Raw genomic sequence first — 56,667 nt, forward strand, 5'->3', positions numbered from 1 at the left:
TCGTACGAGCGCTCGTACGACCAGTCTCAGAACCGAAAACTTCCCGCACCGCCCGCGCCCTCGTCAAAGACGATAAGCATCCCGGCTACGGCCAAACGGGCAAGGCGGCCCTCAGGCCACGCTTACCGTTCGGTCACGCCTCGGGCGATGATGTACTTCGAACCTTCGCCTCTGTGCTCACAGCGAATACCCGCGGCACGGATGCAGTCGCACGCCTTGGTGGGGAAGAGTTCGCTGTGCTCTACTTAGATGTGAGGCTGGCCGAGGCACGCGCCGCGTGCGAACGTATTAGACTGCAGTTCGCCGCCGAGCGGCTCGCCCTGCCGGATGGCAGGCAGGTGGCCGCGACCGTAAGTGTCGGTCTCGCTCCGATCCCGGACGACGGTGATTTGGAAGGCGCGCTCATTGCAGCGGATCAGGCACTGTACCGTTCCAAGAATGCCGGAAGGAACATGCTTTCGTTAGCGGCTTGAATCGCGTGGCATCCAACGCCGACCTCACCCAGATTCAAAGCGCACCGATAAATCACCTCCGCCAGTTTCCGCAGACCGAGGCTCGGCATGAGCTTTTCCTGAGCCCGTCCGTGCCCGATGCAGCGCCGTAACGCGCTTCACCTGCGCTATGCTGCATCCCGCCAGCTCGGCCGTGCGCGCGATGCTCATCCCTGTCTCCCGCAGCCCAACAATGCGCCTGTGCAAGGCGATATCCGGCTTACGGCCGTTGTACCGCCCTGCTCGCTTGGCGAGCTCGATGCCCTCTCGCTGGCGCTCGCGCCGGGTCTCATAGTCGTCTCGTGCGGTCTGAAGCGCGACGCGCAGCAGCATGTCCTGCACCGCTTCGAGCACGATGCGCGCGACACCGGCGCTGTCAGCGACAAGCTCGGACAGATCGACGATGCCTGGCACGGCTAGCCGCGCGCCCTTCGCCCGGATCGTCGCCACCAGCAGTTCGGCTTCGGGTAATGGCAGACGGCTGATCCGGTCGATCTTCTCCGCAACCACCACCTCGCCCGGCTGCAGGTCAGCAACCATGCGTAAGAGCTCTGGCCGATCAGGCCGCGCGCCCGACGCCTTCTCGCGGTAAACCGCCGCGACGTAATAGCCTGCTGCGCGCGCACCGGTGACAATTGCTTCCTGCCGGGTCAGGTCCTGCTCGTCGGTGCTTACGCGCAGGTACACGCGCGCAGCGCGGATCGGGTTCGTCATGCTGGCTCCGTTCGGTACACCCATGTGAGCCACCACTGCGGCAACCGGCTCGGAATAGCAAACGCCGATCCTGTCGAGCCTAGCTCAGCAAGCCAGGTCTAAGTAGCTAATGGCGCTGATATGAACGACGACTGATCACCAAACGCGCTGAAGTGCGCTGCTTCGCGCTATCCGTCAGCGCCAATATCCGGTATGATCCGAGAGTTGGGTCAGCCAAGCGAGTTCAGTGCAGATGGAAGCACAGAGGGTCAAGATCGTGGACGGTGGTAAACTCGTGATCCCGGCGGCCATGCGCCGTGAGCTCGGGATCACCACGGGTGATACCGTTCTCGTCGATGTCGACGATGGCGAGCTACGGGTACGTTCCGTGCCTAAGGCGCTCGAAAGGGCTCGCGCGATCCTTCGCAAATATGTGCCCGAAGGCGTCGGTTTGGCTGACGAGCTGATCGCAGAGCGCCGGCGCGAGGCGGAGCGTGAGTAGCAAGGTCGTACTCGACGCCTCCGCCCTGCTCTGCCTTCTGAACGACGAACCTGGGGCGGATCGGGTAGTCGACGTCCTGACCCGCAGCATTATCGGAACGACCAACCTCGCCGAGGTCGTCTCCAAGCTTCGGGACCGAGGATTGCCGCTCGACGAGGTACGTGAGGCTCTTGGCGGGCTGCACCTCGATGTACGGCCGCTCTCTCCTGCCCAGGCGCTCATCATAGGCGACCTGCGACCGTCGACGAAGGCGCTTGGACTTTCGCTTGGTGACCGAGCGTGTCTTGCCTTGGCGATTGACCTACAAGCGGAGATGTTCACGACGGACGGGCCGCTGGCGAGCGCTGAGGTCGGCGTCACCATCACCAACGTACGGCCGCTGGCCGATTAGCCGCACATTCGTGCTTTTGGGTACGGTACGCTCAGGCAGGCGAGTTGTGGCGGAACAGAGCGGCTGCCGTCCACTGTTTCGGGCGCAGATCCACTCTTTTCAGCTGCTGCTGTAGGTAGGATGGCGTCCACCATTTTAGGGAAACCTACAACGCGGCCGTGCTCGACGTCGCGCGGCGTGCGATGAGCGAGAACAGCTGGCGCGCGCTCCGCGCCGACCTGCGCGTCTTCGGCCAGTGGGCGGACGCGCGCGGCCTCGCCGTGCTGCCCGCGCTCCCTGCCACCGTCGCCGCGTTCCTGCGCGATCAGGCCGAGGCAGGCAAGAAGGCCGCGACGCTCGCGCGCTACACCGCCTCGATCGCGCGCCTCCACGCGCTCGCCGATCAGCCCGATCCGACCCGCGCCGAGCTCGTCCGCCTCGAACTGAAAGCGCAGCGCCGCGCGCTCGGTGTGCGTCAGCGTCAGGCGCGCGGGCTGCGCTTCCGCGGCGAGGTCGCCGATCCGCTCGCCGCCGCAGGCCCGGTCGGCGTCTGCGTCGCAGCGATGCTCGCCGCCGCGGGCGACGGCCTCGCCGGCACCCGCAACCGCGCGCTCCTCAGCCTCGCCTTCGACACCGGCCTGCGCCGGTCCGAACTCGTCGCGACCCGCTGGCCCCACGTCGAGCGTGGCAGCGCGGGCGGCGGCCGCCTGTTTGTGCCACGTTCCAAGGCCGATCAGGAGGGCGGCGGCGCCTACGCCTATCTTTCTGCGCGCACGATGGTCGCGCTCGACGCGTGGCGCGCGGCGTGCGGTAACCCCCGTGACGGCCTCATCTTCCGCCGCCTCCACCGCACTCGCGACAAGGCGGGCGCTGAGGTGTGGAGCATCGGCGCCGCGCTCTCCGCGCAGTCGGTAACGCTCGTCTATCGCGCGCTGCTCGACGCCGCACACGCGGCCGGGCTGCTCGGCGCACTTGACGCCGCCGACTTCGACGCCTGGCGCCGCGCGCTCACCGCCCATTCCACCCGCGTTGGCCTGACACAGGACCTGTTCGCCAGCGGCCAGGACCTCGCCGGCATCATGCACGCCCTGCGCTGGAAAAGTCCCGCGCAACCCGCCCGCTACGCCGCCGCACTGGCGGTGGAGGCGAACGCGGCGGCGAAGGTGGTGGGGAAGCTGTGACTATGGCAGCGATCAGTTAATCGTCACGTGGACCGTGCACTCCTTGTCCGTCCGCATCACCCCGTCGACCCCGTTCGACACATCCCAGATGATTTCCTTGCCCGCCGCCGTCTGCGCCCGCACCGTTCGATCGTGAAAGCTCCGGCTCTGTCGCCGGGAGAGCTGGATCAGGCGCAGGTCAGGGCCGTCCGGCTGCGCATTGCGCCAGCGCTGCTGCAGATCGTCATATTGGTGCGATGATGTCTCGGCCGCATAGCGGTCGACACTCTCGGCATCGAAGCTGATGACACTGATCGTCTTCACCCGCCGTGCCGATTTGGTCAGCACGGTCATAAAGTCGACGAGAAATTGTCGATTGCGCCCGTCTGCACAACCGTAAGGATCACGGATTGCGAGTTCCGTGACTTGCTCACCGGCAAGGGGCTTTTCGAAGATGTCGAGGTTGCGTTGCACGCGTGGGAGAAAGGCGACGCGCGTCGGCCAGTCGCGTGGCGGCACCGCGATCGGGGGCGAGGGTCGTGCCGTCAGGATCGAACGCGACGGCACCGGTGACGGCATTGGCAAGTCAGCGGCGGTCGGTCCGACTGAAGCTGATCTCTTGTCATCGCTGTCCGCAATGCCCAGCACGTCCTCGAACAGCGAGGCGGCGTCGCTTTCGTCGGAGCCCGGTAGCAGCAGGCCTCGGCTCAATTCACGCTTGCGCCGCATCAGGGCATCCAGCTTCAAATCGAAACTGGACGGCCGGGTGGCGGGCTCCGGATGAACCGACTGCGGCAGATAGACGTGGACATCCTTCGTCTGCCCGATTCGAAAAGCGCGATCCGTCGCCTGATCCTCCACCGCCGGATTCCACCAGCGGGACAGGTGGATGACGTGGTTTGCCGCCGTCAGGGTGATACCTACGCCGCCCGCCTTCGGCGACAGGATCATGATGTCGAATCCCGGGCGGCGGCGCTGAAATGCGTCCACCGCCGCCTGTCGCGCTTCGCCCGCGACGCCGCCGTGGATGCGCGCGACATCGTGATCGAGCGCATAGCGTCGGCGAAGCTCGACCGCGAGAAGCGCCTGCATTGCGAGGCTCTCACAAAAGATCAGCGCCTTCTCACCCGCGCCGTGGATACGGTCCAGCACCGCGAGGGTGGCGCGCAGTCGGGCCGAGTCTTCCCAATAGCTTGTGCCCACCTGCTCCGGTGCGACCGGGTGGAGCGATACGCCCCGCAGCCCATGCAGGATCTCCAGCATGTGCCCCGGCTTCCCCGTTCCGCGCAGCGCCAGGGCGCGCTGGATCACCTTGTCATACGCCGCGACCTGTGCCGTCGGCATCTCGACCGGCATTGCCACGATGTGCTTCGCCGGCAAGCTGTCGAGACAATCGTCTTTCATTCGACGCAGCAGAAGTGCTGGCCGCGCATCCTGCGGCTCGGTGAGCAGGTCGTGCAGCGTGCGGAGCCGGTCGGGTTCGCTTGCCGGATAGCTCTGCTCGAACGCCCTGCTCGATCCGAGCAGGCCCGGATGCACGACGTCGTAGACGGACCACAGGTCTTGCAACCGGTTCTCCACGGGCGTGCCCGTCATCGCCAGCTGAAAACGGGCATTCAGTGTCTTGGCTGCGCGCGTCATCTGGCTGGCAGGGTTCTTGAGCTTCTGCGCTTCGTCGTAGAGGATCGCGGCGAACGGCACGCGCGCGAAGCTCAGGTGATAGTCGCGCATCGTCTCGAACGTGGTCAGGACGATGCCGGCCTGGCTCCAGCCATCGACATCGATCCCGGCGCTGCCGCTCTCGATGTCGCGCACGCCTTGGCCGCGCATCCGCTGAAGGGTTGATCCATAGGCGCCGATTACGGGGCCGAGTGCCGCCGGGGCGAGATGCCGCTCGATCTCGGCGCGCCAGTTCGCGAGAAGGCCGGTCGGGGCGATGATCAGGACCGGCTTTGGCTGCGCCTCCTGTTCGCGCAGCCACGCCAGAAACGCCAGCGCCTGAAACGTCTTGCCCAATCCCATGTCGTCGGCAAGCATCGCGCCCGGCATGCCGCTGCGCCAGCACGCGACGAGCCAGTTGAAGCCGTCCACCTGATGCGCCTTGGGCGACGAGCGCACGGTCGTCGGAAAAGGCGGCGGCGGGGCGGCCTTGACCGGCGCCTGCTTCGCCAGCGGCGCGTAGGCGACATCCTCCAGATTGTCGCGCACCTGCAGGAAATATCGATTGGTGCTCGGCGGTGCGATGTCGTCTACCGCGACCTGTTCGCCGGCCTCGTGTTCGGCCGCGGACGACATCAGGTCGCGCAGATCGGTCAGCGCCGATCGCGTCTGTTCGGTCGCGGGCAGCTCGGCGCCGTCGAAGGTGAAGGTCGCGCGGTCCTCGCGCACGGCCTGCTCGACCGCGTCCAGTGCCTCGGCGACGCGTTCCGGTGCGATCTCGATGCTCTGCGCATCCGGCGGATCGCCGATCCGCAACCCGAAGGCTTCGGGCAGCCAGCTGTTGGGCTTGGGCTTGATCCACGGCAGCACGGGCTTGCGCCACAGGTCGATCCCCGAAACACGATCGGAGAATTGCTGCGTTTCGATGAACAGCGATGGCGCCCCATCGGTCGAACTATCGCTTCCCAGCGCTTCAGCAAGACGGCGCTGTGGGTTGCGTGCGAACGCGCGCCGTTCCTCGGCTCCCCCGGCCTGCGCCTCGCGCACGACACGCAGCGCGCGCTGCAGGCCAGGATCCAGAAACAGGATCGATCCGTCGTCGAGAAGATAGGCGCCGCGCCGCCCATCGCCGCTGCGGAAACGGCGCGCGAACGCCGCCTGCTGGGCAGGAGCAAGCAGACTGTCCGCTGCCTCGTCGATGACCGTGCCGTCCTCGGCCTCGCGAACCCGCTCGGGGCTGAACACCACGGGATCGAAGTCGAAACCGTTCGCGTCCGGCTTCAGCGCCAGCGAAAAGCCGGTCGCGTAGCTCAGCCGCAGGCGTTCGATGAAACCATCGACGCGCACATGTGCGCGATTCTCGTCGCCGATCGCCTGTCGCAAGGCGGCGAGCGCCGCCTGCCGCTCCGCGTCATCACCCGCCCGGTTCAACCGATCGGCGGCGTGGAGCGCCGACCAGATCGGCTCCGCGATCCGCCAATCCTTGCCCTCTGCCTGAATACGCGCGCCCTTTACACGCACCGACGCGGGCAATCCGTTCGGTCGCGTCCAGCGGGTCTCGACGTGAAAGCCAGACTGGTTCGGGACGCCGACCGACTGGATGTTGAGCGACAGGCGCGCAGCCGGCGGCAAACCGAGTGCCAATGCCTCCGTTTCGGTAAGCGAGGCGACCAGCGCAGGATGCAGCAGCAGGTCGCCGGCGTCGGGCTCGACCAGCGGGCGTCCGTCGGTCGCGACCTCGCCATCCCCCATCGCCTGGATCAGCCGCGCGATCGCTGCGCCGGCCGAAGATGGGGCAGCGAGAATCCAGTCACCGTGAGCGATGGCCTGCCGCACCGCCTTGCCGAACGGCAGCCGCGACGGCGTGACGCGAAGGAGCGTAATGCGTTCCCGATCGCCCTCGGGTTGCGACTCGAACTGCGTGGTGGGCGCACTCACCAGCCGTGCCCGTGCAACGGATGCGCGATCCCGGTGCGATCATAGATGCGCCGCGCGAAATGGCTCGGCCAAGTGCTACCCGCGTGTCGCAGCGGATCATAGCCGCGCTCGGCATCCATCGTCTTGAGGACCGCCGTGTAATAAACTCGTTGATACATCGGCGGGGCCTTCGGTTTCGCGGCATTCCAGAACCGACACATCCCGTTATCCGACCACTCGGCGATGCGAAGGTCGCCGATCGTCAGGAGGAGTGATGATTGGGTAGAGGTCGCGCCGCTTCCCTCTAGGCGCCCAAACGCCATCGTCTGATCCTTCATGAAGCGTCGAGCCTCGCGCTCCGCCTGGCTGCCGAACGCAAACCAGGCATCGGTGATGTGACCGGCTTTGAGATAGCCGAGCCAGAACTCGGTGCGGTCACGCCACTGGTCGCGTCGGTCAGTCGTCTTTGCTACAATGGCGAAGAACTCACGCACTGTTGCCTGCACCAGCCAACGGCGGAGGACAGCGAAGGCCGCTTCGACAGAGATATCTAGGCCTTCGCTGCGCAGTTCGACCGCCAACGCAGTCCACCGGGCCGGTGCGAGACGCGGATCGCCGATGCGCGACGTCAGAAGCGTGGTGATACGCTGCTGATGATCGGCCGGTGGGGCCGTCCCTATCCAGGGCGCTAGCAGCGCCAGCGCCAGCAAGGCGTCGATCGCTTCGGCGCCCTTGACCTCGGACGCGAGCGCCATCAGCCGCTCGCCGCTGGTTACGGCATCGGCGCCGCGCCGTGTTGCCGCGACCGCACAGGCCGCGCGGATCGCGTGTCGCACGAACGCGCCTGTTGCGAGATCGCCGTCGAGCCCTGCCGCGCGCAGCACCTCCGACGGGCGGGCGGTATCAAGTAGCGCGGTAGCGAGCCGATTGGGTCCAGCGTCCTTATCCCACAAGGCAAAGTCATCGCCGCGCGTGCGCCACGGCCACTCGCGACGCCTCGCGACGAGCTGCGCCGCCCAGAGCAGGGCATCGAAGCCGTAATGCGCCAGAGGAAAGCGCAGCAGATAACTGTGCAGGATCGCCCGATCCATGCTCATCCGGTCGCGTCGCACCGCTTCGCTGAGCAGTTGCTGCTCGTGGTGATCGCATCCGGCCTCCACCCACATATCGCCGAGCAGCCGACGCATGTCGCGCGGACGTATGTCCTCGGGTGCTGACAGGTCGAGCCGCGCGAGCATCGCCTCCCACGGCTCTGCCTCTCGTCGCGCGCCTGTCGGCACTGACGCGAGCTGGTCGGCGGCGCGTGACACGGCGGTGCGCTCCGGCATCCGCGCGTGCCTGACGCGATCAATATCGCATGCCTGACGCAGCGCGCTCACGACGGTCGCACCAGGCTGCGGCTGAGCGCCGCATCGTCGGCGCCCTGGGGCGTGACCATTAAAAAGCGCAGGTCGATCCGGCGATTGCGCCGGTTCACCGCTTCATCGTCGCCCGAGGCATCTAAAACCGGGCGCGTATCGCCGTATCCCGAAACGCCAAAGATCGGCGTCCGCTCTGCGCCGTTGATACTGACGAGCTGTTGCAGATCGGTGTGCGCCGTCATCATCTCTTGAAACGTGCGGGTAGCGCGCAAGGCGGAAAGGTCGAGATTGCTGCGCACTGCCCCTGCACCGCTCAACGGGACGCGGTCCGTGTGACCCTCTATAAAGATTGAGTCGACCCGATGCGCGGCCTGCTTGCCACGGCATTTAGGGCCCCCGGGCTGGACGTCAGCATAGCACGGTAGAATCGACGCGAGTTCGCCGGCGACAATGCCGACCGCCTGCCGTCCTTGTGCGGAGAGCTCATAGGCACCCGTGTCGAACAGGATGTCATCTGGCAGCCGCAGGACGCCGGTGCGGGTATCCACAGTCACCTTCAACCCGCGCGCCTTCAGGTCGCGTTCAAGGGTGCGCAGCAGTTCGGCTCTCGTCTGTCCCGCACCGGTGAGTGTGTCGGTCGTCTGCCGGAACTGAAGCGCGAAATAGAGCAGCAGGATAATGAAGATGAAGAGCAACCCGACCATCATGTCGGCCATGGAGACGAAGTAGCTCTCCTCTTCCTCTTCCTGACGGGATCGGCGTATACCGCGTGCGTCGGTCATCTCACGCCGCCTTCGGCATGCGGCCGAGCAGATCGTCGATGCGGTCGGACAGATCACGCAGCGGATCGAGCGCACTGGAAAGCTGCTCCACCGCCCGTCCGAGCGCCAGATCGATCCCGCCGACATGCTCGTTCAGATGCGTTGCGTGCTCGGTCGAAGCTGCCTTGATCTGCTCCAGCGTCGCCGCAAGCGCGCGATCCACGCCCTCGAATCGCTCGCGATAGTCGCTCCAAGCGCGCGTCGCGCTATCGGTCGTTTCACCCAGGCGATCGCTGATGGTGGTGATCGCCGCACGGTGCGCTTCGGCAGCCTCGGCCTGCGTGGCGAGCGCCTCACCTGTTCGTCCGATCGCGGTGTTGATCGTTTCGCTGGCGGTGCGGATCGGCGTCGCCGCGACCTGCAGGTCGTTGGCGGCTCTGGTCAGAGTCGCCGCGACACCCTGCGTATCCTGCCCAACCTGCGTCAGCCGCGATGCGTGGTCGTCGGATGCGCGGGCGGAGCGCTCGAAGCTGCCGGCAAGCTCCTCCATCCTTGCCGCCGTCGCATGCAGCGTCGTCGTCAGGCCGCTGCTCGCCGCCTCGAACCGCTGACCGAAGGCGGCGAATGCCTCCGCCATGGCGCGGGCGCTGGCATCCGCCGCGCCGGCGACCGCGGCATCGATCGCCTGCCCCATGCCCGCGGCGGCCCGCGTCGTGCCGTCCTCCAGCGCCGCTGCCGCGCGCGCGAGAACTTCGGCGTTGCGCTCCGCCGCTGCAGCAGCGCCCTGGCTGAGCCCCGCACCCATCTCGGCCACCTGCCCACGCAGCTGATCGAACGACGCGCGAATGCCGGCGTTGGCTTCACCAAACCCGGCCATCGCCTCGCGAACGCCGGCACCGCTCTCCGCGGTTGCCTCGCGCACCGCCGCTCGCACCGCGTCCACTAACTCGGTCGTTGCGACCGACGACGCATGCCGCACCTCTTCACCCATGGCGCGCATCGCGTCACGCTGCTCGTCCGCGATCGCCTGATAGGCGGCGCGTTCGTCTGCCACGTGCGTCGCTGCGCGGTTTGCGGCCGCCTCCGACTGCTCGACCAGCCGGGTGCCCATGCCTTCGATCCGCTCGTTCAGCGTGGCAAAGGCGCGGCTGATGCCCTCGGATGCGGCAAGGAAGTCGCGTGCGGCTCCGGCGATCTGGTCACTTGCCGCCTGACTGCTCCCCTCCAGCCGGTCGTTCACGTGGCGCAGGTTCTCGGTCATACCCGTCAACGCGCCCGCGAGCGCCTGCATCTCGCCCCCGGCCTGCTCGCTCAGCGCCTTGCCGAACTCGCGGCCGATCTCGTTGAAGCTACCGCTCTTGAAGTCGTCGATGCTTCCCTGAATGCCGCTCAGTGCGCCGATCATCGGCGCCATCTGCTTTTCCAGATTATCACCGATGGCGAGCGCCAGATCGTGGCTGAAGGTCTTCAAAGCCGTCGTCTGCTCTCGCGCCTCGGTCAGCTGAAGCGCGGCGATACGCTGCGGCGGCGAGAAGAGGGTGCCGAGATCGAGGAGCTCCGCAATCTTCTCCAGCTTCGCTTGCGTCGCGGCATGCCAGCGGCGATCGACGACGCGCAAGATGATCGAGGCGACGACCCCTGCGATCGAAGTCCAGAACTTGACCGACGTGATCTCCAGCAGCTTGATGAGCGCGCCAGTCATCGCGCCCGTGCCCTGCCCGCTCTGTAATGCTATCACCGTCGCGGTCAGCGCGGCGACGATGCCGAGAAAGGTGAACGTAAGGCCGACCGCGACGAAGATGTTCGCCCACCATGCCAAGATGCGGGTGTCATCGCCGAGGTGGAGGAAGTAGTTTTCCGCCCGCGTGGTCGCGCGCAGCGGCGTTTCGCTCTCGTCGAGGATGGTTTCGCGGAACTGGTTCCACGCCATTTGCATCTCTTCCGCGCGCTCACCGCCCGACGCCATCGCCTCGTTGATATCGTGGAAGTGCGCGGCAAACGCGTCCTGCGCTGCGTCGACGCTGTCAGCCTCACGCACCGGTTCGAGGGCCGCCAGCCGCGCAGTCAGCTCGCGCGTGACCGGGACGTGGTATCGCCGCAGGTTGCGGAGGATAATCCCTGCGCACCACGCGAGAAGCGCTGCCGAAATCAGCAGCGCCGTATTCGGATTGCCGAACAGCCAAACAACGATGGCATTCAGCAGGTTCACGTTCTGTCCCGCTCCCATGTCGACCCCCTTTGCGCGCGACTGATTACCGCGGCGTCACCTCGAACCCATACCGTGCACGATGCCAAGCCAGCTTCGCGCGGTGTCCATCCACCAGCGTCAGCAGCGGCGGCACGCCCAATGCCGCGCGCGACGCGTCGCCGAGCGTGGGCGAGAACAGCGCCGCACCGTCATTGTCGAACGTCACCAGCCCCGCATCGAACGCCGCGTCCCAGTGCGCCGCCAGCAACAGCCCGTTGTGGACATCAAGGCGCTCCGCATCGCTCGCACACGCGGCCCAGGGCACGATGTGGCTCGCGCGCAGCAACGCGGGCTCGGTGATCCCGGTCAGCGGGCAGCGCCCCTCCCAATAGGTCATGAGCGCACGGCGGAAATGATCCTGCCCGATCCGCACGCGCGTGATCCGGTCGGCCTCGGTATCGCCCAGCCCGGCCACCGCCGCCTCAAATTCGTGCAGCGGCAGCGTCGGCAGCGTGGTGGCGAGCACATAGGCGCGGTGCAGCGCGTCGCGCAGCGCGCGCTGCTCGGCGAACCCGAACGCCGCGCGCATGCCGTTGGGCACGGGCGTGGCAGCGGACGCGCCCAGTTCGGCTGCGACGCCGGGATGGCTGACGGCAAGGAACCACGCCGCGCCGCCGTCCGCCACCGCCAGCCCGATCTCGCCCGGCACGTTGATATCGGACGCGAAGTAGAGCCACCCGTCCGCCTGCCCGGTGTGGCGCCGATATCCATGATTGAACGACGCCTCCGCCAGCTCCGACGCGAAGGCGGGCGGCAGGGTGCGCAGGCGGGTGGTCGTGTCGTTCAATGGATCAACCGTCAGCCGTCATCGCGGCAGTGACGGCGTTCCACGCACCATTGGCCCATTTTGCAAATGCGCCCGGGTCGACCCGTTCCGCCAGCGGCATGATCATCTGCTGAGTGTAGAAGTAGTCCGATTCTGACTCCTCCTGTTCCCACTCGGGCAGCTGCGCTGCGTCGAGCAGGTCGTTGTCATCCTCGTCCCACAAGCCGACGCCAAGCTGCACGCGCCCGCCGCGCTCCAGAGTGACACCTAGTTCAAGCAGGTAGCCTGGCCGTTCGAACGACCTGGAAAAGCAGCCGTATTCGAACACCGAGGCCGGATCGATCGCCATGTCTTCGCGGATGGGATCGCCTGGCAATCGTTCCTGCCAAGGTTTTGGCACCTCTCTCCACACGGCGTTCCACAGCTGCTCCAGAAACAGCGCGTGCTCTGCGCACGTCTGCTGCGCAGCCAGCCACGCTCGGTAGTAGGAGGGCAGATCGGGCCAGCGGAGCTTGGCGATCGTCGCCGTATCGTCACCGTCGAGCAACAGCTCGACTGCGAGTGTGACGTCGGGGTCGAGTGCATAATGAAGCACGCTGGGGGGAACGTCGATCATGCCATCTCCTAATAGGCGCGGTGCCAAACGGTGCGGCGGAAGCGGCGGAATTCGTCATCATCGCAACCCATGTCGCGCATTGATCGCTCAAGCTCGTCCATCAACGCCAGCCAGGATGTGCCCCGCCACGACTTGTTCTTGCCTAGCAGGCCACCGGTGCCTGGCGGCCGCGGCGCGACGACCAGCAGCACCGAACGATCCATTGCCCACCCAGACTTGCGCGCGTGCAGCAGCGCTTTGCGCAACTGTCCCGTCGTGAGCGCATGACCGAACTTCGCCTCTACGGAGGCGCCGATCCGCTGCTCACCGCGGTGAAGCTCGACAAGGATGTCGGTGCGGTTCTCCTCGGACACGCAGCGTGCAGATGTCGCGCTGAACTTATCGATGTCGACCGGGCACTTGCCGGCGCAGGTGGCCGCCGCCTTCACGAAGGCGATGGCGCGAGCGAGCCGCTGTTTATGATCGCCCGCGTTGAGGAAATGCACGAAGCCGCCGGTGATCTGCGGCTCGTGAAACTTCGCCCACGTGTGCGGCGCGACGTGGAAGCAATGATTGGCGTTATCGAGCCCGAACAGCGTCGACAACGCACCGCGATCCCACGCCGGCGCGGGGATCATCGGCAGGCCGCGGCGGATCAGCGGGGTCGGGTCGACCCGCGCGAACCAGGCTGTGAGCGCCGCCGCATCGTAGCGCGGCGCGGCGATCCGCGTCGCCGCGCGCCAGTCTGCCGCGGCGCTCACCGATAGCCCTCCACCCGCGGGCGGGCGCCGGCCGCCACCTGCGCGTCGTAAGCGGCGAGGACGAGGCGGCGGGTGCGGTATTCGCCGTAGCGGGCGATCTCGTTCTTCTGGAGGACGCGGAAGGTTTCGGACGGGTAGTCGGCGCCCATCACGTCCTTGGGATCGAGCACGTAGCGCAACTCGTCGCGGGAGAGGCCGTAGGCGAGCGCATACCAGGCATCGAGCTCGGCACGCAGCAGCGCGCGGCGCGCCTCATCCCAGGCGAAGGGCGCGCCGTCATACCCCAGGTCGCGCGCGAAGGGGGCCATCGCGTGGCTGGTATAGCTCAGCTCCAGCACCCGCGGGACGATGAAGGCAAGGTCGGCTTCGGTGTAGGCGGTGGGGGGGAGGATGGGGAGCTGCTTGAAAACAAAGTAGGAAAGCGAGACTCCGTTCAACTTCTGTCTCGTTACCCAGTCCATGGGCAAACTGCTCATTTGAGCAAGCAGCGCAGCTAACCGCGATGGCGCCTCATCAGAGAAGATCAACAGGGTTTTATGACCAACGCCTCCAATCGGGTGGGCGACCGGCAAGAGTGTGCGTTCGTTCGTAGTGGCAGTAATGTCCTTCCATCCGAACAACCATCTTCTTTCCCACTGCTTTGCTTGCAGTCGATCGGCGACTTCTCCGTAGCTGACCCAATAGAAAGGCTCAGGTTCGAACGTCGGGTCGGAATGATCCTCGTTGGAGGTTTCCGGAAGCACGCGGTAGCCGCGATCATCTCCCCTCGACGCGTATGATGCTGCGCGGTGATCATAGAAGCTGCTCATCTTGGCTTCGTAGAGCGGGACGTAGCGCGCCTCGGCCGGCGCGTTGCTGCCGGTCGAGAGATCGAGGTGGTGCGCGTCGCGGCCGCCGGTCAGCGCCAGCCCCGGCGCGCGCGGCTGTGCCGCGTCGGCGCGCACCCAATCGCTGCCCTCCCGCACCCAGCCATCGGCGGCGAGCTGCGTGGCGGTGCGGAACAGCGCGCTGTCGCTCGTCATGTTGAACAGACCCTGCCGGAACTCGACGCCCCACGGATTGCCCGCGTCCCCTTTCGCCTCGTCGATCAGCACCGGCACGCGGTCGTAGATCGCGGCGGTCAGGCGGGCGTCCTCCTGCGCGCGGAAGACGGGGGCGGTCTTCGTATTGGGGTTGATCCGCGCGATCTCGCCCGGCGACAGGGTGAAGCGGCGACGCCTGTCCTCCAGCTGCGCGGGATCGGTGAGGAAGAAGGCGAACTCGGCCTCGCGCACGTTGCTGCCGATCGTCAGCAGGCTGAACTTGAAGCTGCGGTGGACGCCGGGGAACAGCGGCTGGCTGTTCTCGAAATCGAACAGCCGCGCCAGCCGCCGCTCGCTCACCAGAGCCCCGAAGAACGGCGCGGTGGTCGCGTCGGTGGCGATGCCGGTCGGCACGATCACCCCCGCGCGTCCGCCCTCGCGCGTCAGGTTGAGGAAATGCTCGGCGAACAGGCCGTAGGTGTTCACCTTGCCGCGCGCGGTCAGGTCGAAGCGGCCGCTGGCGCGCGCGAAGTCGTTCATCGCCTCGAACTGGCGCTTGTCGCGCGCGAACTCGGCGAACAGCTCGGGCCGCTCGGCCTCCAGTGCGGCGATCGCGCGCTTGCGGGTGGCGCCCTTCAGCGCCGCGATGTCGGGCGCGCGTGCCTCGAAATACTCCTCCTCGCCGAGCTGCACGACCTCCCAAGGCGGGTTGCCCAGCACCACGTCGAACCCGCCGCGCTCGACCATGACATCGGGAAACGCCAGCGGCCAGTGGAGCGCGCGCGCCGCCGCCGCCGCGTCGACCGCGGCACCTTCCAGTGGGCCATAGACCTGCCCGCCGCCCAGCTTCGCGCGCACATTCGCGGTCGTCGGCACCATGTTGCGCCCGCCGTTCAGCGGCACCTCGGTCTTGGGCAGCAGGAACGCCGCGACATACAGGTCGCACGCGACGCGGGTGGTGTAGGCGCCCAGACCGCGCTGCCAGTCCTCGAACGCCGCGCGTTTCTTCTCCACCTGCCCGACGGTGTCCTCGGGCATCCGGCGCACGCTCGTCAGCGTCGCCGCCAGCCGCCGCGGCGGCATCGCGCCCGTGCCCTCGGCCCAGTTGAACTGGCCCTGGCCCTTCTTCGCGCTCCTGTTCTGCTGAGAATAGTATTTGGCCGCCGCCTTGCTGTCGCCGGTCAGCGGCTTGTAGGCGGCGTCGGGCACGCCCTCCTCCAGCGCGTCGAGGCTGAACACGCCCAGCAGCGCGTCGCCGCAGCGGATGTTGGCGTCGAGGAAGCCCAGCGGTTGCCCGGGGGAAACGCTCTCGATCCACAGCGCGACCTTGGCGAGCTCCACCGCCATCGGGTTGCGATCGACCCCGTGGATGCAGCGGCCGACGACGTCGCGTAAGCCCGCCTGCTCGTCGGGCGCGTCGGGATTGCGTAGCGCCGCGACCCGCCCCGCCATCCGCCGCGCGGCGCCGAGCAGGAAGTGCCCCGATCCGCACGCGGGATCGATCACGCGAAGGTTCAGGATCGCGGCGGCGGCGGGGTGTTCCCCCTTTCCGTTCGCACCGCGCTTGTTAGCATCCCCGATCCCGTTCGCACTAAGCTTGTCGAAGTGCCGTTCTTCGTCCGATCCCGGGGACAAGGACGGGGCTTCGACAGGCTCAGCCCGAACGGGGTTCGAGTCCTCCGCGACTGGCGGCGCGTTCGCCACCGCATGTTCCAGCACCGGATCGAGCGCTGAGTCGAGCAGCGTCTCCACCAGGCTGTCGGGGGTGTAGTAGCTGCCGCTGGTCTTGCGCGCGTTGCCCTTGGCGCCCGCGTCCAGGCTGAACGTGCCGTCGGGCGCGAGGAACGGTCGGATCTCGAGCAGGCTCTCGTAAACGCTGCCCAGCTCCTCCGTCCGCATATCGCGCCAGTTGATGCGGGAGCGGACCGAGTTCACCTCGATGAACCCAAGGCTCCAGATCGCGCGCAGGAAACGCCGATTGGGGATGCGCGCCGCCGCCATCACCGGCGTGCCCCCGCGCGCGAACAGCCCGCCGAGCGCGGGCAGGCCAAGCAGCGCCTGCCCCTGCTCCAGCGCGGCGAGCGTCACCTTCATCCCCTCCCACGCGTCGTGGTGCGCGTCGTAGGCGGCGCGGCGCGCCGACCGCTCGCGCCAGAAGGCGAAGGAATAGCCCGCCTCGTAGAGCGCACGCGGCCCCTGACCGGTGTTGCGGGGATGGAGCAGGTCGCGCTCCTCCGCGACCGCGAGGAAGATCAGGCGATAGACGGTGCGCAGCAGCTCCTCGAACAGCCGCATCGTGGCAGCGGGGTCGGTGGCGAGCTGGTCGCGGATCGCGGGATTCGCGTCGACCAGCCCCTGGCCCAGCTCCGCCAGCGCGGTCTCGACCCCCTCGCGCAGCCGCTCGCGCGCGGCGGTGCCCTGTTTCAGCCCCGCCTCGCGCGCCTGCTCCAGCGCGGCGTTCGACGGCGGCGCGCCCGCGGGCCCGAAGCGGCTGGCGTGCGTCAGCAGCCACCACGCGGTGAAGTCCGCGAACATCTCGTCGCGGAACATCGCGCCCAGGTCCGCCTCGATCCACGCCGCGCGCGTCAGGCTGGCATTGTCGCGCATCAGCCGCACGCGATCGCCCGCAAAGGCCAGGCCCCAGTAGAAGCCGGGATTGGCGTTCAGCCAGTCCTGCAACAGCACGACCGGGCTACGCCGTGCGCGGCCCTCTGCTCCATCCCCGAACTCGGGCAGCGCGCGGGTGAAGCCGGTGAAGCGCGTGCCCTCCCATGATGGCGGCGCGATGCGATACCGCCGCGTGCCCTCGTGATGATCGGCCGGACCGGTCAGGTCGTCGAACCCGAACGCCTTGGCGAGCAGCGCGCGCACGAACGCTGCGGTCTGCGTCGTCGTCGGTGCGTCGATCCGCGCATAATCGCGCCAGATGCCCTGCCCGATACGGAAGTATCGCGAGATCTCGTCGGCGAGCGTCAGCCCCTTGGGCACGTCGTAGCTCGCCGCCAGCTTCGCATCGCGGGGCGCGGCGGCGATGGCGGCAACCTGCTCGGGCGCGATCAGCCCGCCTTCGATGGTGACCGCTTCCAGCCCGAGTTCGGCTGCCTTGCGAAAGGCACGGGCCATCAGTTCGCCTCCGGCACGAGCACGTAGAGCCCGATCACGTCGGCCGGCAGCACCGGCGCCACCTCCGTTGTCGCGCCTTCGCCGCGGGTGGCGGACTTCACCCGGTCGTGATCCTCGCGCAGCACACGCGCGCGGTCTTCCGCGTAGGCGGCGATCACGGGCTGGTATCCCTCGACGCGCCCGCGCGCGCCCTCCACCTGCCGCGCGATGACCGCGGGGTCGAGGTTGCCCGATGCGTCCGCCTCCAGCAGCGCGAGCGCGTCGGCGCCGCTCGCGACCTCGCCATCCACATCGAATGCCAGCGCGGTGGCCTCCTCCGCCAGCAACTTGCGCCGCCCGCTCGTCACCAGGGTGAAGCGCAGCCGCAGCAGCAGCACCGTCGTCAGCTTGGGCACGCCGCGCGTCCGCCACGCCCCCGCCCGGCCGAGCGGCGCATCGCCGTCCACACCGCCGGGGTCGAGCGCGCCCTCCGCCATCGTCTCCGCCAGCATCGCGACCAACGGGTGGACGCGCCCGACATGCGCCACGTCGGGCGGCGGCAGGTCGGCGAAGCTGATCGCGCGCGTGCCGGTCAGCCCGCGCGCCTCCAGCCGCTCGCGCAGCCGCTGCGGCAGGACACCGTAGTTGACCCGCCAGTGCTGTCCCTCCGGCGCGATGCCGCCCTGCGTGACGCGGCTCAGCGCGCGCCGCGTGAACCGCTCCACCTCCTCCGCACCGCCGTTCAGCGCGCGCATGCGCCGCCACTCGGGTAGCACCTCGTCGGGCTTGAGCGCGTTCTGCGCAAAGATCGCGCGGCTCTTCTTCACCATCTCCTCGGCGTCGCGCCACGCCGTTTCGGCGGCGGGCGCCGCCCCGCCGAAATCGAACGCGCCCTGCGCGCGCGGGCTGTTCGACCGCAGCAGCATCGCCTGCATCAGCGCAGTGGTGACGCTGGCGCTGTCCTCGGGCACCGGCACGGTGACGCCTGTCGCCTCGCGGATGCGCTTCGCCTTTTCGGTGATGACGTCGATCACCGCGCCGTCGATCATCGAATTCTCACCGAACATCATCACCGACCACACCGTCTCGGATTGCTGGCCGAAGCGGTCGACCCGCCCCTCGCGCTGCTGGTGGCGGGTGGGGTTCCAGTTGAGGTCGTAATGGATTACCGCGTCGAACAGCATCTGCAGGTTAATGCCTTCGGACAGGCAATCGGTGGCAACCAGGATGCGTTGCGGGCTGTCCCCCATCGCCTCGACGCGCGCGCGCCGTTCTTCCGGCGTCAAGCGGCCGGTGACGACCTCGACATCGTGCTTCCTGAACTCGGATTGCAGCGCCGCCCCGACCGCCTCCGCGGTGGAAATGAAGCGACAGAACACCACCGGCCGCGCGTCCTTGGCGATCAGCGCCTTCACCTCGCGGATCAGCGCGCGCAGCTTGGGGTCCTCGTCCGGTTGTGCGGCAAGGGCGTCAGCCGCAGCGATCAGCGCCTCCAGCGCGTCCCGCTCCTCGGTATCGAGCGCGGTGGCGGGCTCGACATCGGTATCGCTGAACGTGCCCTCATCCTCGTCCATCAGGATCGGTTCGAGCGCCGCCTCCTCCGCCACGCCGCCCAGCCGGTTGCGCAGCGCGCTCGCCGCCGCGGCGGGCGAAGATCCCACGCAGCGCATCAGCGCCAGCGTGCCCCAGAACGCCAGCCGCCGCGCGCGCTCGCCGTCGGCGCGTGTGGCAACACCGACGCAATAGTCGAGCACGTCTTCCTGAAACGCCTGGTGCGCGCCGGTGAGCTCGAACGGCAGCTCCTTGGTCTGCGCTCTGGCGAACGCCCGCGCCTCGCCCCAGCCGTCCTGGATATCGGGCCGGCGCCGCTGGACGAAGTGGCGCGCTAGCCGCCGGCGCCACGGCTCGCCGCTGTCCGGTGCGGCGAGCGACGGATCGAGCAGCCCGAGCAGCCGCTGATACGCATCCTGGTCGCCGCTGTGCGGGGTCGCGGTCAGCAGCAGCAGGTGGCGCGCGGGATCGTCCGCCAGCTCGCGCAGCAGCGCGTAGCGTTGCTGCGTGCCGCCTTCACCACCGCCAACGCAGCTATGCGCCTCGTCGACGATCACGAACGACGGGCAGGCGCGTGCGAACTCGGCGCGGCGCCCCTCGGCCTTGATGTAATCTAGGCTGACGACGGTGGCGAGGTAAGCGGTAAAGATGCTTTCCGACAGCGCCAGCCCGCGCTCCAGCGATCGCGCGCGTGCGGAGGTGACCGCGACCGCGTCGATATCAAACTTGGTGGCCAGCTCCTCCACCCACTGCTCCACCAGGTGCGGCGGGCACAGCACGGTGAATCGATCAACCTCGCCGCGATCCATCATCTCGCGCAGGATCATTCCCGCCTCGATCGTCTTGCCGATTCCCACGTCATCCGCGATCAGCAGCCGCTTCACGTCCTGCCTCAGCGCCATCAGCAGCGGCACCAGCTGATAGGCGCGCGGCTCGACCCCCAGATGCGCGGCACTGCGGAACGGCCCTGCACCCCGTCGCAGCGACAGGCGCAGGCCGTCGGCGAGCAGCCGTGCGGCATCCTGCGTGTCGCGCTGCTCCGCGGTCGGCAGCGTGAACGAGGCGGTCGTCATGGGGACCGCCTCCAGCGTCGGAGCGAAGGTGATCGCGTCCTCCTCCGATCCCGACAGCGGACGCACGCGCACCAGCCCCTCGCCCGGCTTGCCGAGCACGATCCACTCGCGCCCGCGCGCGGTTACCAGATCGCCGGTCTGAAGCTGGGCAGGTGTCATGCGGGAACTCCGAGCGCGTCGGCGAGCGGTTGCGGGATCGTCGGCGGCGGCGCTGCGGGCAGCACGATCAGGTCACGACCCATGTCGCGGCAGCGCGCCACCAGCGACGGCGGTGGCGGCGCGGTCACCACCATTACCATCATGTCGGGCCAGCACAGCGGATAGCCCGTGCCGTCGATCGTCTCGGCCACTGGAGCGGACACCTTCCACGCCGCAAGCGCCGCCAGCCAGGGCTCGTCGCCGCTTTGCGTCGCCGCACCGGCACCGCAGCGGGTCATGCGATCGAGCACCACGCGAACGCCGTCGTCGCGCCGGTCGATCAGCAGATGATCGGGCTGGTTGTAGTAGGACAGCAGACAGCGATAGCAGCCCGCCACACACGGCTCGGCAGCCGGGTCGTCCACCAGTGCGCCGCCGTCGCGATGCAGGTGCATCAGCTCGAATGCCACCTCGGCGAGCCGTCGCCAGCGCCCCGCATCCTCCATGAGCCGCTTGAGCACGCCAGCCCCGCCCTCCGACGCTTCGTAGAGCAGCAGCGCGCGGCGATCGTCGCGGGTGGGCAGCGGCTCGCCCAGCAGCTCGCCCGCTTCCAGCACATGCTCCGCCTCAATCGCGCGGACGAGCGCGTGCTGCAGCGTCGCCATCTGCTCATCGGAAAGGCCGAGGTCGTCGGAGATTCGCACCAGCAGCGCGTTCTTGGTGTCCTCCACCATCGGCACGATGCGCTGGCTGCGCGATCCCTTGACCGGATCGGCGCCCTCGTCGTCGCCCTGCACCTCGTTCTTGACCCAGCGACCCGTCACCGTGTCGATGTCGAACCCGAACACCTTCGTGTGCTTGCGCCGGCGCAGCCCGAGGTTGACGCGCGACAGCCGCGTCTGCGGGCCGTAGCGTGCCTCCAGCAACGGCATGTCGTCGGCGGTGAGCGACAGGCGCTGTTCCCCTTCCCTTCTTTCGCGCCAGCGGAAAACCGTGCGGATCTCGAAACCACGCCGCTGCCGATCCTCGTCGTTGGCGGTGATCCGCGCGCCGGGCTGCGCATCCACGTTCTCGACGCGAAAAAGATCGGCGATGCGCCCCTCGCTGCTGAGCGGATCGCCGCACACCGCGCACAATTCCTGCGTCGCTTCCTCGTGCGCCGCGCCGCACGACTGACAGCAGGTGAAGGTCTGCGTTGCCAGCCGCTGCTGCTCGTCGAGTGACCCCGACGGCAGCTTGGCGCGGTGGCAGCGATATGCCTTGCCCTCGTGATAGACGAGCGCGTTGGGCCCGAACTCCGCGATGGCGAGAAAGCGCGGCCTCTGGAGCACCGCGGACGCTTTGTCCTGATCAATGAAGGCGTAGAGCGGCAGCCGCGGGAAGTTGTAGCCCGGCAGAAAGCCCTCCGTGGCGAGATAGCGATAGGTGTAGAAGTCCGACCCCGAGGAACTCGTCCCGGTCTCCAGCAACTGCACCTGCCGGTCGGCCGCGAGATAGCGGCTGCGCGCCTCGGCGCGTTCCTTCGCCGACAAGCCCGTGCGCTGCGCGATCGCGTTTGCCGCCTGCCGCTCGGTCACGGCGGACTGGTAGAGCGTCCGCCAGCGTTCGAACGCGCCGGTGAACGCGCTTGCGGCCCCGGACCATCGCGCGTCCACGAATGCGGTTGCGTCGGCGAGTTCCTCCGGCGGATCGGCGGGGAGCGCCGACTGAACGACCGCAATCGCCCGCGCACGCGCCGCGGCATCGGCGGTTGCCGCCGCCAGCGCTGGCTGCAAGCGCTCGGCGACCGGGTGATCGTCCACATCCATCTGCAGGTTGTCGGGGATCGCGGTGCCGATCGGCTCGGCGACACTCGCCAGCCATTCCGCCCGCACATGGCTCGCGAGCAGATCCGCGTTCACCAGATCGATCGCCGGCGCTTTCACGATGCCCGCGACCAGATCCGTCCTTCGCTGAAAGTAATATTGATCGTGCGGGCTCTGCGCGGCGCAATAGGTGACGACCAGCGCCGCCTGTCCGCTCCGCCCGGCGCGCCCAGCGCGTTGCGCGTAATTGGCCGGCGTCGGCGGGGCATTACGCAGGAACACGAGATTGAGCTGCGAGATGTCGACCCCCAGCTCCATGGTTGGCGAACAGAACATCAGCGGCAGGAAGTCGGTGCGCTCGCCGCGCGATATCATGTCGCTACGCTGCTCCTGGATCCGCTTCTTATCGTTCTCCTGATAGCGGAAGCGATCCTCGCGCCATTGCCGCGTCTTCACCTCGACCTGCGCGGTATGCTCGCGACCCTCGAACGCGAACGGCAGCCGTCCGCTCTCGCCCAGCCGCTCGGCGACACCGGCGTAGAGCTCGGCAAAGAAGCGGTTGTCCTGGCCCTTCTGCGCCTTTCCGTCGCCCGGGTGCAGCCGGATCGCAACCGGCGCCAGCCGCCAGCCGCCCGCGCCGAAGCTGCGCACCAGATCGTGCGTCGCCGCCGCGTCCAGCATCGCCTGGATCAGCGGCTCGCGCTCCTTCGCGGGCACGCCGCCGAGCAGCTTGCTGAGCGAACGACCGAGGCCGCTCTGCGCCGACGCCTTGATCGTGCCGGGATCGACCCTGCCGTCGGGTTTGCCGATCACGAGCTGGCCTTGCCGCGCGAGATCGCGTTGTTCCTCCTCGCGCGCGATCGACCACGGCGCCTTGACGTGCTCGCGCGAACGCTGCGCCACCTGCTCCAGCGCGGTGCGATCGAGCGCGTCGACCTGGATCGCCAGCCCCTGCCGCATTGTGTCGAATAGGCAGCGGAACAGCTCGGCCCGCTTCTCCGGCGCGGCCGCGGCGAGATGCGGGTCACGCTGACACTCCGTCTCGTCGGCGGCGAGCATCGGCACACCGGGATAGCGCACGTCGATCAACGCCAGCTGGTCGAGGTTGGGGTTGGTGAAGCGCCAGCCGCGCCGCAAGTCGTTCCACAGCCGATGCGCGAGCACCTGATTGATCGTGCGCTTCGCCTCGTCGAGCGCGGCAAAACCCTTCGGCTCGGGGTTCGCCATCCACTCCTCGCGCCGTGTCACGTTCTCGGGATCGAACCCCAGCGCGCGGCGCAGCGCATCGCCGAACTGCTCGTGCGACAACCCCTCCGCGCCCGCCTGTCGCACCGAACGCAGCATGGCGGCGCGCAGCAGCGTGACGAACACGAAATCGTTGAAGTGGCCGGATTGCAGCGCGGCATCCTGACGGTTGTCGGTGAATCCCAGCAGCTTGCGCCGGTAGCGATCCTCCGGGCTGTTCGCCTGCTCCATCCAGTCGAGCGCCGCGGTGGTGATCAGCGTCGTCGCCGAACTGCGCCCCTCGGCCGACAGGCTCGCCAATTTGTTGATGTCGCGCGCCTGCCCAGCCGGCTGGTAGCCACAATGCGGACAGAAGCGGAAGCGGCCCGCGAAGAACCAAGCGGTCACGCCGTTCTCCGCCCGCTGCCCCCCGATGCCGAGCACCAGCCGCTCGCCTTCGTGCTTGCCGCGATGCGAGGATTTCAGGCGGCGACCATTCTTGCCCTCCTCGATCCAATCGTCGGGGTAGCTGTCGATATCGCCCGCGAAGGCGAGGTCGCCCGCGGCATCGGGCACCAGGAAGCCATGCCGCGTGCCGTCGTGATCGGCCTCGTCCTTGGCGGTCTGGTCGATCGACCGCGCGAGCACCTGCCCCGTCCGCTCGACCGAGACGCTGTGCACCTCCTGCCCGCACTGACGGCAGAAGAACAACGGGTAGAGCCGCGCATCCGGCTTCTCGCGGTCGAACTGCTCGGCGGCGAGCTGCACCCGGCGCACGCCCGCGGGCTCCAGCGTCGCATGCGCGTGGCCGGCGCCGGCGAGGAAGCGGTGCAGCTTGAACGCCATGAACGCGCTGTCGCCCCCCGCGGCATCGCTCATGGCGATCAGGCGCTGGCGCAGCGCATCGCCACACACCCCGGCGTCGAGCCCCGTTGCCGCGGCGAGCTTCCCCGCTGCCTCGCTGATCGTGACCGGACGCGCGCGCTTCAGCGTCTCGCCGGCATCCAGCCCGATGTTGAGCTCGATCCACGCCGCGAGCGGGTCGGTCGTCCAGTTACCGTGCGCCGCGGGTTCGTTCACCGCCGCCTTCAGCGCGGCAAGGAACGGCGCGCCGTCTGCGGCGCCTACGGTTGCGCGGGCGAGCGTTTCGGTGATCACGTCGTCGGGCGACACGTCGCTGCCGAACAGGGTGGTGCCGACCCGCGCCACTGTCTCGCGCCCACCATCGACCTCGCCGGACGACATGGTCGCCGAGGTGCCGATGCACAGCATCTGCGCCGACCCCATCCGCTCGCGCACACGCCGCACCAGCATGGCGACATCGGCGCCCTGCCGCCCACGATAGGTGTGCAGTTCGTCGAGCACGAGGAACTCGAGCCCGCCCATGTTGGCGATCACCTGACGGTCGAGCGGGTCCTGCCGGGTCATCAGCAGCTCGAGCATCATGAAGTTCGTCAGGATGATGTCCGGCGGACTGTCCGCGACGCGGCGGCGTTCGCTGTCGCCCTCCTGACCGGTGTAGCGGGCGAACGTCGGCCTGAGATGATCGGGGAGCCCGCTCTCGCCGATGAACTTCTCCAGCTCCTCCAGCTGCGAGTTCGCGAGCGCGTTCATCGGATAGATGATGATCGCGCGTGTCCGCCGTGCCTCGCCCGCTCGCCGCGCGGCGAGCACCCGGTCGATGATCGGCACGAAGAAGCACAGCGACTTGCCCGAGCCGGTCCCGGTGGTGACGATGTAGTTTTTTGCCTGCTTGGCCTTGTGAAACGCCTGCTCCTGGTGGCGATGCAGGGTGATCGGCGTCCGCGGCGTGCCGAGCGAGAACACGTCGGCGAGCGCCGGATCGCCCCCGAGCAACGCGACCGAACCGCCCGAACAATAACGCGGATTGAGGCCGATCAGCGGCTCGGGCCAGAACACGTCGCTGTCGTAAATCGCGTCGATCTGGTCTTTCAGATCGGTGCTGCGAATGTCGGTGAAAGATCGCGCGAAACTTTCGTAGCGGCCGATCAGCTCGGCATCGAGGTCGAAGACGTTCACGGCTGGAATACTCTCCAGTAACAGTTTCGCGCGCGGGGGTTCGCAGTCTCGGTAATCACGGTGTGTCATCCAGCTCGTGCGTTGGCAGTCCATACCGAACTAACAGATCGCGCAGCTGGTCTCGTTCGCTCTCGAGTTCACGTTGGAGCTTGGCAAGCTGAGCACCTTTCTGCGCAACGAGTATTCGCTGCAGCTGAAGACGTCGCTGCGCCTCTTCGGTAAGCGGCCGCTTGCCATGGTTAGGTGTGGCCTTTCCGCCTGGCCTAACCTGCTTCGGTTTCTGCTTCGATTTATCCTTTGGCGGCTGCTCACCCTGTGGAAATTCGGCATGATCCGACCATCGCGCCCTAGGCCCGATGATGGTTCCTCCGCCGGAATAATGGCCTTTTCCGCTCATCGGAATTGATTTGCCAGCACGCTCACGACAAACCCGGTCGCACCGCGCCCGCGCCCGCCGCTAACCGCTCGCGCATCACCACCCGCAGTGCCTCGGGCGCCTCGATCGCCACCTCGCCGCCCCAGGTGAACAGGTGCTCCGCGATCTCGCGCAGCCCGCCCGAGCGAAAGCGCACCACCAGTTCGTCGCCGTCCGCCTCCACCACCTGCGCCGGGTGGAAGCGCCACGCCCTCGCGCGCGCGACTGCCCCCGCCGCCACGCGCAGCACGACGTCGTGGTCGTCCTCGCGCCAGATGCCGAAGCTCTGCGCCGCCCATGCGTCCACGTCCCAGTCGTCGGGCGGGCAGCCGGGCAGGTTGCTCGCGCGCACGTTCGTCATCCGGTCGAGCCGGAACGGCACGGCGGGCCTGTCGTGCGTTGGCATTTTCCCGACGATGTAGGTGACCGGGCCGTGGATCAGGCCGTAGACCGCGATCCGCCGCCACGCGGGCTCGGTCGCACCCTCGCCGAGATAGTCGAACTCGAGGCACTGCCCAGTCAGGATCGCCTGCTGCACTTGCGCCAGCGCGGCCGGGTCGGTCTCCACCATCGGCCCGGCGGGCACGCGGGTGCGCTGCAGCCGGGCGAGCGCGTCGAGATCGGGGTCGAGCCGGCGCTTCTCGCGATCGTCCAGTGCGCCTTTCACCTTGTGGAGCAGGCTCGCCAGCACCGCGGCGCGCGGCGCTTTCTCCAGCGTGCGCGCGTCCACCTCCGCCTGCAGCGCGGCAACCTCCGCCGCATTCGGACGGGTGTAGACGCTGCGCAGCGAGCCAGTGATGCGGAAGCGCTTGTGGCGATCGTCCTGCCGCTCATCGAGATCGAAGTTCACCGCAATCACGTCGCGCATCCGCTCCGCCGTCCGGCGATTGACGCCGAGTTCGCGCGCCATCTCGTCTAGCGTCAGCCCCTCGCTGCTGTCGGCGAGCAGGTAGACGAGCGCGAGCATCCGGCTCATCTTCGCCATGCGATCCGTCACGCGAGCGCCTCCCCCGAAGCAACACCGCCATCGCACCCCCTACGACCGCGGTTGTCGCAGCATGGCGGACAGTCGAACGCGCGTAAAGTATCGATATTATGTCCGAATCGGCGCGATCGGGGCGGAAAGTGCGGCCATTCAATGTGGAGGCTTGCGATGCCAGTCGCAACAGGTGATCCTCGCGCCGGACACGCCAGCGGAGCCCGCATGACCAACCTCCTTTACGTCGACCTCAAGGACAAGCAGCGGTCGTTGCGCGACGGCTTCCCGATGCCGCTCACGTTGCGCGTCCACCGCGCGCTGTCATGGCTCGGCCGCGCGGAGGACGAGCCGGCAGATGGCGACGTGCGCTTCATCCTGCTGTGGATCGGCTTCAACGCGGCCTATGCCGGCGATGTCACGCGCGAGGTGTCGGGCGAACGCGATGCCTTTCGCGGGTTCTTCGAGACGCTGCTGGGGTTCGACGAGACCAAGCGCATCTACAACATGGTGTGGCAGCGATTCCCCCACGAGATCCGCATGCTGCTCGACAATCCCTATATCTTCTCGCCGTTCTGGGCGCACCACAACGGCGTGCCGGGCAATGACGACTGGCGCGAGCGGCTGGAGAAGAGCCGCACCCGCATCGGCTACGCGCTGCGCCAGCAGGATACCGCGACGATCCTGTCGATCCTGTTCGACCGGCTCTACGTGCTGCGCAACCAACTGGTCCACGGCGGCGCGACGTGGAACAGCGACGTCAATCGCAACCAGGTGCGCGACGGCGCCGCGGTGCTCGGCTGCCTGCTGCCGATCTTCATCGACCTGATGATGGACGCGCCCGGGCACGACTGGCCGATGCCGCATTACCCGCCGGTGGGGATGTGAACCGCGAATTTCCGGTGTGAGCGGCTGCACAGGGTGAACGGTAGGGAACCGTTCACTCGTTGCGTTTATTTCGGATATCAGCTAAAACTGAACCGCACCCGGAGGACGCCCCCATGACCCTGCCCGCGAGCGCCAAGCCGTTCGGCGACCGGATGCCCACGCCCGATGACCGTCGTGTGGCCAATCAGCTGCGCAGCCTGGTTGCGCAGCACGCCGTCGGCGACGCGACCCTCAAGGTGATTGATCCGGGCGTGGCGAAGCCGGTCGAAATCACGCTGACGCCCGGGATGTCGGACCTGTTGCTCGAACTCCTGCGTCACATCGGCAGCGGTCACGCGGTGACGCTTGTGCCCATTCATGAGGAATTGACGACGCAGCAGGCCGCCGACCTGCTCAATGTCTCGCGTCCCTATCTGATCGGGCTGCTGGAGAAGGGCGAACTGAGCTTCACGCTGACCGGCCGGCACCGCCGCATCAAGGCGCGTGAGGTCTTCGCCTATAAGGCTGCGCGCGACGCGAAGCGGGCGAAGGCACTGGATCAGCTGATCGCGGATGATGCCGATTTCCTGTAGATGTTCGCCAATCGCTACACCGCGCTGATCGATGCCTGCTCGCTGGTCGACAGCCTGCGACGTGACCTGCTGCTGACGCTTGCAGAGGCGGAGTTTTTCCGTGTCCGCTGGTCGGCGGAAATCCTTGGCGAAACAGAACGCGCGATTGTGCGGCTTGCCGAGGATCGCGGCATGACCGACGCGGCCGATCGTGGCACACGGGCGCGTGCCGTAATGGAGGACGCTTTTCCCGATGCCCTCGTCACCAGCTTTGACCACCTGCGTTCGAACGCATCCGGCCTGCCAGACGAGGGCGACCATCACGTGCTCGCCGCGGCATTGAAGACGCAGGCACAGACGATCGTCACCGAAAACCTTCGCCATTTTCCGGCGGCGGTGCTTGATCCTCTGGGTCTCGAAGCGCGAAGCGCGGACGACTTCATCGCCGACACGATCGCGCTCGACCTGGGCCGCGCGGTGCCTGCGATCAGCGGGATGCGCCAGCGGCTTCGCCGGCCGCCGCTCACCGCGGAGGTGTTCCTCCGCAACATGGAAGCGCGCGGACTATCGGCTACCGTGGAGACGCTCGCGCCGCACGTGCGGTCGCTTTAGGCGTTTATCAACCCCGCCACCGCTGACAAATCCGCTCGCGCCGCCGCACGGCTCGTCACATTAACGCTCGCGATCGTCAGCCGCACCGGCCCGCCCGCCTCCGCAACACGGTGATGCGCCGGCAGCGGCCCCGTCAGCCCCGCATGGTGCGGATAGAGCAGCACCAGCCGATCGCAGCTGTAGAGCTGGGAATAGGCCATCATCTGGTAGAGATCGGCCTGGCTCACCCCCATCTTGCGGTCGATGGCCGCGTCGGCGAGCTTCTTCCACTTGGTGTCGATCACCAGTCGCGTCGCGCCGCCGGCGACCAGCTGCAGGTCGGGATAGGTTGCGAACAGCGCGCTTTCGCCGCTCTCCGGGTGCAGGCACGATCGTGCGCCCCCCTGCCCCACCAGCCGCAGCCCCGCCGCGCCCGCGATCGGTGCCAGAAGCTTCTCGACATATCGTTCGAACAGCGCGTTCATGTCGAACAGTAGGGCAAAGCCGTCCGCCGCGCCGCTCGCGCTGTTCTGGAAGCGATCGCCCAGGATAAGCTTGGCGAGCCGCAGCAGACCCTGCCAGCGCGCATTGGTGCGGTCGGGCACGATCCGGTCCCAACGCAGCAGCGCCGCGGGCACGTCCGCGACGTCGGCATAGACCAGCGCCAGCTCGGCCAAGGCGCGTAGGTTGGCGTGCGCGCGCGCCAGCCTACGCAGCCGCACGATCGCGGCCTTCATCACCTGATTGAGTGCGATGTCGTCGGAAAACTCGTCGTAACGACACGCCAGCCGGTTGGGCGTGGCGGCAAGCGTCGTGAACTGGCGCGCCAAATCGAGCCGGCCGCGCAGCGCGGGCAGATCATCCTCGTGCGCCACATACGCCCGCGGCACCCCGCGCCGCACTGCCTCCCCCGCCTCCCGCGCGAAGCGGCCGATCAGCACCTCGAGCAACGTGTGCCGCTGCGTGTCGAGCGTGGTGGCCGCATCGTCGGCGATCGGCAGGTCGTGCGCGACGCCGAGCATGCGGACGAGCTGGTGGCGCAGCGCGGGCGCGTCGCCGGGTGCGTCGCGATCGACTTTGGGCAGGATCTCGCACGACGCATTCCCCGCTGCTATCATGCCGACCAGGTTCTGCGCCGTCAGCGCCTCGCGCCCGAAATCGAACGCCGTGCCGCCGACGCGCTTCGCTGCCGCGGCCGAGGCGCGCACTAGCCGCTCCGCCTCGCCGACCGGCACGGCATCGGCCGCGTCGAAGCGCCGTCGTTCCCATTCGAACAGCTGGTGGTGCGCCACGCGGGGGTCAGCCCGCGATCAGGCGTGTGTAGGCATCAGGCGCGAACGTGTCGCGCACCGACCAGCGCACGCGCGGTTCCTCATCCTTCATCCCGGGCGGCGGCTTCAGCGTGGTCGCGTGCAGGAACGGATTGTCCTCGCGCCCGCCCAGCACGTCGGCGGTGCGCCCCCAATCTTCGAAAAAATATTCGGCGATCAGCGGGATAATCTTGTCGCGCATCGTGGTGTCGAGCTTCGCCCTCGTGGTGCGCCCGAGCAGCCAGCCGTGACCGATCTGATGCTCACGATCGAGCAGATACTCGATCCGGTCGTTGATCGCCCGCAGCACCTGCGCCAGCGTCACCCCCGCGCCCGCGACCTCCGCGTCCATGCCCTCAACGGTGTAATCGGGCATCATTTCCCTGAAGGTGAACCGCCGCCGTAAGGCCTTGTCGATGAGCGCGATCGATCGGTCGGCGGTGTTCATCGTGCCGACGATGTGGAGGTTCGCGGGCACGCCGAAGTCTCTGATGTTCGAGTAGGGCAGCGCCACACGCAGCTCATTGGCCGCACCGATCCGCTTGTCCGCTTCCAGCAACGTGATGAGCTCGCCAAACACCCTCGAGATGTTCGCGCGGTTGATCTCGTCGATGACGAGGACGAAGGGCTCGGGCGCACCGCTGCCTGCCTCCTGCTGGCTATTGGCGTAGCGTTCGAGCGCGGGGATGTTGAGAGCAGCGTTGGTCAGTTCGTAAGTCGTGCGCATGCTGAAATTGCGCGAGTAGATTTCCTCGACCGGAACACCATCCGGATCGTTCCACAACCAAGTGACATCGCGCTGATGCCCATAGTCACCGCCTTCGCGCGGGGCGAAACGGTAATCCCCGGTGATGACACCGATCGCCCGGAACAGCCTTGTTCCCTTGGATACGACGACCCAGTCGCCCTTCTTCATCCAGTTACGAAAGATGTGCGGCATCTGCACAACTGCGCTGTTTGCGTTCAGCGCGGCTTCTGGATCAGCATGCTGGCAAGCCGCCATGATCTCATCGCGGTTGTCGAACCTGGAGTCTGACCAATCGATGTCGTTGAAGCCGAGCACGATATAGCCGTCGCGAATCGCATCCTCGAACAGATAGGCGTCATCCGGGTTCGCGGCTTCCCCCAGCGACATTTTGAAGACCCCGCGACCGTCCAGGCTGATCCGGTCCACGCCAGCACCGGTGCTCAGCTCCGCCCGCCGTGCGATCTTGCGGAAGATGCCCGGCGTCGGCGCGAGGCGGAAGCCTGCGGCGAGCGGCTGTCCGTCCTCATCGACCGACGACGGCCTCAATCCTTCGACAAACTCCTCATACGCCATCGACTGGTGGAAGGTAACGAACTCGATCCGCTCTGCGTCGGACAACCGCTTGTAGGCGGCCATCAGCTCGGTGCGATCAGCCGGCACGTCCTCGCCGCACAACCGCACGGCGTGCGCCGCGGTGGCATAGGTCTTGCCGGTGCCGGGTGGGCCGTAGAGGATGAGGTTGGTGGGGTCGGGCGTGACAGCGGGCGACATCGACCACTCTTCCTTGTTTGACCAGCCGCTCTTCGCCGGAATACCGAGAGCCGCAGCCATATCGGGTCGCAAATCATAACCGACAAATTTTCGGCCGGGATACGTGATAAGGTTCTGCCAACTGTCACCGTCGCGCCTGATCCGCACGGCAAGCCCATCGATCAACAAGGCGCGGCAGACTTCTGTCTCGTCGCTTGTATGGATCATCTCCTCGGTTCTGTTGGAGGTAGCCGATCGAGGCTTTATCTCGAACTTGGGCGGATCACCCTGCAACCATGGCCGATAGTGCACACCAGCCGCGTCGTATAACACCAGCAGCTCATCCATCTCCTCCTCGACCTTCCACTTCTCGTCCAGCGCCACCCAGGCGAAACCCTGCACGTCGATCAGGTCGCGCGGGTGCCAGTGCCATTCGTCGCGCATCACCGCCTCGATCCGCCACAGCAGGTCTAGCCAGCGTTCCACCTGATCGCGTTGCAGCACCGAGCCGGTGAAGATCGCATCGCCCGTCAGCAGCTTGCCGAGCGCCTGCGCCTTGGAAATCTTGAATGGCACCGCCTGAGAGGGCCGCGCCATGCCGGCGACTGAGAAGGCGACGCTCACGATCTCGCCCATGGTCAGCGTCGTCGCACCCTGGGTCCGCAGCTGCGCGAACGTATCCGCTGCCGCCATGATCGCGTCGATCGTCGAGCCTGTATCACGCGCGAGCCGGCCGATTGCAGTGTAGAACGCCGGCGCGAGCGCGGGAAACTTGCGCGCGAAATCGTCGTCCGTCTGCCAGCGCAGCAGCGGACCTTCGTTGGGGATCAGTGCGCGAAAGATACGCCGTCCAGCTGCTTCGTCGCCATTATCCGAGGCGGCGATCGCCTGCACCTGGGCGATCATCGCGTCCTTGTAGGTCCGCTCGACACGCTCATACTCGTTGTCGGTTCGATCGAACCGCTCGAATTCGGGCACACGATCAAGGAAAACCGCGCGCAACTGCTCGAGCTCTGGCCAACCTGACCCCGCGCTCCCCTCCGCTTCGCGGTATTGTCCGTATTGCCGCAGCACGGCGTAGATGTTGCGCAACTGCCCCGCTGGATCGGGCGCCTGCGGCACCAGCGATACGGGAGGGCGCGGCGCGTCAGGCGCGAACAGTGCTTTCACGGCGGCGGTCAGGTTCGCGTAGCGACCGCCGTCGATCACCGCATCCAGATCGTTGCTATCGAAGCCCAGCGCCACCAGCGACCGCTCGAGCCGAGCAAGGCGCCGCAATCGACCGTAGATCGCCTTCTCTGTCAGTGGTTCACCACCGGGGCGCCGCCGCGCCTCCAACCACGCCCGGAACTCCGCTTCCTTCACATCCCCTCCCCCGCCTCGGCACGCAACCACGCCAGCGTATTCACCAGCCGCAGGTGCTCAACCGATTTCGCGTCCAGTTCGAGCAGCTTCGGGTTGGCCAGCACGATCGCGAGCGTCCGCGCGCGGCTGATCGCCACATTGAGGCGGTTCTTGGAATAGAAGAAATCGACGTGGCGCGGCAGGTCGTCCGGCGTCGAGGTCGCGAGGCTGACGATCACCACCTCGGCTTCCTGCCCCTGGAACTTGTCCACCGTGCCGACGCGCGCGCCGTCGGGCAGCGCGGCCTTCAGCGCGTTCACCTGCAAATTGTAGGGCGCGACGACGAGGATGTTGGGGAGGCCGATCACGCCCTCCTGCCCCTGCCGGTCGATATAGCGCTGCCCGATCAGGCTGCCGACCAGCTCGGCGGTGAGCGCAGCCTCCTCCGGGCACATCTGCGCGCGGCCATCGTGGTGCATCGCCATCATCCTGAGGCCATACGGGCGCAGCAGCGGGTGCGCGCCGGGCCCGAGCAGCAGCGTCTGCCGCGCGCAATCGGGGTGCGCCTGCAGCCGGCCGTCATAAACCGCCTCGCTGATGAAGCCTTCGATCGCGGGATGCATCCGCCAGCTGGTGTCCAGCAGGATGCCGCGGTCCGCCGCGATCGTCGCGGCTCCCTCCAGCAGATAATCGAGCACCGACAACCCGCTCTCGCCCGGATGTGCGCCCTGGATCGGCTGGCCGAGCTGCATCTGGTCGCCGACCAGGATGATGTTGCGCGCCGCCGCGCCCATCGCGACGAGGTGCCCGAGCGAGACCTGCCCCGCCTCGTCCACGAACAGGTAATCGAACGTCTGGTCCAGCGCCTCGCGCGCGAACAGCCACGCGGTGCCGCCGACGAGCTGGTGCAGCCCGAGCTCGATGACACTGTTGTCGGCCACGTCCTCGATGATCGTGCCGTTGAGGCACGTCTCGGGATCATTCGCGGTCACCTTCTTCGCGCCATCGAAAGCGAAGCCCTGGTCGGTCGCCACTTCCTCCACCTTAGCGAGCAGGTTGTTGATCGCCTTGTGGCTGTTCGACGAGACGCCGACGCGCTTGCCCGCCTTCAGCAGCGCGACGATCACGTGCGCGCTGGTGTGCGTCTTGCCGGTGCCGGGCGGCCCCTGGATGAACAGGGTGGAGCGGTCGAGCGCAAGCGCGGCGCGGGTCGTGGCCGCGATCAGCGTCTCGCCGTCCCGCACCAGCGCGCCGCCCGCCCAGCCAGTCATGCGCGGGGCGGCGCGCTCGATCAGGTCGGCAACCGCCTGATAGGCGTCGCCCTTCCCCGCCGCGAAGGTGGCCGCGACGCGCGCCACCGCAGCCCCCAGCGGTGTCGTATCAAGCGGCCAGCCGGGCATGATGCTGCCGTCCTCGGGGAACGCCTCCTCGCCCTTGAGCGTGCGCTTCACCTCGACCGAGCCGTGCGCGCGATCGAGCGCGACAATCGTGCCCAGCCGCATCCGCGTCGGCGCATGTAGCACGGTGACGCCCTCGCGCAGCTTCGTCTCCTGATCGGGAAAGCTGTAGCGCGCGATCCAGCTGCGCTTGTCGGCGCGCAGCCACTGCGTCCCGAACGGCTGGATCGCGCCGATGCACTCGACGTCGTCGATTAGCTCCTCCTCCTCGCGCTCGCATCGGTCGAACACCGCCCATTGCGCCGGCTTGTCGGCGCGCGCGTGAAAGTCGATCAGATGCGCCACCAGCTCGCGCCCGCGCGGGGAGAGCCGTGTCGCGTTCGCGCGGACCGCCTGGCGCAGCGCCTCGCGCGCCGCCTCGGCCGCGTCGCGCTCCGCGCTTTTTTCCGGCGCAAGCTCCGCTTCCTTGACCCACCAGTCGATGTCGCCCGGCCGCAGCGTCAGCAGCCAGTCGCGCATCCCCTCGGTATTCTCGCAATCGACGCGGTTGTAGGCGAGGATGTCGTCCAGGATCGCCTGCTCGCCGGTCTCCTGCCAGCGGTGATATTCGACGATCGACTGGTCGCCGCTCACCACTGCCTCCGCGCGCTTCGCGGCGAAGAACACCTCCAGCGCCTTGAGGCTGAGCTTGGGCTCGCTCGTCCGGATGCCGGCGCGGGTGACGGCGTAGAGGTCGACCAGCTTCTCGCCCCGGAGCAGGTTGTCGACCGCCTCCTCGCGTGTCGCATAATGCGTCGACAGCCGGCGCAGCACCGTCACCTCATAGGCGGCATAATGGTAGATGTTCGCGCCAGGGTTCGCCGCAAGGTGCGCGGTGAACCAGTCCACCATCTCCTCGAACACTGCACGCTCGGCGGCACGATCGTGCGCCAGCGCGTGGTGGAACTGCGCGTTGCCGGCGTCATCGCGATAGTGGACGCCCCAGAGATATTCGAGGCTCCCGTCCGGGGCGAGCGGATCGCCCTCCAGGTCGAAGAACAGGTCGGCCGGGTGCGGCCGCGGCAGGCGGGTGAAGCCCTTGCCCTCCACCACCTCCAGCGTCTTGGCGCGCGGCTCCCCCGTCAAACGCCGCTCGACCTGCATCGCCGCCTGGTCGCGCAGCCGCTCGAACGTCGCCGGCGCCATCTTAGCGACGCGCGTCCCCGGCACAGTGGCGGCGAGTGCGGCGACGGTGTCGATCCCCGCCGCGCGCAGCTTCGCGCGCTGCGGCGCGCCGAGGCCGGCGACGAGGCTGAGGTGATCCGCCGCTTCCCACGCGCCCGCGCACACGTCGCGCCACGCGCACAGGGTGCAGGCGGCGCACGGCTCCGCCACCGACGTGGCGGCCTCATCCGCGACGAACGACAGGTAACGCGCCTTGGCGGCATCGAGCGTGTGGCGGAACTCGACCGCGCGGAACGTCTCCTCGCGCCCGTCGCCCAGCACCACGTGCATCGCGTGGGGGCGCGTGCCCTGCACCTCCGCCACCATGTCGGAATAGAGCCCGAGCTGGAGGACGTGGCTGGGCTTGGCCGAGCGCGCGAGCTTGGTATCGACCGCCTCGTAGCTCCACCCGCCGAGCGCGGACGGCGTCTCCACCCGCCGCAGGAAGTCCGCAAAACCGTGCCAGACGGGGTTTTGGGGCGCATCGAGCAGCGTCGCCTGGTAGATCACACTCGCGCCCGCGCGCATTGCATCCGCGGTCGCGGCGGCGCGGCCCTCCAGGCTGCCGGTCTCAGCGATCGTCACCACGCCATCGAGCCGCTCGCGATACGCCGCCTCGTGCGCGTGGCCGGCGTCCTGCGTCAGCTTGACGCTCCCCTCGTCCACCGCCCGCCGCGCGCGCAGCGCCGCATCGTCCAGCGCCCGCGCATTGAGCACCACCGCGTGCGCGCAGCCAAGGAAGGCGTTCAGGTCGCCCGCGGAATGGAGGATCTGGTCACGGTAGCGTCGCATGGCGGCCTTGTGCGGGTAAGATGCGACACAATCGGACGTGTGCCGCCAAGACCTTCATCCTGCACGATTATCGCTGGCGCGCCAGCGCGGACGTCAGCGCCGCAAGCGCTCCGAGAGCGCCGCCGTCAGATTGCGGCGCTCGTGCACCACCGCGAGGATGCTCACCACCTCGCCCGACACGTCGTAGAGCAGCCGCCACGCCTGCACCGGCATCTGCCGGATCGTCTCGTCCAGGTCGTCGAGTGCCGCCGGCACACTCCCGCGTTCGGGAAACTGCTCCAGCGTATCGAGGCAGGCGAGCACGTCGAGCAGCAGGCGGTCCGCCACGTCGGCATCGGCGTGGATCATCAGCCAGCGCCGGATCTGCTCGAGATCCGCTTCCGCCGGCGCAGTCATCTCGACGCGGTAGCGCGTCATTGCCCGTCACGGGTGCGCTGGCGCATCTCCTCGATCACATCACGCAAGGGCCGCACCCGCCCTGCCTTCACGTCCTCGCGCCCCAGCTGCACCAGCTTCAGCAGCGCCAGCGTCTCCTGCGTCGCCTCGTAGCTAGCGATGTCGACCACCACCGCCTTCGCCTCGCCATTCTGGGTGATGATGTAGGGCGTGCGGTCCTCCGCGACGTTGCGCAGCACCTCGGCCGCGTTCGCCTTGAACCAGCTCACCGGCTTGATCCGCTCCAGCATGCCCATGACCGAGTCTCCACCTTTATTCGGACCGAATATGGACCAATAAGGCGAACCGCACAACCGCTACTTGCAAGATTGAAGCTGATCGCGCACGTTGCCCTGCAAACACGTTCAATCGCTATGCGGGGCCGATAAATGGATGCAATCACCAGCCAGATCGGCGATCTCGCCGACGCGGGCGAGCGCATGATCGAGCGGCTGCGGCGCAAGGCGTTTCTGCCGGAAAGCCGCAAGGGGCTCAACGTGCGCTTCGGCATCGCGGAGGCCGCGCAGCTGCTCGGCTGCTCCACCAACCGCATCCGCATGGCCGAGGAGGACGGCCGCCTCCCCCCTGCCCCCGCGACCGACAGCGGGCGTCGCGTCGGCTATACCGTGGACGAGCTGCTCCACATGCGCGATGTGCTCGGCGCGTCGCCCGCCCGCGCGCCGCTCGACGTGCCGGCGATCGTCGCGGTGCAGAACTTCAAGGGCGGCGTCGGCAAGTCCACCGTCACCACCCACCTCGCGCATTACTTCGCGGTGCAGGGCTATCGCGTGCTCGTCGTCGACTGCGACAGCCAGGCGACGACGACGACGCTGTTCGGCTTCAACCCGCACTTCAACATCACGCGCGAGGAGACGCTCTACCCCTATCTCTCGATCGACCCGACCCAGGCGGACCTCCTCTATGCGGTGAAGCGCACGCCGTGGCCCAACGTCGATCTGATCCCGTCGAACCTCGAGCTGTTCGACGTGGAATATGAGCTCGCCGCGGCGGGGGCGGATGGCCAGTCGGTGCTCGCCGCACGCTTCCGCAAGCTGAAGCAGGGGCTGATCGACCTCGCGCGCGACTACGACATCGTCATCCTCGATCCCCCGCCCGCACTCGGCACGATCAGCCTGGCGGTGATGCAGGCGGCGAACGCTTTGCTGGTGCCGCTGGCGGCGACGACGCCCGATTTCTGCTCCACGGTGCAGTTCCTGTCGATGATGGACCAGGTGCTGCGCCAGCTGGAGGGCGCGGGGATCGCGGTCGACTACAGCTTCGTGCGGCTGATCTGCTCGAAGTTCGACGCCAACGATCCCAGCCACGCGATGGTGCGCGCGATTATGGAACAGAGTTTCGGCCCTGCCCTGCTGCCGGTGCCGATCCTCGATTCGGCCGAGATCAGCCACGCCGCGATGCGGATGATGACGGTTTACGAGCTGGAGAAGCCGATCGGCACCCCGCGCACCCACAAGCGCTGCCGCGCGAACCTCGATGAGGCGCTGGGGCAGATCGAGCAGTTGGTGCGGCAGGGGTGGGGCCGGGTTGCCCCGGCGAGGGAAGAGGATGTGCTCAGTGTCGCGGCAGCCTAACTGGATGGCGAACCGCCAACCCCAAGGAAAGCGACCCGGCCCGGCCGGCGCGCGCAGCAGCGTCCGACGTCACGTTCGCGCAGGCGGACGTGACGGGCCCCACGCGCTTACCCCCTCTTTCCTACACACCATTGTTCCACCTATGTTCCGCGCGATGGAGACCCCGCATGGCGCGTAAGCAATCCGATTATCTCGCCGCGCTCCTCTCGGATGACGAGCCCGCGCGCGAACCCGCCATGGAGGCACCCCCCTCCTCCCCCGCCCCAACCGCAGCCCCAACCGCCGAGCCACGCCAGCGCCTCTCCGGCACCACGCTGCTCGGCCGCGAGTCCGCGCTCGCCCGCGTGGCGAGCGGAGAGGTGCGCCAGGTCACCCAGCTGCTGCTCGATCCCGCGCGTGTCCGCATCTGGCCCGGCAACGCGCGCTCTTACGCGCACCTCAGCGAGGAAAGCTGCCGAGAGCTGATCGACTCGATCGTCGCCGAAGGCGGGCAGAAGGTCCCCGCCATCGTCCGCCGCGTCGAGGGCGATCCCGTGCACGATTACGAGGTGATCGCGGGCACGCGGCGTCACTGGTCGATCAGCTGGCTGCGCGCGCACTCCTATCCCGAGATGCAGTTCGTGGCGCAGGTTGCGGCGCTCGATGACGAGGCCGCGTTCCGTCTCGCCGATCTCGAGAACCGCGCGCGTGCCGACGTGTCGGACCTCGAGCGCGCACGAAACTACGCCGCCGCGCTCAAGGCGCATTACGGCAACCACCTGACCCGCATGGCCGAGCGGCTGAAGCTGTCGAAGGGCTGGCTCTCCAAGATGCTGCGCGTCGCGGCGCTGCCCGACGCGGTGATCGCCGCCTTCGCCTCCCCCGCCGACGTCGCGCTGAAGCCCGGCTACGCGCTCGCGCAGGCGCTCGACGACAAGGCCGCGGCCCCCGCGATCCTCGCCGAGGCGAAGGCGTTGGCGAAGGCGCAGAAGGCGCGGCGTGAGGCCGGCGATGGCGCGCTTCCGGCGGCCGAGGTGCAGCGCCGCCTGCTAAACGCACCGCGCGCGAAGGCGGACGCGCCCGAACCCTTTGTCTGGACCACCCCGCACGGCCGCCCCGGTCTCAGTGTCCAGTCGGTGAACCGTCAGGGCGTGACGATCCGCCTTCACGCAGGCTCGGGCGCGGGACCTGACGATCTGGCGAACGCGCTGCGCCACGCGCTCGCCGCGCTGGAGGCGGAAGGTCGGGGGCTCCGGCGGTGAACCGCGCCAGTGTGACCTTCGTGTCAACTTCGGCGCACGCTGGCATGGACTGTCCGCGAAACACGTGTTTCCCCGGGGAAACACGATGACCCGCGCCAACCGCGAAGCGGTGCCCGAGCAGTTCGACCTCTTCCTCCCGTATCTCGCGGACCTGCCCTTGCGCGACCAGCGCGAGATGATGGAGCGCCCCTTTTTCTCACTCGCCAAGTCGAAGCGGGTGAAGCCGATCGACTATCGCGCGCCCGACGGGAAGCTGTGGGTCCACGTTTCCGCCAACCCCGATTACGGCATGGCGACGATCTGGGACGCGGACATCCTGATCTATTGTGCCTCCGTGCTCGCCGATATGGCGCGCCGCGGGGTCAACGACGTGCCGCGCAAGCTGCACCTGATGCCCTACGACCTGCTCCGCGCGATCGGCCGCCCCACCACGGGGCGCGCCTACGAGCTACTCGGCCAGTCGCTCGACCGCCTCGTCGCCACCACGATTAAGACCAACATCCGCGCGGAGAACCGCCGCGAGGCGACGTTCAGCTGGCTCGACGGCTGGACGCAACTGGTTGATGAGAAGACCGAGCGCTCGCGCGGGATGACGATCGAACTCTCCAACTGGTTCTGGGAAGGCGTGATGATGACGGGCGGCGTGCTCAGCATTGACCGCGCCTATTTCGACCTGACCGGCGGGCGCGAGCGCTGGCTCTACAAGGTCGCGCGCAAGCACGCCGGCGGGGCGGGCGAGGCCGGCTTTGCGATCTCGATGCCGACGCTGTTCGAGAAATCGGGCGCCGAGGGCCAGTATCGCCGTTTCAAGTTCGAGGTCGCCAAGATCGTCGAGAAGGATCCCCTGCCCGGCTACACCCTCACGCTCGAGCAGCCCGCCGGCAAGCGCGAGCCGAGCGTCCGCATGCGCCGCCGCGCGGAGGGTGCGCGGGTTGAGAAGCGCGAGGTGCTCCCGACCCCCCCTGCCCCGCCGCCAGCCGCCGCGCTGGTCGAGCAGCCCCCGCAAACTCCGGCCGCGGATGTTTCCCCGGGGAAACAGGTCGAGCCGCTCAGCCCCGAGCGCGTCACCGAGCTCTCCGCCGCCGCCGCGATGATCCGCCGCTCGGTAAAGGGCCTCGCCACCCGCGCATCCGCCGGCGACCTCACCGAGGCGACCGTCGACGCCCTCCGCGCGGAATGCCCCGGCTGGGACTATCAGGCGCTCCATGAGGAGTTCCGCACCTGGCTGGCCGCCGACGCCGCGCGCACCCCGGTCAGCTATCAGAACGCCTTCATCGGCTTCGTGAAGCGCTGGGACGCGAAGCACCGCCACGAATTGGGGCGATAGCGCGACTTGAATGCGCTCGGCTCCTGCGGCACAGCCGCGCCAGTGACGGCGCAGTTCAACATCGGTGCCTATACGCCAGCCGAAGCCGCGCGGCTGCTGGCCATGTCGGCGGTGAATCTGCGGCGATGGCTGTATGGCTACGACTATCAGGGGCCGCATGGCACCGCGCATCAGCAGCCCCTGTGGGCGCCGCAATATGATGCTGAGATCGACGGACAGCTGCTCGGCTTCCGTGATCTTGTGGAGGCGCGGATCGTCAACGCACTGCGTGCAAAGCGGATCGGATTGCCGACCATTCGACTGTGCATCGCCCGCGCTCGTGAAGTGATCGGTATGGAACGCCCGTTCTCGACCAAGGCGTTCAAGACCGACGGGCGTCGCATCTTCCTGGAGATCACCAGCGCGCCCGACGAGCCGCGCCTGATCGACCTGAAGAGCCACCAGCATGTTTTCCGCGACATCGTCGCTCCTTCCCTGGTCGGACTGGAGTTCGGCGACGATGCGGTGATGCGTTGGTGGTTGTTCCCCCACCGCCACTCGATCGTGATCGACCCAGCGCGTTCATTTGGGCAGCCGATCGTTGCGCGAAATGGCATGCTGACGTCTCGCGTCGTTCAGGACGTCCGGGCAGAGGGCTCCATCGCGCGGGTCGCCAAGCTTTATGACCTGCCGCAAGGCGATGTACGGGACGCGCTTGCCTATGAAGAGAGCCTCGGTTCTCACCGTCTGCATTGAAGCTGTTTGTCGATAACAACCTACCACCGGATCTCGCCCGAGGGCTCCACGCGCTATTCGGCGGAGCGCATCAGGTTACCTGCCATCGCGACAAATACGGACTGGCGTGCATTGCCGACGAGGAATGGATGCAGTCACTCGGTGACAAGGGGGATTGGGTCGTCCTCTCCGGCGATCTGAATATTGCTCGAAAGCGACCATCGCGCGCCTTGTTTCTTCGCTTGAAACTGGTCGGCTTTTTCCCGCGTGCCGCCGTTATGGAGCTGCCACTGGCGTTGAAGGCCGCGCGAGTTCTCGAGGTCTGGGAAACGATGGACCGCATCGCACGCGACGTGCGCCCCGGCCTCTTTGAACTACAACGACGCGGTCAGAAGTTTGCGCAGCTGTGACCTCGCGTTCCCGATGTGTCGGGTTGCGCTGTTCCTTAGTCCGCGGCGATCCGCGGCACGCGGCGACAACACCGGATTTGAACGTCGACAACGGTCATGACGTTGGAAGTGATTCAATCGCGCGTCTGCCAAACGCGTCCATCGACACTCCGGGAACGCCAGCCGCACCTTCGGGAACGCACCCACGATCCTTCGGGAACGCCCCCTCGTTCCATCGGGAACGGACTCCCGACACTTCGGGAACGCGCCGAGGCAGCCGAATCGTGCTCGTCCGCCGCTTTGAACCCATCCAGCGCACCGCTAACCTCCTAACCTAGAATCGAAACCCTCTAATCAGGACACGATGCTTCGCTTGGTGAGAAGGGAAGGGGAGAAGGGTAGATGAACAGCACGACCGGATCTGACGCCCCCGTGTAATACACCGATGCCATGGCCAACCTCTTCCTCCCCGACGTTCCCGAACCGCTCGTTCGCGCCGCCTTCGCCCGCTCTCCCGGCAGCGAGATCGCAACCGGTAAATTCGCCAGCCCCGACAGCAGCGCCGCGCTCGCCGCGAACGCGTTCGGCTCGTTCCTGGAGCGCCCCGACCAGCTGCCACCCTTTCCTCCGCCCGCCGATCTCGACTGGCCTGCAACGCGCGTCGATGTTGAGCGCCAGATGCGCTTTCCCTGGTCGGGCGGGCGCCACCCGTGGCTCGACGCCGGGGTCGAGACGCCGCGGCACCTGATCGGCGTGGAATCGAAACGCTTCGAGCCGTTCCGCGACGCCAAGCCCGCGCAGCTCTCCGATGCCTATGATCGCGACGTCTGGGGCGAGGGGATGCAATCGTGGACGCAGCTGTGCGATGACCTGCGCGCCAGCCCCTATCTGTTCCGCCGCGTCGATGCCGCGCAGCTCGTCAAGCACGCCTTCGGCCTTGTCACCGAGGCACGGCGCATCGGCAAGGCGCCAGTCCTGCTCTACCTCTACGCCGAACCCGCCCGCGTTCCTGCTGGCGCACTCGCGCAGCACCGCGACGAGGTCGCCCGCCTGTCGGCCATGGTGACGGGCGCCGCCGTCCGCTTCGCCGCCTGCACCTGGAGTGAGTGGCTCGCCACCTTCACCGGCCCCACCGCCGCCCACGCGCGGCGTCTGATCGGCCGCTTTCAGCCCTGACCACCGGAGCTACAATGACCCGACCCGTCATCTACACCGTCGACGCCGATAACCGCCTGACCGCGATGAGCCCCGCCGCGCCCGAGAACGAGGACACGATGCAGCGCCTGATCGCCGATTACCCCGAGATCATCGCGGACACCGATGGCGCGCTGCTGCTGATCCGACGCGAGTTGCCGATCGCCGACAGCGAGGAAGGCGCAGGGCGCTGGTCGCTCGATCACCTGTTTGTGACGCGCGCGGGCGTGCCGGTGCTGGTCGAGCTGAAGCGCGCGGTCGACACGCGGCTGCGGCGAGAAGTGGTGGGGCAGATGCTCGACTATGCCGCCAACGCCACCGCTTATTGGAAGGCCGGCACGATCGCAGCCAGCTTCGCCGCGAGTGCGCAGGAGGCGGAGCAGGAGCCCGAAGCCCTGCTCGCCGAGTTCCTGCCCGAAGGTGTCGAGCCGGACGTCTTCTGGGCGCAGGTCGACGCCAACTTTTCCGCCGGCCGCGTCAAGCTGGTGTTCGTCGCCGACGTGATCCCGCGCGAGCTTGCCCGCATCGTCGAGTTCCTCAACGAACAGATGCGCGCCGACGTGCGCGCGGTGGAGCTGTCGTGGTTCGAGGGGCAGGGGGTCCGTGCGTTCACCCCGCGCGTGATCGGCGAAACCGAGCGTGCGCAGGCCGCAAAGGCGCAGGCGAAAGGTGAGCTGCCCCCGCCGATGACGCGCGATGAGTGGATCTCGACGTTCATCGCTCCCTTCGGCGATGCGGTCGTGCAGGCGGCGCATCGCTTCACCGAGTGCGTCGCCAACGCCGGCGGCCATGCCGAGGTGACCGATCGACAGGGCTCCATCGTTGCGGTGTTCGACGGGCCGGCACGCATCACCTATCCGCTGCTGTTTCAGCGTGCCGGCAAGGGCACCGTCGCGATCACCTTCAAGTATCTAAAGGCGCATGACGCGTTCAAGGACGAGGCGGTGCGCCAGCAGCTGTATGACCGCTTCGCCGCGCTCGCCGGCCCGCTCTCGACAACGTCCACGATCGGCTTTCCCAGCTTCCCCGCGACGCGTCTCAACGATGTCGCGGTGCAGAACGGCATCGCCGACGTCCTGCGCGACATGGCGCGGATGGCGGCAGAGGCATGACCGAAGCTGTCGCAGCCGCATCCTAGCTTGTCGCCAAAGGAGCTCCCGCCCATGACCGCCCGCACCAGCCGCACCCACCCGCTCCAGATCGCCACGATCCCGGTCGGCGAAGGCGCCATCGGCGTCAGTTTCTGTCCCGGTAAGCAGCAGTGTTCGGCAATGTCTGGCGTGTGGGCGCGCGATCTCGACGTTGATCTCGACGCGGTGAAGGCGTGGGGTGCGGCGGCGGTGGTGACGCTGGTCGAGGCGCACGAACTCGCCGCGCTCAAGGTCGAGCGGATGGGGGAGGCGGTGACGGCGCGCGGGATGCGCTGGTTCCACCTGCCGATCCCCGACGTGACCGCGCCCGGCCCCGCGTTCGAGGAGGCATGGCGGCGTGACGGCGCGCTGATCCGCCAGCTGCTGCGCCAGCACGAGCGCGTGTTCGTCCACTGCAAGGGCGGGCTCGGTCGGGCCGGGACTGTTGCGGCGCGGCTGCTGGTCGAGCTGGACCGCGCATCGCCAGATGAGGCAATTGCGCTGGTCCGCAAGGCGCGCGGGGCGGGCGCGATCGAGACACGCGAGCAGGAGGCGCATGTGCGGAGCATCACGCCGGTGCAGGATGCGGCAATTACCTACACAGCGGGGGGCTCCGCTGTAACGAGCAACGCATCCGGCAGCCGTGAGGATCGCGCGGTCGGCGCGTTGCTCGGGCTCACCGTGGGTGACGCGGTCGGCACCACGCTCGAGTTCCAGCCGCGTGACAGCTACCAGCCGCTTACCGACATGATTGGTGGCGGGCCATTTCGGCTGCCGGTCGGCGTGTGGACCGACGATACGAGCATGGCGCTTGCGCTCGCCGACAGCCTGACGGCGGGTGGCACGCTCGACCCCGAGGACCTGATGCGCCGCTTCGTGTCGTGGTGGCGCGAGGGCAGCTACAGCGCCACCGGCACCTGCTTCGACATAGGCAACGCCATCTCCGCCGCGCTCGCTCGGTTCGAGCGCAGCGGTGATCCGATGGCGGGCTCCACCGACGCGATGAGCGCGGGCAACGGCTCGCTGATGCGCCTGTCGCCCGTCGCGATCTGGGGCGTGCGCGCGGGCGAGGCGGCGACGCGCGCCGCGGCGCGCGAGCAGAGCGCCACCACCCACGCCGCCGCCGCCTGCCTCGATGCGTGCGAGGGCTACGCGCTGATCCTGCGCGCCGCGATCCTGGGTGCGCCGTTCGCCGAGGCGGTGCGGGTAGGGGAGGGCGTCGGCGCCGACCCGATCGCCGCGATCTTGGCGGGCGGCTGGCGCGGCAAGGCTCGCGGCGAGATCAAGTCCTCCGGCTATGTCGCGCACAGCCTGGAAGCGGCGCTGTGGTGCGTGGCCAAGACGGAGAACTACCGCGACGCCATCCTGCTCGCCGCCAATCTCGGCGACGACGCCGACACCACCGCCGCGATCACCGGCCAGCTCGCCGGCGCGCTCTACGGCGCCAGCGGCATTCCGGAGGACTGGCGCAGCAAGGTGGCATGGGGTCGGCGCATTGCGAGCATGGCTCTGGCGCTGCTGAACGGCGGTAATTGAACCAACACGCTTTCAGGTGCATATAACAGGCAAGGAGTGCACCCATGCTTGCCGCTTTTCTCGACGATATCCGCGACCACGACATGATCGCGCCGCGCCGCATGGCCGAGCGGCTGCGCCTTCCCATGTCGCGTCTCGCCAAGCTGGCGCACGTCAATCGCAACACCATGACCGCCAAGCCGGAGAGCCCCGCGGTGCAGGCGAAGCTCGGCGAGATCGCGCGGATCATCGCGCGCGCGGCGGAGCTGGCTGGGGACGAGGGCCGCGCGATCATCTGGTTCCGGCATCAGCCGATTCCCGGCTGGGGCAAGACAGCCGAGGAGCTGGTGGAGGAGGGCTATGCCGGCGCCGTGATGGAGGATCTCGAGCGCATGGCTGCGGGCGTTTACTCGTGACGGCGGTAAAGCAAGCCTGCGTCGCGGTTTAGCCACGCCGCCATGACCTATCCCACACGCCCCTTCACCGGTCGAGCGTGGCGTATGATCTCGCCGCTCTACCATCGCGATCCGTTCTCGGGCGAGGGCGCGCGATTGTGGGGCGGACGCTGGAACATGAAGGGATGGCCCGCGCTCTACCTCGCCACCGATCACCCGACAGCGATCGCTGAGTATCTGCGCGGCTTCCCGCGGCCAGGAACGCTCGTCCCCTATGACGTGGCGGCGAACACGGTCGCCGATCTGACCGGCGACGATCCGCAGATCGCCGAGGCGCTGACGTGTGACTGGGCCGCGATCGCGCGGGTGGACGGGACGGTGCCGCCCAGCTGGGCCTTGGCGCAGGAGTTGATTGCGGCTGGTGCGGCCGGAGCGCTGGTCCCCTCAGTGCAGCAGCGCGATGGCGGGGTGAACCTCGTTCTGTGGCGCTGGCACGCGGCGGGCGGAATGGGGGAGGGCGCGGCGCTGACCCTGCTCGACCCGGATGCTGCGCTCATCGGTCGCTGACCGCTACAGCCCGCGCACCGTCACCCACGCCAGCGCGGCGATCACCAGCGCCGCCGCGACCGCCAGGCACCCGCTCGTCGTTCGGTCTGCCCGCCGCTGCGCCCGCCCGCGCGCCGCCTCCTGCTCGGCCGGCGTCATCGCGGAGAAGCGCCGGTAGCTCCCCCGCAGCCAGCGCCACGCCGCCCACGGCAGCAGCAGCCCCGCCGCGGCGAACGCGAACAGCGATAGCGGCAAGACCGGATCGATCATCGCACCCTCCTTCGCCCGCGCGTCGGCGCGCGTCCAGCGCACGACCGCTCCTGTCGCGCCCCCGCTGCAACTCCCGCGCATGACCCGCCGCTACATCTGCCCCGCCTGCCGCCAGCGCCGCGGCGTGGACATCGACTTCGGCTACCCGACACCCGAGCTGTTCGACCTCGCCGAGCGCGGCGAGGCGGTGATCGGCGGGTGCGTCCTCCCGCTGATCGGCGAGCCCGAGCGCCAGTGCCTCGCATGCGGTCACCGCTGGGCGATACGACGCCGCCGCTGACGCGCACGACCGCTCCTGTCGCTGGTGCCGGGCACCGACCCCTGCAACACTCGGCATTCAAGGGGAATCGTCATGCGCCGCCACGGCCTGTCCAAGTCCAAGCTCACCTCCTACGCGCAATGCCCCAAGCGGTTGTGGCTCCAGGTTCACCGACCTGACGTGGCGCAATATGACGACGGCGCGGAGGCGCGCTTCGCCGCGGGGCACGCGATCGGCGACGAGGCGTGCCGGCAATGCTCCGCACGGCATGATGGGCGAGGCGTAATGGTCGAGGCCGAGCCGACCCTTGCCACCGCGCTCGCCACCACCGCGGCGCTGCTCGCCGCCGGCCACGACGCGCCGATCTACGAAGCGACGTTCGAGCATGACGGCGTGCTGGTCCGCTGCGACGTGCTGGAGCCCGACGGGGCAGGGGGCTGGCACATGGCGGAGGTGAAGTCCTCCACCCGCGCGAAGGACTATCACCGCGCCGATCTCGCGACGCAATTGTGGGTCGCGCGCGCGAACGGCCTGCCCGTCAGCTACGCCGCGGTGCGCCACGTCGACACGTCGTTCGTGCTGGAGCGCGAGGGCGAGCTCGACGGCCTGTTCGCCGACGCCGACCTGACGCACGATCTGGCCGACGAGCTCGCTGCCGTCCCGGAGCTGGTCGCAGGTGCGCGTGCGACGCTGGCGGCGGCGGAGCCGGCGGCGGTGCCGGGCGACCAGTGCCATGCGCCCTTCGCGTGCGAGTTCGACGCCTATTGCCGCGCCGCGCTGCCGCCCGGGCCCGAATGGCCGGTCGAGGTGCTGCCGAACGGCGCGGGCAAGAAGTGGCGCGCGGCCGGCATCGCGGACGTGTTCGCGGTCGAGGCGGGCCAGCTGAAGGGCAACGCGCGCCGCGTCCACGCCGCGACCGTCTCGGGCGCGCCCGACCACGACGCGGCCGGCGCGCGCGCGGCGATGGCGGACTGGGCGTTCCCACGCACCTGGCTCGACTTCGAGACGATTGCTCATGTCATCCCGCGCTGGATCGGCACGCGCCCCTACGAGCAGGTGCCGTTCCAGTTCACCGCGATCGTCGAGGACGGGAGGGGAGGGGACACGCTCCACGAATACCTCAGCCTCGACGGCACCGACCCGCGCCGCGCGTGCGCCGAGGCGCTGTGCCGCCTGCCGCGAGAGGGCGCGGTCATCGCCTACAATGCGTCGTTCGAACGCGGCGTGATCGACAAGCTCGCCGCCGCCTTCCCCGACCTCGCGCCCGTGCTGGAGAGCCTGTCCGCGCGGCTCGTCGACCTGCTCCCGGTCACCCGCAACCACTGGTATCACCGCGACCAGCGCGGCAGCTGGTCGATCAAGGCGGTGCTGCCGACGATCGCGCCACACATGGACTACGCCATGCTCGAGGTGAAGCACGGCGGCGAGGCGCAGGAGGCATGGGCCGAGGCGGCCGCGGACGGCTGCACGCCCGACCGCAGGGCGGCGCTCGACGCGGCGCTCAGGGCCTATTGCGGACAGGACGTGGAAGCGATGCGCGTGGTGGCGCGGGCGCTGGTTAAAACGCTTAACAACGAAGGAGCATGACACATGCAGCACGAACCATGGGTCGGGTCGAATTACGCGGGCGGACTGGATGGGCAGAAGGTTCTGATCGTCGGCTTTTCGCACTGGGGAGAGCTGGAGAAAGACAACCCAATGATCACGAAGGAGGTGGTGAACGCCTGGGCGCAAGGTGACGAGAATGCGCCGTTTTGTCCCCGCATCCGCAGCTATTTTGGCAACCCCGACGCACAGCGTTGCCTTTGCGAACACGCTGCCGACGCTGGTGGGTGAGGCGGACCAGCGCTATGCAGAGGGCACCAAGGAGCAGCGCGACGCCATTCCAGATCGTGCCTATGACTTAATCGAGCAACTAAAGCCCGACCGCATCTTTGTCTTTTCTCGGCGTGCTTGGTCTTTGTGGCCGCACTACACCGGCAGTCTGCAGAACGGCGTCCTACTCGTTGACGAGGGAGGGGAGTTCGATGCTGGTTCGTATTTACATGCGGATGGAGAGGCAATCGCCTTCGGGTTCCCGCACCCGCAGTTCACACCAGTCGAGCCAACCAAGCGTGCTGTTGCGGCAGCGTTAAAGGCCACGGTAGACACTTTGAGGCCTACAAACGACCATATCTGACGCACCTGCGGCATAAAACCGCACCCAACCGGCGGCCTTCGCGCGGTTCCGTCGGGGCGCTTCATCGGCGCCCGATGTTCTCGCCAGCAATGGAGCCGCGCATGCCGCGTCGTCGTCGTTCGTCCTACCATCCTCTCGGTGCCGCCACCGATCTCTCCGAAGCCTCTGCCGCCGAACGTGCGCTGCTGCGGCGCGCGCTCGTCCGGTCGGTATCGCGCCTGCCGCAGCGGGCGCTCCGCCTCGTTGCGCCGACCGTGCTCGAATTCGTGCGCGACCAGGCGGGCTGGCTCGACGTCGATCTTGGCTCTCACGACTTTGACGTGCTCGATCATCAGCGCGACCCCGTTGGCGATCTATCCCGCCCGGTGCTGGAGGAGGTCTGCGCCGCGCTCGCCGATACGCCGGCCCCGCCCCGCGCCGTCGCGCTGGATCGGCGGATGGACTGGCTCGCCACGACACTCGCGCTCGACGCCGTCGATCGCGCGCTGCTGGGTCTGTTTGCGCGGCATGCGCGCTTCGAGGCGTGGCGCGCGCTCGTGCGGGCGCTGCCCGGGGGCGGCCGGGGGCTGTCGCCAGGTGTCCTGTCGCTGCTGAGCGATCACACTGCCCGAGCGATCGACGCGCGCGTTTCGCCGGGGAGCCGCCTGGTCGCGAGCGGGCTTGTCACCTGCGATAGCGATGGCGACCTCGATGCGGGGCGATTTCTCGTCCGAGTCGCCGGTATGCACACCAGTGCGCCCGAGGCGCTCGCACGGCGCATGCTGCCGCCTGCGCCCGCCTCGACGCTGGGATGGGAGGATTTTTCACACGTCGCCGCGCGCGATCTCGCCGCCAACGCGATCGCCGCCGCGGCGCGTGAGAACCGCGGCGTGAACGTCCTGCTGCACGGCGTTGCGGGCACCGGTAAGAGCGAGCTCGCGCGCGCAATCGCCGACCGCACCGGGCTGGTCGCGGTGTTCGCCGGGCTGGCGGACGATGACGGTGGCGAGCCGACACGGCGTGAGCGGCTCGCGCACCTCAACGTCCTGCGCGGCCTCACCCGCACGTCGCGCCGTCACGTGATCGTCGTCGACGAGGCGGAGGATGTGCTCAACCTCATCCCGACCGACGGGCGCGAGGGCCGGTCGAAGCTGTGGCTCAACCGGCTGGTTGAGGAGGTGCGCGTGCCGACGATCTGGATCGCGAACAATCTCGATCAGCTCGAGGAAACGGTGGTGCGGCGGATGCACCTGGCGGTGTCGTTCACCCTGCCGCCCGAGCCGGTGCGTGCGCGGGTGGTGACGCGCGCCGCTGCGGCGCGGCGCATGGCACTGTCCGAAGGCGAAATCGCCGCGGTGGCGCAGCTTCCAGCCGCGCCGGCGGTGCTGACGAGCGCGGTAGAGGCGGCGCGGCTATCGGGCGGCGGCGGCGAAGCGGCGCGCCGGATCGGCGAAGGGCTGCTGGAGGCGCTCGGCCACCCGCCGCTGCGCGTCGTCCCGCGGCCCGCCATCTACGACCCGTCGCTGGCGCAGGCGGACCAGGATCTCGCGCAGATCGCCGCTCGCCTCGCGGCCACGCCGTCGCGCGGGTGGAGCTTGCTGCTCGCCGGCCCGCCCGGCACGGGCAAGAGCGCCTACGCGCGCCACCTCGCGCACATGCTTGGCATCGAGGTGCAGGAGCAGCGCGGCTCGGACCTGCTCAGCCCCTATGTCGGCGGCACGGAGGCGAACATCGCGCGCGCCTTCCGCGACACCGCCGAGCGCGGCGCGATGCTGCTGATCGACGAGGCGGACACGTTTCTGTTCGACCGCCGCACCGCGACGCGATCGTGGGAGGGGAGCATGGTGAACGAGATGCTGCGCTGGATGGAGCACCACCCCGCGCCGTTCGTCGCGACCACCAACCTCGCCGACACGCTCGACCCCGCCACGCAGCGCCGCTTCACGCTGACCGTTCGCTTCCGCACGCTCACCCCCGCGCGCGCCGCGGCATTGTTCGCCGCGACGTTTGGCTTGGCGCTCCCCGCCGGCGCCCCGCCGCTGGAGGGCGTCACCCCCGGCGACGTCGGCGTGGTGGCAAAGCGCGCGGGCGTGTTGGGCGAGCGCGACCCCACCACGCTCGCCGCCTGGATCCGCGCGGAGGCGGAGGCACGCGGGGCAGGGGGCGCCCGCACCGGCTTCCACCTGCCCGCGCGCGAGCCGGTGCCGCTGCCGCACGATCCGGCATGAGCGCGGACGATGACGCGCTCGCCGTCGCGCGCTGGCTGATGCGCGCGCACCGGCGCCGCTCGCCGTCGTGGCTCGCGCGCACCATGCGCATACCGCATCACCGCGCGGAGGCGCTGCTGGCGCGGCTCGAGGGTGACGACCGCATCTGACGCATGTGAGGGGCAGGCCAAGCGGCATGAAACCGCTCGCACTGCTCATCGCCATTCTCGTGACCTGCTGGCTCACCGCCTCTATCGGCTGGGTAGGGCTGCTCATGCTGGTGCTTGCGACGCACATGACCGCGGCTGTGCTGCGGCTGCTCTTCGGGCGCTGACGCGATGACGATCATTACTCCGCTGATCGCGCTGTTCACCCTGGTGTGGATCGGCGTCGAGGTTGGTTGGCTCTGGTCCTTCGCGATCGTTCTGCTGACGGTGGCTGGGTCCGTTTTCGTCGCCTGGCTCGATCGCCACAGGTGACACTCTGCCGCGCGCGTCGGCAGAGTGTCACCCGCGACAAAGCCGCTCGAGCCGTCACGACAGGGATTCACCTTCCGTTCCCGATGTGCTTGATTCCAACATCATGAGCAGCTTCGACGCCACGCCGCCCAGCCCCGTCCCGCCCGGGAACGTCGGCGCGATCCTCGCCGCGCTGGCGAGCGCCTCCACCCGGCCCCGTTATGCGTTTCTGGTGCTTGGCCTGATCGCGGAGGTCGCGCGCGCGGACGGTCATGCCGGGCCGTGGGTGAGGGCAGGGGAGGGCGAGCGCCTTTCTCTGCGCGACTGGCTCGCGCGCCAGCTCGTGCCGCTCGCCGCGCGCGACCGCCGCCGCACGGCGCTTCGCGCGAAGGTCGCCGCCCGGATCGGCAGCGACGACGATGCTGCGATCGAGGAAGCGCTCGCCGCCGAGGCGCTCGCGGTCGGCCGCGCCAACGTCAGCCGCGCCGTCTCCGACCTCGTTCGCGCGGGCCTCGTTCGCCGCCACTATGCCGGCCGCGTCACCGACCACGCGAACCGCGGCGGGCGGCGGCTGGCTGTCTACGCGGTAGAGCCGCCGGTGCTCAACGCCATCCGCTCGCGCCCGGTGCTGATGTAGCGGCCACGACAAACCCGGTCGCGTGAACGCCGGCCGTGGAATCAACGGCTTGCCACCCACCGCGACCGCGTCTTTGATCTCGCGCAAGGCGAGGGGAAGCGCATGGACGCGGTCGGCAAGGTATTCGGGTGGCTCGGGCGCAAGGGAGTGCTGTATCTTGCGCTTGTCGCGGCTATTGCCGCCAGCACCTTCATCCTGCCTTGGGCAAAGCAGTTTGTCGTCGGCAGGACACCGATTCAGGTGCGTCAACGCGTGCTTGCCGACGCAGCCTCAACGATCGCCGCGGAGCGTCAAGCAGCCATAGCAGCGTTCCGGAAGAACGCTCTCGCGCTGCACCGCACAAGCGTGTCTCGCCTTGACGAGCAAAGGCGAACGCTACGGGCGGAACGCGATGATCTTGCCAAGCGGGTGGTGGCCGGCAAGCCGGCTTGGGCTCTGGCGATTGTCGACCAGAATGAACTGATTGCCATCGAACGCGCTAAGCTGCGGATCAAGGTTATCGACCAGCAGCTCGGGGCCATCTCCACTGCGCGTGCTGCCGTCGTCAGTAAGGGTGCATCCTTGACGGCGGAGGCGGACGTCGCTGCGCAAAAGCGACGTGTCGCAACCCTGATCCCGCTCTGTAATCGAGCCGATGCAAAGGTTTCTAGCTTTGAGCATAGTTGGCGTTGGAAGCTGCGGCGATGGTGGGACAGCGCCGAGCACAAAGCCTTAGTTGCGTATCGAGATAAGCAATGTGGTGCTGCGCGAGAGGCAATCGCAAAGCGTAATCGCGGCCTTCAGGTCGCGCGAAACAAAGCCGACGCAGCTCGCCGTGCTCAGACAGCATTCGTCGTCGCGGCCGACGCGGTTGGCGGGATCCAGCAGGCCGGCGTGGAGCTTGCCTTCGACGCCGAACGCGCACGCGTCGAACTGTCTGGCTCACTCCCCGAACGCCTGCGGGCCTGGTCCGAGCAGTGGCAACTTCCCTGGTTGCTCCGCACCGCCGCAATCGCGCTCGCGTTCATTATCGTCACGCCCTTCCTCATTCGCCTGTTCTGCTTCTTCGTCCTCGCGCCGCTCGCCATTCGCCGTGCCGCAATCCGTCTCCGCATGCCCGACGGCCGCGGTGTCGCCATCGCGCCTGCGGCGCCGTCCGCCACCTCGGTCGCGGTGCGCCTCAATCCCGGCGAGGAGCTGCTCGTGCGACAGGATTATCTCCAGACCAGCAGCCACGCCGGTGCCAAGGGCACGCAGTGGTTCCTCGACTGGACGAAACCAGTCACCAGCCTCGCCACCGGCCTCACCTTCCTCACCCGCATCCGTGGTGATGGCGAGGTGACGACCGTCTCCGCGGTGCGCGACGGCCTGGCCGAGGTCACGACCCTGACACTGCCGGAGGGGGCCTCCTGCGTCCTCCAGCCACGCGCGCTCGCCGCGGTGGCGCAGCCGATCCGGCGGCGGCTGCGCATCACGCGGCACTGGCGGCTCGGCTCGCTCAACGCCTGGCTGACGCTGCAACTGCGCTATCTCGTCTTCCACGGCCCCGCGCGGCTGGTGCTGAAGGGCGGGCGCGGGGTGCGCGTCGAGCGCGCCGAGCAGGGGCGCGTCTTCGGTCAGGACCAGCTCGTCGGCTTCTCCGCCGACCTCGCCTATGCCGTCACCCGCACCGAGACGTTCTGGCCCTATTTCTTCGGCCGCGAGCAACTGCTGAAAGACCGCGTCATGGCGGGTGAGGGCGTGCTGATCGTCGAGGAAGCCCCGCTCACCGTGCGCCGCGGCGAGGTGCGCCGCGGGATCGAGGGCATGATCGACGCCGGCATGAAGGTATTCGGAATGTAAGCGCGCGGTGCGCTATGCTACCATGATGCAGACGGGAGGATGACGATGCGTCGGTATGTGCTCTGGACGGCTGCGGCCGCGTTGACGATCGGTGGTGTGAGCGGCCCGGCCGATGCCGCGCGGCGCAAGGCGCCGGCCCCAACACGCGCGACCACCTGGTGCCAGCGCGCTGGTGCGACCGCCGCCGGTGTCGGTGGCGTGGTAGCGAGCGCGAGCACCCTGGCCAGCACCGCCGGAGTCGCCGCAGTGGCGCACAGTAGCGGGGCCGCGATCGTCTCAACCGTCGGGGCGGGCGGCACCGGCTACGTGGCGGGAACGCTCGGCGGCCTGGGCGCGACCGCGCTCGGCGTGGTAAGCGCGCCGGCCGTCATCGCGACGGCCGCGACGGTGGGGGTCGCGGGGGCAGGTGCCTATGCATGGTGCCGCTACCGCAAGTGAGCGCGATTAGGCGCTAGAGTCGCCACCCACGCGCAAGCAGCCTACCTTGTCCATAGGCGCTGCTGCCGAGCGCCACTGCGCCAGTCGTGTGACCAACCGCTGCCGGTCGCGTCCCAGCGCCCGCGCGATCCGCTGCGCTTCGTCCTCATCTATTACTAGAAAGCTGTGCTCCCCGCCACCGCGCTTAAGCGCCAGCACGGTCAGCACCGCCTGCCATCCACCGTCACGGCCGATCGTCACGCGCGCGTCGCCGTGCGTCAGGAACACGCGCAGTGGCATGTGCGCGACAAAGGCGTCCAACGCCGCGATCACCTCGCCTGCGTCGCTCCCGACGCCTGTCGCTCCCCGCAGCGCCGCGATCCGCTGTCCGAACATGTGCGGCAGCGCAACTCCGCCGGGCTGCACCGAGAGGGTAAGCAGCGCCTCGCTCACCGCCATCTCGATCCGCGCAAAGCTGGAAAGGCAGCGCCCGCGCCAGGCGTTCACCCGGTCCGTCGCATTCTCATGCGCGACGGCGACGGGATCGAGCAGGGCTCCGGCGACGACGTTCATCCCGTCAGCATAGCCCGCGATCGTTTCCACCGGGTTGCCACGACCCTCCGACCACAATCGACCCGGATACTGACCTGACTGGGATGGGACGATGAGGATGGAGCAGCAAGAGGAAGGGAAAAACTCCTGAACGCCTGCTCACCCCGTCACGCCAGCGAGGTGTCACATGACCTACTATCATTACAGCGGTAATCGGCGGGCCGAGCTCCATGCTCGCAAGATCGAACGGCACAGTGATTTTCACGTCCTTCGCCGCTTGCCCAAGCCATCCGAGCTGTGGCTCACGACCTCAGCCGGCGACGACAAGGCTGCGACGATCGCGGTTGTTGACGTCGAGACGACCGGGCTCGACCCGAAGCGACACGAAGCAATCGAGCTTGGAGTGTCGCTGATCTGTCTCAATGAAGAGGGGGCGCTCACCGATGCGACGCCGCCGGTGACGATGCTGGAAGAGCCGACCCGCCCGATCCCCGAAGCGGTTGAGGCACTGACCGGCATCAGCGACGCGATGGTCGCGGGGCGTGGCTTCGACGATGACGTCCTTGAGACGCTTCTCGACAAGGCCGACGTGATCGTCAGCCACCATGCGGCCTTCGATCGGGCGTTTCTGGTTCGCAGGTTCCCTGGATTGACCTGCCGTGGGCCTGCACGGTGAAGGAGCTTGACTGGCGTCGGTTTGGATTGGAGGGAAAGGCACTCGGTCATCTTGTCGCGTCCGCCGGTCACTTCCTCGCCCGCGGCCATCGCGCCGGCGAGGATTGCTGGGCGCTCACCTGCCTGCTCGCCCGGCAGGCATCCGACGGCCGCACCATTGCCGCCCATCTGCTCGATACAGCCCGCCGGCCGAGTTACCGCGTCGTCGCATGGGGTGCGCCGTTCTCGACGCGAGACACGCTTAAAGCGGCCGGTTACCGCTGGAATGCGACGCAGCGGGTCTGGTGGATCGAGGGCGATGGCGAGAAGATCGGGCACGAGGACGCCTTCCTGCGCTCACTGCATGGGGGCACCTCAAGGTTTGTCATATGGACAGCGGCAGTCGGAACAAATGGTCAACAAAAGCCTGAGCGTTGCCGCAAAGTATATTAAGTTTCGTGGGTTTGTGAGGTTGGACGAGTTGGAAGTTACCGGATCACCTCTCGTGATGTTTCACCCGCGGAGCTCGTAGTAGACGATCTGCCATCCATT

Annotated in this window: 49 protein-coding genes; 30 read left to right on the forward strand and 19 right to left on the reverse strand. The window is 68.0% G+C overall.

Annotated elements, in window-relative coordinates:
- The coding region (locus tag HBH26_RS17250) for a GGDEF domain-containing protein (protein ID WP_168135891.1) at positions 1-473 on the forward strand (473 nt) is incomplete at its 5' end.
- Between the two features lie 24 nt (positions 474-497).
- Here the strand turns inward: HBH26_RS17250 and HBH26_RS17255 are convergent.
- Positions 498-1,205 (reverse strand): recombinase family protein, encoded by a 708-nt coding sequence (locus tag HBH26_RS17255; RefSeq protein WP_209308654.1) that lies wholly within the window; start codon positions 1,203-1,205, stop codon positions 498-500.
- A gap of 232 nt (positions 1,206-1,437) precedes the next feature.
- Here HBH26_RS17255 and HBH26_RS17260 point away from each other — a divergent pair, with 232 nt between their 5' ends.
- The 3 genes from HBH26_RS17260 to HBH26_RS17270 all read left to right on the forward strand — a co-directional run bounded on the left by HBH26_RS17260 (position 1,438) and on the right by HBH26_RS17270 (position 3,237).
- Positions 1,438-1,686, forward strand: coding sequence for an AbrB/MazE/SpoVT family DNA-binding domain-containing protein (locus HBH26_RS17260; protein WP_018251286.1), 249 nt, complete (start codon positions 1,438-1,440; stop codon positions 1,684-1,686).
- Positions 1,679-2,077 (forward strand): type II toxin-antitoxin system VapC family toxin, encoded by a 399-nt coding sequence (locus HBH26_RS17265; RefSeq protein WP_066781968.1) that lies wholly within the window; start codon positions 1,679-1,681, stop codon positions 2,075-2,077. Before HBH26_RS17260 ends, HBH26_RS17265 begins: the two co-directional genes overlap by 8 nt.
- 158 nt (positions 2,078-2,235) lie before the next feature.
- Positions 2,236-3,237, forward strand: coding sequence for a tyrosine-type recombinase/integrase (locus tag HBH26_RS17270; protein ID WP_168135892.1), 1,002 nt, complete (start codon positions 2,236-2,238; stop codon positions 3,235-3,237).
- A 12-nt stretch (positions 3,238-3,249) separates the two neighbouring features.
- On the opposite strand, the gene HBH26_RS21255 is transcribed toward HBH26_RS17270, so the two are convergent.
- The 11 genes from HBH26_RS21255 to HBH26_RS17325 form a co-directional block, all read right to left on the reverse strand.
- On the reverse strand, positions 3,250-6,813 hold the full coding sequence (locus tag HBH26_RS21255) for an SNF2-related protein (protein ID WP_168135893.1): 3,564 nt from the start codon (positions 6,811-6,813) through the stop codon (positions 3,250-3,252).
- On the reverse strand, positions 6,810-8,171 hold the full coding sequence (locus HBH26_RS17280) for an EH signature domain-containing protein (RefSeq protein WP_168135894.1): 1,362 nt from the start codon (positions 8,169-8,171) through the stop codon (positions 6,810-6,812). Before HBH26_RS17280 ends, HBH26_RS21255 begins: the two co-directional genes overlap by 4 nt.
- Positions 8,168-8,935, reverse strand: a complete 768-nt coding sequence (locus tag HBH26_RS17285) for an OmpA/MotB family protein (RefSeq protein WP_168135895.1) — start codon at positions 8,933-8,935, stop codon at positions 8,168-8,170. Before HBH26_RS17285 ends, HBH26_RS17280 begins: the two co-directional genes overlap by 4 nt.
- Position 8,936: 1 nt before the next feature.
- The gene (locus tag HBH26_RS17290) at positions 8,937-11,123 is read right to left on the reverse strand and encodes a hypothetical protein (RefSeq protein ID WP_168135896.1); all 2,187 of its coding nucleotides are present in this window, start codon (positions 11,121-11,123) and stop codon (positions 8,937-8,939) included.
- Between the two features lie 43 nt (positions 11,124-11,166).
- Positions 11,167-11,949 carry an HNH endonuclease gene (locus HBH26_RS17295; RefSeq protein WP_168135897.1) on the reverse strand — a complete coding sequence of 261 codons (783 nt, stop codon included), beginning with the start codon at positions 11,947-11,949 and terminating at the stop codon, positions 11,167-11,169.
- Positions 11,950-11,953: 4 nt separating this feature from the next.
- On the reverse strand, positions 11,954-12,544 hold the full coding sequence (locus HBH26_RS17300) for a hypothetical protein (RefSeq protein WP_168135898.1): 591 nt from the start codon (positions 12,542-12,544) through the stop codon (positions 11,954-11,956).
- An 8-nt stretch (positions 12,545-12,552) separates the two neighbouring features.
- A complete protein-coding gene (locus HBH26_RS17305; protein ID WP_168135899.1) occupies positions 12,553-13,284 on the reverse strand; it encodes a hypothetical protein in 732 nt (243 codons plus the stop codon).
- Positions 13,281-17,429, reverse strand: a complete 4,149-nt coding sequence (locus tag HBH26_RS20500; RefSeq protein WP_209308655.1) for an Eco57I restriction-modification methylase domain-containing protein — start codon at positions 17,427-17,429, stop codon at positions 13,281-13,283. The genes HBH26_RS17305 and HBH26_RS20500 overlap by 4 nt, the downstream gene beginning before the upstream one ends.
- On the reverse strand, positions 17,429-20,191 hold the full coding sequence (locus tag HBH26_RS17315; protein WP_168135900.1) for a DEAD/DEAH box helicase: 2,763 nt from the start codon (positions 20,189-20,191) through the stop codon (positions 17,429-17,431). The genes HBH26_RS20500 and HBH26_RS17315 overlap by 1 nt, the downstream gene beginning before the upstream one ends.
- Positions 20,188-25,239 carry a DEAD/DEAH box helicase gene (locus tag HBH26_RS17320; protein WP_168135901.1) on the reverse strand — a complete coding sequence of 1,684 codons (5,052 nt, stop codon included), beginning with the start codon at positions 25,237-25,239 and terminating at the stop codon, positions 20,188-20,190. Before HBH26_RS17320 ends, HBH26_RS17315 begins: the two co-directional genes overlap by 4 nt.
- Positions 25,240-25,658: 419 nt before the next feature.
- Positions 25,659-26,651 carry a WCX domain-containing protein gene (locus HBH26_RS17325; protein WP_168135902.1) on the reverse strand — a complete coding sequence of 331 codons (993 nt, stop codon included), beginning with the start codon at positions 26,649-26,651 and terminating at the stop codon, positions 25,659-25,661.
- A 207-nt stretch (positions 26,652-26,858) separates the two neighbouring features.
- Between HBH26_RS17325 and HBH26_RS17330 the strand changes: the two genes are divergently transcribed.
- The 3 genes from HBH26_RS17330 to HBH26_RS17340 all read left to right on the forward strand — a co-directional run bounded on the left by HBH26_RS17330 (position 26,859) and on the right by HBH26_RS17340 (position 28,681).
- Complete coding sequence (locus HBH26_RS17330; protein WP_239024898.1) at positions 26,859-27,518, forward strand: HEPN domain-containing protein; 660 nt, start codon at positions 26,859-26,861, stop codon at positions 27,516-27,518.
- A 113-nt stretch (positions 27,519-27,631) separates the two neighbouring features.
- Positions 27,632-28,090, forward strand: coding sequence for an excisionase family DNA-binding protein (locus HBH26_RS17335; RefSeq protein WP_168135903.1), 459 nt, complete (start codon positions 27,632-27,634; stop codon positions 28,088-28,090).
- On the forward strand, positions 28,091-28,681 hold the full coding sequence (locus HBH26_RS17340; protein ID WP_168135904.1) for a PIN domain-containing protein: 591 nt from the start codon (positions 28,091-28,093) through the stop codon (positions 28,679-28,681).
- Here the strand turns inward: HBH26_RS17340 and HBH26_RS17345 are convergent.
- From HBH26_RS17345 to HBH26_RS17365, 5 genes are all read right to left on the reverse strand, one after another.
- On the reverse strand, positions 28,678-29,952 hold the full coding sequence (locus tag HBH26_RS17345; RefSeq protein ID WP_168135905.1) for a 5-methylcytosine restriction system specificity protein McrC: 1,275 nt from the start codon (positions 29,950-29,952) through the stop codon (positions 28,678-28,680). The two genes, HBH26_RS17340 and HBH26_RS17345, sit on opposite strands and share 4 nt — an antisense overlap.
- 7 nt (positions 29,953-29,959) lie before the next feature.
- Complete coding sequence (locus HBH26_RS21260; protein WP_209308657.1) at positions 29,960-32,833, reverse strand: AAA family ATPase; 2,874 nt, start codon at positions 32,831-32,833, stop codon at positions 29,960-29,962.
- Positions 32,830-36,204 carry a TM0106 family RecB-like putative nuclease gene (locus tag HBH26_RS17355; RefSeq protein WP_168135906.1) on the reverse strand — a complete coding sequence of 1,125 codons (3,375 nt, stop codon included), beginning with the start codon at positions 36,202-36,204 and terminating at the stop codon, positions 32,830-32,832. Before HBH26_RS17355 ends, HBH26_RS21260 begins: the two co-directional genes overlap by 4 nt.
- 93 nt (positions 36,205-36,297) lie before the next feature.
- Positions 36,298-36,621 (reverse strand): type II toxin-antitoxin system RelE/ParE family toxin, encoded by a 324-nt coding sequence (locus HBH26_RS17360; RefSeq protein ID WP_168135907.1) that lies wholly within the window; start codon positions 36,619-36,621, stop codon positions 36,298-36,300.
- Positions 36,618-36,896, reverse strand: coding sequence for a type II toxin-antitoxin system Phd/YefM family antitoxin (locus HBH26_RS17365; protein WP_168135908.1), 279 nt, complete (start codon positions 36,894-36,896; stop codon positions 36,618-36,620). The genes HBH26_RS17360 and HBH26_RS17365 overlap by 4 nt, the downstream gene beginning before the upstream one ends.
- 132 nt (positions 36,897-37,028) lie before the next feature.
- Between HBH26_RS17365 and HBH26_RS17370 the strand changes: the two genes are divergently transcribed.
- The 10 genes from HBH26_RS17370 (at position 37,029) to HBH26_RS17415 (ending at position 46,703) form a co-directional block, all read left to right on the forward strand.
- Complete coding sequence (locus HBH26_RS17370) at positions 37,029-38,231, forward strand: AAA family ATPase (RefSeq protein ID WP_168135909.1); 1,203 nt, start codon at positions 37,029-37,031, stop codon at positions 38,229-38,231.
- A gap of 167 nt (positions 38,232-38,398) precedes the next feature.
- Entirely contained in the window at positions 38,399-39,472 is a 1,074-nt protein-coding gene (locus HBH26_RS17375; protein ID WP_168135910.1) for a ParB/RepB/Spo0J family partition protein, read from the forward strand.
- Positions 39,473-39,557: 85 nt separating this feature from the next.
- Complete coding sequence (locus HBH26_RS17380; protein ID WP_168135911.1) at positions 39,558-40,799, forward strand: replication initiator protein A; 1,242 nt, start codon at positions 39,558-39,560, stop codon at positions 40,797-40,799.
- A 42-nt stretch (positions 40,800-40,841) separates the two neighbouring features.
- Positions 40,842-41,534 (forward strand): DUF433 domain-containing protein, encoded by a 693-nt coding sequence (locus tag HBH26_RS21265; RefSeq protein WP_168135912.1) that lies wholly within the window; start codon positions 40,842-40,844, stop codon positions 41,532-41,534.
- A complete protein-coding gene (locus tag HBH26_RS17390; RefSeq protein WP_168135913.1) occupies positions 41,531-41,923 on the forward strand; it encodes a PIN-like domain-containing protein in 393 nt (130 codons plus the stop codon). The genes HBH26_RS21265 and HBH26_RS17390 overlap by 4 nt, the downstream gene beginning before the upstream one ends.
- 429 nt (positions 41,924-42,352) lie before the next feature.
- Positions 42,353-43,078 carry a PGN_0703 family putative restriction endonuclease gene (locus HBH26_RS17395; RefSeq protein WP_168135914.1) on the forward strand — a complete coding sequence of 242 codons (726 nt, stop codon included), beginning with the start codon at positions 42,353-42,355 and terminating at the stop codon, positions 43,076-43,078.
- Between the two features lie 14 nt (positions 43,079-43,092).
- Positions 43,093-44,208, forward strand: a complete 1,116-nt coding sequence (locus tag HBH26_RS17400) for a PDDEXK family nuclease (protein ID WP_168135915.1) — start codon at positions 43,093-43,095, stop codon at positions 44,206-44,208.
- Positions 44,209-44,259: 51 nt separating this feature from the next.
- Positions 44,260-45,762 (forward strand): ADP-ribosylglycohydrolase family protein, encoded by a 1,503-nt coding sequence (locus HBH26_RS17405; protein ID WP_168135916.1) that lies wholly within the window; start codon positions 44,260-44,262, stop codon positions 45,760-45,762.
- Positions 45,763-45,806: 44 nt separating this feature from the next.
- On the forward strand, positions 45,807-46,157 hold the full coding sequence (locus HBH26_RS17410; RefSeq protein WP_168135917.1) for a hypothetical protein: 351 nt from the start codon (positions 45,807-45,809) through the stop codon (positions 46,155-46,157).
- Positions 46,158-46,199: 42 nt separating this feature from the next.
- Positions 46,200-46,703, forward strand: a complete 504-nt coding sequence (locus HBH26_RS17415; protein WP_168135918.1) for an RES family NAD+ phosphorylase — start codon at positions 46,200-46,202, stop codon at positions 46,701-46,703.
- Positions 46,704-46,706: 3 nt separating this feature from the next.
- Here HBH26_RS17415 and HBH26_RS17420 read toward each other — a convergent pair whose 3' ends face one another.
- On the reverse strand, positions 46,707-46,952 hold the full coding sequence (locus HBH26_RS17420) for a hypothetical protein (RefSeq protein WP_168135919.1): 246 nt from the start codon (positions 46,950-46,952) through the stop codon (positions 46,707-46,709).
- 79 nt (positions 46,953-47,031) lie between these two features.
- Here HBH26_RS17420 and HBH26_RS17425 point away from each other — a divergent pair, with 79 nt between their 5' ends.
- From HBH26_RS17425 to HBH26_RS17475, 11 genes are all read left to right on the forward strand, one after another.
- Positions 47,032-47,232, forward strand: a complete 201-nt coding sequence (locus HBH26_RS17425) for a hypothetical protein (RefSeq protein WP_168135920.1) — start codon at positions 47,032-47,034, stop codon at positions 47,230-47,232.
- A gap of 72 nt (positions 47,233-47,304) precedes the next feature.
- Positions 47,305-48,798 (forward strand): DUF2779 domain-containing protein, encoded by a 1,494-nt coding sequence (locus HBH26_RS17430; RefSeq protein WP_168135921.1) that lies wholly within the window; start codon positions 47,305-47,307, stop codon positions 48,796-48,798.
- A gap of 3 nt (positions 48,799-48,801) precedes the next feature.
- Entirely contained in the window at positions 48,802-49,047 is a 246-nt protein-coding gene (locus HBH26_RS17435) for a hypothetical protein (RefSeq protein ID WP_168135922.1), read from the forward strand.
- Positions 48,956-49,390 (forward strand): hypothetical protein, encoded by a 435-nt coding sequence (locus HBH26_RS17440; protein WP_168135923.1) that lies wholly within the window; start codon positions 48,956-48,958, stop codon positions 49,388-49,390. The genes HBH26_RS17435 and HBH26_RS17440 overlap by 92 nt, the downstream gene beginning before the upstream one ends.
- A gap of 101 nt (positions 49,391-49,491) precedes the next feature.
- Positions 49,492-51,597, forward strand: a complete 2,106-nt coding sequence (locus HBH26_RS17445; RefSeq protein ID WP_168135924.1) for an AAA family ATPase — start codon at positions 49,492-49,494, stop codon at positions 51,595-51,597.
- Positions 51,594-51,746 (forward strand): hypothetical protein, encoded by a 153-nt coding sequence (locus tag HBH26_RS17450; RefSeq protein ID WP_168135925.1) that lies wholly within the window; start codon positions 51,594-51,596, stop codon positions 51,744-51,746. The genes HBH26_RS17445 and HBH26_RS17450 overlap by 4 nt, the downstream gene beginning before the upstream one ends.
- Positions 51,747-51,772: 26 nt before the next feature.
- Positions 51,773-51,910, forward strand: coding sequence for a hypothetical protein (locus HBH26_RS17455; protein ID WP_168135926.1), 138 nt, complete (start codon positions 51,773-51,775; stop codon positions 51,908-51,910).
- A gap of 4 nt (positions 51,911-51,914) precedes the next feature.
- Entirely contained in the window at positions 51,915-52,055 is a 141-nt protein-coding gene (locus tag HBH26_RS17460) for a hypothetical protein (RefSeq protein ID WP_168135927.1), read from the forward strand.
- 103 nt (positions 52,056-52,158) lie between these two features.
- Entirely contained in the window at positions 52,159-52,671 is a 513-nt protein-coding gene (locus tag HBH26_RS17465; protein ID WP_168135928.1) for a hypothetical protein, read from the forward strand.
- 102 nt (positions 52,672-52,773) lie between these two features.
- Positions 52,774-54,492: an AIM24 family protein gene (locus HBH26_RS17470; RefSeq protein ID WP_168135929.1), complete on the forward strand. Its 1,719-nt coding sequence runs from the start codon at positions 52,774-52,776 to the stop codon at positions 54,490-54,492.
- Between the two features lie 39 nt (positions 54,493-54,531).
- A complete protein-coding gene (locus HBH26_RS17475) occupies positions 54,532-54,930 on the forward strand; it encodes a hypothetical protein (RefSeq protein ID WP_168135930.1) in 399 nt (132 codons plus the stop codon).
- Between the two features lie 6 nt (positions 54,931-54,936).
- Here the strand turns inward: HBH26_RS17475 and HBH26_RS17480 are convergent, their stop codons facing one another.
- Positions 54,937-55,482, reverse strand: a complete 546-nt coding sequence (locus HBH26_RS17480) for a hypothetical protein (protein WP_168135931.1) — start codon at positions 55,480-55,482, stop codon at positions 54,937-54,939.
- A 166-nt stretch (positions 55,483-55,648) separates the two neighbouring features.
- On the opposite strand from HBH26_RS17480, the gene HBH26_RS17485 reads away from it, so the two are divergent.
- Together HBH26_RS17485 and HBH26_RS17490 are read left to right on the forward strand one after the other, a co-directional pair.
- Positions 55,649-56,137 (forward strand): exonuclease domain-containing protein, encoded by a 489-nt coding sequence (locus HBH26_RS17485; protein WP_168135932.1) that lies wholly within the window; start codon positions 55,649-55,651, stop codon positions 56,135-56,137.
- The gene (locus HBH26_RS17490; protein ID WP_168135933.1) at positions 56,134-56,568 is read left to right on the forward strand and encodes a hypothetical protein; all 435 of its coding nucleotides are present in this window, start codon (positions 56,134-56,136) and stop codon (positions 56,566-56,568) included. Before HBH26_RS17485 ends, HBH26_RS17490 begins: the two co-directional genes overlap by 4 nt.
- Positions 56,569-56,667 lie beyond the last annotated feature (99 nt).

Origin of the sequence: Sphingomonas corticis (assembly GCF_012035195.1) — a bacterium.
Lineage (GTDB): Bacteria > Pseudomonadota > Alphaproteobacteria > Sphingomonadales > Sphingomonadaceae > Sphingomonas > Sphingomonas corticis.

Coding starts and splice junctions, on each gene's coding strand:
- HBH26_RS20500 (WP_209308655.1), bottom strand. CDS start 17,429: ATGGCCCGTGCCTTTCGCAAGGCAGCCGAACTCGGGCTGGAAGCGGTC.
- HBH26_RS17395 (WP_168135914.1), top strand. CDS start 42,353: ATGGCCAACCTCTTCCTCCCCGACGTTCCCGAACCGCTCGTTCGCGCC.
- HBH26_RS17445 (WP_168135924.1), top strand. CDS start 49,492: ATGCCGCGTCGTCGTCGTTCGTCCTACCATCCTCTCGGTGCCGCCACC.
- HBH26_RS17415 (WP_168135918.1), top strand. CDS start 46,200: ATGACCTATCCCACACGCCCCTTCACCGGTCGAGCGTGGCGTATGATC.
- HBH26_RS17400 (WP_168135915.1), top strand. CDS start 43,093: ATGACCCGACCCGTCATCTACACCGTCGACGCCGATAACCGCCTGACC.
- HBH26_RS17475 (WP_168135930.1), top strand. CDS start 54,532: ATGACGATGCGTCGGTATGTGCTCTGGACGGCTGCGGCCGCGTTGACG.
- HBH26_RS17335 (WP_168135903.1), top strand. CDS start 27,632: ATGACCCTGCCCGCGAGCGCCAAGCCGTTCGGCGACCGGATGCCCACG.
- HBH26_RS17420 (WP_168135919.1), bottom strand. CDS start 46,952: ATGATCGATCCGGTCTTGCCGCTATCGCTGTTCGCGTTCGCCGCGGCG.
- HBH26_RS17315 (WP_168135900.1), bottom strand. CDS start 20,191: ATGACACCTGCCCAGCTTCAGACCGGCGATCTGGTAACCGCGCGCGGG.
- HBH26_RS17285 (WP_168135895.1), bottom strand. CDS start 8,935: ATGACCGACGCACGCGGTATACGCCGATCCCGTCAGGAAGAGGAAGAG.
- HBH26_RS17260 (WP_018251286.1), top strand. CDS start 1,438: ATGGAAGCACAGAGGGTCAAGATCGTGGACGGTGGTAAACTCGTGATC.
- HBH26_RS17380 (WP_168135911.1), top strand. CDS start 39,558: ATGACCCGCGCCAACCGCGAAGCGGTGCCCGAGCAGTTCGACCTCTTC.
- HBH26_RS17480 (WP_168135931.1), bottom strand. CDS start 55,482: ATGAACGTCGTCGCCGGAGCCCTGCTCGATCCCGTCGCCGTCGCGCAT.
- HBH26_RS17255 (WP_209308654.1), bottom strand. CDS start 1,205: ATGACGAACCCGATCCGCGCTGCGCGCGTGTACCTGCGCGTAAGCACC.
- HBH26_RS17470 (WP_168135929.1), top strand. CDS start 52,774: ATGGACGCGGTCGGCAAGGTATTCGGGTGGCTCGGGCGCAAGGGAGTG.
- HBH26_RS17355 (WP_168135906.1), bottom strand. CDS start 36,204: ATGCGACGCTACCGTGACCAGATCCTCCATTCCGCGGGCGACCTGAAC.
- HBH26_RS17340 (WP_168135904.1), top strand. CDS start 28,091: ATGTTCGCCAATCGCTACACCGCGCTGATCGATGCCTGCTCGCTGGTC.
- HBH26_RS17405 (WP_168135916.1), top strand. CDS start 44,260: ATGACCGCCCGCACCAGCCGCACCCACCCGCTCCAGATCGCCACGATC.
- HBH26_RS17465 (WP_168135928.1), top strand. CDS start 52,159: ATGAGCAGCTTCGACGCCACGCCGCCCAGCCCCGTCCCGCCCGGGAAC.
- HBH26_RS17455 (WP_168135926.1), top strand. CDS start 51,773: ATGAAACCGCTCGCACTGCTCATCGCCATTCTCGTGACCTGCTGGCTC.
- HBH26_RS17450 (WP_168135925.1), top strand. CDS start 51,594: ATGAGCGCGGACGATGACGCGCTCGCCGTCGCGCGCTGGCTGATGCGC.
- HBH26_RS17410 (WP_168135917.1), top strand. CDS start 45,807: ATGCTTGCCGCTTTTCTCGACGATATCCGCGACCACGACATGATCGCG.
- HBH26_RS17330 (WP_239024898.1), top strand. CDS start 26,859: ATGACCAACCTCCTTTACGTCGACCTCAAGGACAAGCAGCGGTCGTTG.
- HBH26_RS17300 (WP_168135898.1), bottom strand. CDS start 12,544: ATGATCGACGTTCCCCCCAGCGTGCTTCATTATGCACTCGACCCCGAC.
- HBH26_RS17360 (WP_168135907.1), bottom strand. CDS start 36,621: ATGACGCGCTACCGCGTCGAGATGACTGCGCCGGCGGAAGCGGATCTC.
- HBH26_RS17425 (WP_168135920.1), top strand. CDS start 47,032: ATGACCCGCCGCTACATCTGCCCCGCCTGCCGCCAGCGCCGCGGCGTG.
- HBH26_RS17460 (WP_168135927.1), top strand. CDS start 51,915: ATGACGATCATTACTCCGCTGATCGCGCTGTTCACCCTGGTGTGGATC.
- HBH26_RS17365 (WP_168135908.1), bottom strand. CDS start 36,896: ATGGGCATGCTGGAGCGGATCAAGCCGGTGAGCTGGTTCAAGGCGAAC.
- HBH26_RS17440 (WP_168135923.1), top strand. CDS start 48,956: ATGCGCCGTTTTGTCCCCGCATCCGCAGCTATTTTGGCAACCCCGACG.
- HBH26_RS17430 (WP_168135921.1), top strand. CDS start 47,305: ATGCGCCGCCACGGCCTGTCCAAGTCCAAGCTCACCTCCTACGCGCAA.
- HBH26_RS17435 (WP_168135922.1), top strand. CDS start 48,802: ATGCAGCACGAACCATGGGTCGGGTCGAATTACGCGGGCGGACTGGAT.
- HBH26_RS17485 (WP_168135932.1), top strand. CDS start 55,649: ATGACCTACTATCATTACAGCGGTAATCGGCGGGCCGAGCTCCATGCT.
- HBH26_RS17370 (WP_168135909.1), top strand. CDS start 37,029: ATGGATGCAATCACCAGCCAGATCGGCGATCTCGCCGACGCGGGCGAG.
- HBH26_RS17375 (WP_168135910.1), top strand. CDS start 38,399: ATGGCGCGTAAGCAATCCGATTATCTCGCCGCGCTCCTCTCGGATGAC.